The organism is Mesorhizobium sp. M0904 (genome assembly GCF_040319475.1).
Lineage (GTDB): Bacteria > Pseudomonadota > Alphaproteobacteria > Rhizobiales > Rhizobiaceae > Mesorhizobium.
In genome coordinates this window covers 1-55,908 of the sequence record NZ_JAMYOC010000020.1, presented here as the reverse complement: position 1 = coordinate 55,908, position 55,908 = coordinate 1, and the positions used below count along the sequence as shown (strand labels likewise).

The following is a 55,908-nucleotide window of genomic DNA, read 5'->3' as shown; positions in this document are numbered from 1 at the left end:
CTTCCACGGATTGAATGCGGCCCTGGACAGGCTGGACCATAGTTACATGGTGCGGGACCCCGCGGCATATCTCCTGATGGCTTACCAGAGCGGCCGGCCAAGTCTTGGCGGCGGCATCTCGGCCATGCCAAGCATGCATGTCGCCTTTGCCGTATTGAACGCCTATTTGCTGTCATCGATCAATCGCTGGCTTGGCGTTCTGGGTTGGACCTTTGCAGCTCTGATCCTGTACGGATCGGTTTTCACTGGCTGGCACTATGCCGTGGACGGCTACGCATCGATCGTTGTTGTATCGGTGATCTGGTGGGCGACCGGACGCCTGGTGCGCGAATAGTTATGCGCGCTTGTCGATAGATGGCCATGCCCGCCGATGGCCACTTCGCATAAGCCAAACTCGCGACCGCAATCAGGCACAAAGCACGTGCCCCCCACAAGGACGCTCCCCGCCATGCGAGAATTCAACGAGAAGATTCCGCTTTCGAATTTAATGGTGCGCTCGAGATGCAGCGCCGCAACGCCTGCCGCGTTGATTTTAAAGCATTTCTCTACGATTCCGCGGCGATTTGTATTGAGGGCGGTTCGGCAGCGGCAGAGCATGTAGTTCCAGCCAGCCACTGTCGGCGGGCAATTGGCCGCCCTGGCAGCGCATCCTCCTCCTGACGAACACCTAGTGCGGTCAACCCTTAGGCGCCGCGCCGCGCCGCTCGAGCGCGGTTTTGCGAATGATTTCTGCGATCTCTGGGCTGCTGCTGCACAGCATCTGGAAATCCGCCGAGTGTAGCGACAGGAGTGAGACCACCGTTGTGGCGCTGACGGTCGCCGAGCGCGGTTCGCCGGTGATCAGCGCCATCTCGCCGAAGAAGGCACCAGGGCCCAGCTCCACCGGGTTCGGCGTCGCGACGCTGACGCGCCCCTCCACGACGAAGAACATCTGATCACCGGTCTCGCCCTTGCGGCAGATCACAGCGCCTGCCGGCACGATGCGAGGTCGTAATGCGCGCACGATCTCGACTAGTGTGGCCGGGCCGAGCTTCTGAAACAACGGCACGGCGGCGACCAATTGCCAATTGCGGACGAAATCCTCGCGACGGACTTCTTGATAAAAGCCGGTGGCAAGAATGCCAGCCCAGAGCGCGAAGATGCCGATGCCACTCATCATGACCGCCCCGGCAAGGACGCGGCCGGCGAAGCTTTCCGGAATAGCGTCGCCATAGCCGGTGGTGGACAGCGTGACCACCGCCCACCACATTGCCTGGGGGATGCTGCCGAACTTTTGCGGTTGGACGTCGCGCTCGATCACATAGGCTGCGAGCGCAACACCGAACAGAACGATGCCGAAGACCGTGGCGACGCCGATCAGGTTGCGCGCTTCGTTGGTCAGGATTCTGCCCAGCAGCGGGAAGAAAGTTGAATCGCGCAGCGGTTTCAGCAGCCAGACAGCGCAGTAGAGGCTCCGGTCGGGCGTGCCGACGAGCAGAAATGCGGCGAGTGGAACCAAAACCGCGAGCACATCAATGGCGATTGCCGGCGTCCTGTCCCGAACGTCTCCCGCCCGGCGCCTGAGCAGTTTCTCGGCCAATTCCAGGAGATAGATGCCCCAAATGACCGCGAGCACGGCAGCCAAAGCCAGTCTGCTTCGCCCGGACATGTCCGGTGTCGTGAGCGCAGCCACCGCCACAAGCCCAGTCGCAGCCAGCACCGCGTTGAGCGGCGCGCAAATTCTTAAGGACGGCAGTACAGACATTCTATGCCCACGAGCGAATGCTATCCTCCAGAATAGGATGCCTTCAAGGCAAGCGCAAAGGTGCTTGCTTCGCTGCGATGCCCATCACCAACCGTGAACTCAGATGTCCGGGAAAGTGAACAGACGGCATAGAACGCGAATTAACAAATTACGGTGACAGTGCACTTTTTGCCGTATTTGCACGGCTGTGCGACAAGCCTGAAAAATCGCAATAACTTCCACAGCCAAAAGACTGATTGGTGCGGTCGAGAAGACTCGAACTTCCACGGGTTGCCCCACAGCGACCTCAACGCTGCGCGTCTACCAATTCCGCCACGACCGCACGTGGTAGGAGCCGGAACCAACCGGCCCGCGGCGTGTAGCAAATCGTTTCCGGTGAAACAAGTAGCGCGGCCAGCAATAATCGGCCGGACATCGGCATAACTCTTCAAGGGCCGAACGCGCCGGAACTGGACGTTTGTACCGATTGCCGCCATATGAGTGGCGAGACGAGATATCATGACGGACCGCAGCCAGATCGCCACGTCGTTCCTGCCCTTGCCCGGCTCGGCGCCGGTCGAATGGCGCATCGAGCCCGGGCTCACCGCCTATCCCGATGCGCTCGCCGTGATGGAGGCGCGCGCCGAGGCAATCCGCAGCGGCGCCGCCGGCGAGATGGTCTGGCTGGTCGAGCACCCGCCCCTCTACACCGCCGGCACCAGCGCCCGCGTCGAGGACCTGATCGAGCCGGACCGCTTCCCGGTCTTTGCCGCCGGGCGTGGCGGCGAATACACCTATCATGGGCCAGGCCAGCGGGTCGCCTACGTCATGCTCGACCTGAAGCGGCGGCGCGAGGATGTCCGCGCCTTCGTCGCCGCTCTCGAACAATGGATCATCGGCTCGCTGGCCGCCTTCAACGTACGCGGCGAACGCCGCGAGGACCGCGTCGGCGTCTGGGTGGTGCGGCCGGACCGCCCCGCTTTGCCCGACGGCTCGGCGGCCGAGGACAAGATCGCCGCCATCGGCATAAGGCTGAGGCGCTGGGTGAGCTTTCACGGCATCGCCATCAATGTCGAGCCGGACCTTAGCCATTTCAGCGGCATCGTGCCGTGCGGCGTCCAGGATCACGGCGTCACCAGCCTTGTCGACCTCGGCCTTCCCGTGACCATGGCCGACCTCGACCTGGCGCTGAAATCCGCTTTCGAGGACGTGTTCGGGCCCGCCGCCGTGTCGCCTGTCGAAGTGTCCCGCAAGGCCGGCTGAAACACTCGCCCAATGCCTGCGCCAATATGCGAAGGCGGCCTTCGCTCATCAGCATCGAGCCCGCCCTTGAGCTCAAGCCTCACATCGCGCCGATCCAGATTGCCATGGAAATGAGGAACGTGCTCATGCACACCAGCGAAACGACATCCTGAACAAGATCGGTCATAACTCTCTCCTGTTGTTAGTATGTTCGTATTTTGTTCTAATTTTGTTCGAATGTCAACGATCGCAGTCCGGGTGTCACCGGAATTGCGCTCGGTCATTTCGACAGGGTTAAGAAAGGGTTGAGAGGGAGATGCCAAGCGTTTCGGGCCAACAGGCGCGCGAAAGCGGCGGGACGGCGCACGGCAGCCCGCAGGCCGTCATCGCCTCAATTGCAGCGCACCCTAAAGCGGCACAACCTTGCCGTCGGCCAGCGTCACGCGGCGGTCCATGCGCGAGGCGAGCTCATGATTATGAGTGGCGATGAGCGCCGCCAGGCCCGATTGCCGGACCAGTGCTGCCAGCGCCTCGAACACATAGGAAGCGGTCACCGGGTCGAGATTGCCGGTCGGCTCGTCGGCCAAAAGCACCAGCGGCGCATTGGCGACGGCACGCGCAATGGCGACCCGCTGCTGCTCGCCGCCGGAGAGCTCGGAGGGGCGATGCTGTGCCCGCTTGCCGATCTGCATATAGTCGAGCAATTGCGCCGCCCGCTCGGCCGCCTCCTTGCGCGGCAGCCCTTTTATCAGCTGCGGCATCATGATGTTTTCCAGCGCCGAGAATTCAGGCAGCAAATGATGGAACTGATAGACGAAGCCGACGTCGTTGCGGCGGATCGCCGTGCGCTCGTCGTCGGAAAGCCGGCCGCAGGCGCGCCCCGCCAGGATCACGTCGCCGGCGTCCGGTCGCTCCAGCAGCCCGGCGGTGTGTAGCAGCGTCGACTTGCCGGTGCCCGACGGCGCCACAAGCGCCACCATCTCGCCACGCTTCAGCGAAAAATCGGCGCCGTTCAGGATGGTCAGCTTGCGCGGTCCCTGCACATAGTGCCGTTCGACGCTCTTCAGCTCGATAATGGCTTCGGCCATCACTCGTACCTCAGCGCTTCGACTGGATCGAGCCTGGCCGCGCGCCACGCCGGAAACAGCGTCGCCAGGAACGACAGCGCCAGCGCCATGAGAACGACGGAGATCGTCTCGCTGGCATCCATGCGGGCCGGCAATTGGCTCAGGAAATAAAGCTCGGGATTGAACAGCCGCTCGTTGGCCAGCCAGGAGAAGAACTGGCGGATGCGCTCGACGTTGAGGCAGATCACGATGCCGAGCAGCACGCCGGCAATGGTGCCGACAACGCCGATCGCCGCCCCGGTCATCAGGAAGATGCGCAGGATCGCACTGCGCGTCGCGCCCATGGTGCGCAGGATGGCGATGTCGTGGCCCTTGTCCTTCACCAGCATGATCAGGCCCGAAATGATGTTGAGCGCCGCCACCAGCACGATCAGGGTCAGGATCATGAACATGACGTTGCGCTCGACCTGCAGCGCGTCGAAGAACGTCTTGTTGCGTTGCCGCCAATCGACAAGGCTGATCGGCCGCTGCGCCGCCTCTTCGACCTTCGGCTTCAGCGCGTCGATATTGTCGGGATTGTCGGCGTAGATCTCGATCGTCTGCGCCCGGCCGTCCATGTTGAAGTAAAGCTGCGCTTCGGAGAACGGCATGTAGACGATGGAACTGTCATATTCCGACATGCCGACCTCGAAAATCGCGGTGACCGGATAGCCTTTCATGCGCGGCGTCGTGCCAAGCGGTGTGATGTCGCCCTCGGGCGAAATCAGCGTGATCGTATCGCCAAGCACCAGCCCGAGATTCTCGGCCATGCGGCTGCCGATGGCGACGCCTTCGCCGGTGTCGAAGCCGACGATCGAGCCCTCCTTGATATTGTTGGCGACGATGGTGATCTTGCCGAGATCCTCGCCGCGTATGCCGCGCACCAGCGCGCCGGTGCCGCCGCCGACATTGCCTTGCGCCAGCACCTGCCCGTCGATCAGCGGGATGGCGTATTTGACGCCGGGCACGCCGTTGATGCGGCCGGCGACCTGGGCATAGTCCTCCAACGGCATGTCGAGCGGCTGCACGATCAGATGCCCGTTGACGCCTAGGATGCGCGTCAGCAGTTCGGCGCGAAAGCCGTTCATCACCGCCATGACCACGATCAGCGTGGCGACGCCCAGCATGATGCCGAGGAAGGAGATTGAGGCGATGACCGAGATCACCGTCTCCTTGCGACGCGAGCGCAGATAGCGCCACGCCACCATGCGCTCGAAGCCGGAAAAAGGCCCGGCGCCCGATGGTCTTGCTGCCGCCGCTTTGTTCATGCGGCGGCACCGAAACGCTGCTTCACGTCCGCGATCGGCAGCGTCTCGCGCTCGCCGGTCCTGCGGTTCTTGATTTCGACCTCGCCGGCGGCGATGCCGCGCGGCCCGACGATCACCTGCCACGGCAGCCCGATCAGATCGGCGGTGGCGAACTTGCCGCCCGGCCGCTGGTCGGTGTCGTCGTAGAGCACCTCCTTGCCGACGGCGGCAAAGGCGGCATTCAACTCGCCGCAGACGCGGTCGCATTCGGCATCGCCGGCCTTCATGTTGATCAAGCCGACATCGAACGGCGCCACCGCCTCCGGCCAGATGATGCCGTTATCGTCATGGCTGGCTTCGATGATCGCCGCGACCAGCCTGGACGGGCCGATGCCGTAGGAACCGCCAGAAACGAAATGATCCTTGCCGTCCGGGCCGGTCACCTTGGCGCCCATCGGCTTGGAATATTTGTCGCCGAAATGGAAGATATGCCCAACCTCGATGCCGCGCGCCGAGACCCGGTCGCTCGCGGGCACCTTCTCCCATGCCGCCTCGTCATGCATCTCGTCGGTGGCGGCATAGGGCGTCGTCCATGTCTTGACGATGGCGCCGATCTCGGCGTCGTTCGAAAAATCCGTGTCTGCGCCAGGCACTGCCAGCGAGAGATAATCGCGGTGGCAAAACACCTGGCTCTCGCCGGTGTCGGCCAGGATGATGAACTCATGGCTGAGGTCGCCGCCGATCGGCCCGGTGTCGGCGCGCATCGGGATAGCCTGCAGCCCCATGCGCGTAAACGTCCTGAGGTAGGACACGAACATGCGGTTATAGGCAGCCTTGGCGCCTTCATAATCGAGATCGAAGGAATAGGCGTCCTTCATCAGGAACTCGCGCGAACGCATGACGCCGAAGCGCGGGCGCACCTCGTCGCGAAACTTCCACTGGATGTGATAGAGGTTGAGCGGCAGGTCCTTGTAGGACTTGACGTAGGAGCGGAAGATCTCGGTGACCATCTCCTCGTTGGTCGGCCCGTAGAGCATATCGCGGTCTTGCCGGTCCTTGATGCGCAGCATCTCCTTGCCGTAATCTTCATAGCGGCCACTTTCGCGCCACAGCTCGGCCGATTGGATGGTCGGCATCAGGATTTCGAGCGCGCCGGCGCGATTCTGCTCCTCGCGGATAATCCGGCAGACCTTGTCCAGCACCCGCTTGCCGAGCGGCAGCCAGGAAAAGCTGCCCTGCCCCTGCTGGCGGATCATGCCGGCACGCAGCATCAGCCGATGCGAGACGATCTCGGCCTCGCGCGGGTTTTCTTTGAGGATGGGCAGGAAATAGCGCGACAAACGCATGAACTGGTCCGTGAGAGAGGATGGCGGCGCCGGAATCGGCGCGGCACAGGCTTGCTTGCCCCGGCTTCATAGCCATTTCATGGCGGAATGGAAACCCGGCCCAGGCGCTGCACAGGCGCCGCAATTGCCGCACGCGGCTTGCTGGGCGTTTCGCAAGCAACACCTGCCGTACTATTGTGCACTGCAGCACGAGATTGCCTGTTTCCGGGCAAAATTCTTCGTGACATTTTCACCCGCCTTAGGCTAGTGTGCCCACATAACCGAGAGGGTAGAGAAAAATCTGCCCTCCTACGCGGTCAAAGTCTTGGGAGGATGCGATCTAGGCGCGGTAACTCGCTGCCGCCGGACACCGGAAACAGATCGGACGCGTTTAAATTGCAAGGCCTCGCGCCTTGCATTTTTTTTGTGCAATCATTTGGTTAGCACGACAGATTACCAAACTACATGACGTTGCGTCAGCCCAAGCCCGCCCCGGGCTTTACTTGGGTTGACCTTGCTGGTTCGGCTTGATTTCAGGGGTCGGCTAGGCTGGGATAGCCGGACACGGTAGGTAGCCGGCTAATGCGCTGGGCTCTGGTTGAAATCCGGCACGATGTGCGGGATGTCGTCGATGCCGAGGCCAAGCCCTCTCGTGATGCCGTAGAACATACCCATGAGGACCAGCGTGGCGATTGTCGTGCGCAACGCCGCGCGCAGCATATGCGGTCCGCGCGGTGCGCTCGGAACCGTGCCAAGCGTCACGTCCCGGTCCTCGTCCTGTGTCCGCATGCTGAACGGCAGCACGGCGAACAACACCACCCACCATGTGGCGAAGAACAGGGCGACAAACGAAACCCAACTCATGCTTGCTCCAGTTCGACCAGCGTGCCGAAGAAATCCTTGGGGTGCAGAAACAATACCGGTTTGCCATGCGCGCCGGTCTTCGGCTTGCCGTCGCCCAGCACGCGCGCGCCGCTGGCCTTGAGACGGTCGCGTGCCGCAACAATGTCGTCCACCTCGTAGCAGAGATGGTGCATGCCGCCGGACGGATTCTTCTCGAGGAATGCGGCGATCGGCGAGGCTTCGCCTAGCGGCTCGAGCAACTCGATCCTGGTGTTGCCGACGTCGACGAACACCACCGTAACGCCATGCTCCGGCAGCGCCTGCGGCGCGGTTACGTGCGCGCCAAGCGTATCACGATAGACCGCCGCAGCCGCGGCCAGATCCGGCACCGCAAGCGCGACATGGTTGAGGCGTCCGAGCATAGGGTACTCCCTTGTTCGTCACCGCGTGACGAACACTGTCACCAGCGGCTTCTTGCCCCAGGCTTCGTTGGCCGCGCCGCGCACCGCGCGCCGCACCGCCTCCTGGACCAGGTCGAGATCTTTTCGGCGCTGGCGGGGGATGGAGTCCACGGCGCCGATTGCCGCATCGATCATCAGGTCCTCCAGGCTCTCGCCGCTGCCGTCGGCCTCGGCGACGCCGATGGCGACGAGGTCGGGATCGCCGGCAAGTTCGTATTTGTCGTCGAGCACGACATTGACGGCGACATGGCCGGCAAAGGACAGCTTGCGGCGGTCGCGAATGCCCATCGCCTGATCGCTGCCGATCAGCCTTCCGTCCTTGTAGATGCGGCCGAACGGAACCTGGTCGATGATGGCGGCGGCACCCGGATACAGCCTGAGCATGTCGCCGTCGCGCACCTGCGCCACCTGGCCGATGCCGGACGTCGACATCAGCGAGCCCTGCGCCACCAGATGCGCCGCCTCGCCATGCACGGGAACGCCGATCTGCGGCCGCACCCATTCATACATCTTGCGCAATTCGCTGCGGCGTGGATGGCCGGAGACATGCACCAGCGCATCGCCGTCCTCGATGATCTTGATGCCGAGATCGATCAGGCGGTTCTTGATTTCGAGGATCGCCTTCTCGTTGCCGGGAATGGTGCGCGAGGAAAACACCACCGTGTCGCCGGCCGTCAGCGCCACCGACTTCATCTCGTCGCGCGACAGCTTGGCAAGCGCGGCAAGCGGCTCGCCCTGGCTTCCGGTGCAGATGATGACGAGGTTTTCGCGCGGGATGAAGCCGTAATCCTCCTCGGCGATGAATTCCGGCAACCCGTCCATATAACCGAGTTCATCAGCCACATCGATGACGCGCTTCATCGAGCGGCCAAGCACCAGGCATTGGCGGCCGGCATCCCGCGCTGCCTTGGCGATCGAGACGATGCGGCCGACATTGGAGGAGAAGCTGCTGACGGCGACACGGCCCTTGGCATTCTGGATGACACCCTTGAGGCCCTCGCCCACCGCCACTTCCGACGGTGATTCCCCTTCCCGCAGCGCGTTGGTGGAATCGCAGATCAACGCCAGCACGCCCTTGTCGCCATAGGCACGGAAGCGTGCCTCGTCGGTCATCGGCCCCACCGTCGGCGCCGGATCGATCTTCCAGTCGCCGGTATGGATGACGACGCCGGCCGGCGTGGTGATCGCCAGCGACATCGGTTCGGGAATAGAGTGCGCGACGGGGATGGCCTCGATCTCGAACGGACCGACGGTGAATTTCTCGCCAGCCCGGTAGATCGTCACCGGGATCTTCGGCGCCCCTTGCTCGCCCTGCCGCTTGGCTTCCAGCAGGCCGGCGCCGAACGGCGTCATCCAGACCGGCGCCTTGAGCTTCGGCCAGATGTCGTGCAGCGCGCCGTAGTGGTCCTCATGTGCATGGGTAATGACGATGCCGCGCAGATTGGCGACATTCTCCTCGATGAAGCGGGTGTCGGGCAGTACCAGGTCGACGCCGGGCAGGGTTGCATCGGGAAAAGTAACGCCGACGTCGACGACGATCCATTCGCGCGCATTGGCCGGCCCATAGCCGTAGAGGGCGAAGTTCATGCCGATCTCGCCGACACCGCCGAGCGGCACGAAGACAAGTTCGGCATTTTCCGCTGTCGCCATGGTCTTTCCTTCCTTGCCGGTCAAATTGTGGGCCGGTCAAATTGTGGGCCGGTCAAAATTGTCGGCCAATCAAGATTGTCGGCCGGTCAAATTCAAGCTGGTCAAATACCTGGCCAGTCAAACGTATTGGCCAGTCAACCGACGGCCGATGCGACCGCGCCGAAATGCACCTCGCCGGCGGCGATCGTCAGAACCGAGCCTTCATCGTCGCGGATCACGAAACGGCAGTCTTCGTCAATGGTCTCGAAGGTGCCGCGCACCACATTACCGTCAATTCTGACAGCAACCTGCCCGCCAAGCCCCGCCGCGCGCGCCAGCCAGCGCCGCCTGACGGCGGCAAGCCCACGCCCTTCGTTCCACAGCCGGGCATTCTCGCTCCATGCATCCGACAGCGCCAGAAACAGCGTCTCGGCATCGCAAGCAGACCCCAGCGCGTTGAGCGACGTCGCTGGATAGGGCAAATCATTGGGATAAGCCACCACATTGACGCCGATGCCGACAGCCACCGCCGAACGGTCGCCATCCAGCATCGCCGATTCCAGCAGGATGCCGGCGAGCTTGGCGCCCGAGGCAAGCACATCGTTCGGCCATTTTAGCTCGAAGCGGTTCTTGCCTTGGCTCGCACCATCGAGGCCGATCGCAATCCTGCCTTTCGGCACGACGGCGTCGAGCGCGTCGGCCAGCGCCAGTCCGGCAACGAAGCCGAGCGTCGCGGCAAGTCGAAGCTCGGTGTTGGTGATCACCAGCAGCGTCGCCGCCAGGTTGCCTTCGGGCGTCGCCCAGGCGCGGCCGCGGCGGCCACGTCCCGCTTCCTGCTTTTTTGAGACGACCCAGAGTTTGCCCGGATCGCCGGCCCGCGCGTGCTCCAGCGCCAACGCATTGGTGGAGCCGACCGTATCGTGCGCCTCGAGCCGGAACCCTTCCGAAGCCGCGGTTGGAGCCAGCCTGAACGTCATTCCGTTAGAAGAAGGTCTTGGCCGCGGCGGCTGCGTAGGTTCCGATCGGGCCGCCGATCAGCACGTAGAACAGCACGAAAGCGCCGCAGGCGCCGAGCACGACGCGCAGTTCGGTCGCCATCGGCACGAAGCCGCCGACCGGTTCGTCGAACCACATGATCTTGATGATGCGCAGATAATAATAGGCGCCCACCACAGAGGCCAGCACGCCGATGATCGCCAGCGCGTAGAGGTCGGCATTGATGGCGGCGAGGAACACGTACCATTTCCCCCAGAAGCCGGCGAGCGGCGGGATACCGGCCAGCGAGAACATCATGATGGTGAGGATCGTCGCCATGATCGGGTTGGTCGCCGACAGGCCGGCGAGATCGCTGATCTGCTCGACATTGCCCTCCTTGCGCCGCATGGCGAGGATGAAGGCGAAGGTGCCGAGCGTCATCACCAGATAGATCAGCATGTAGATGGCGACGCCGCGCACGCCGTCCTGGCTGTTGGCGGCAAGGCCGACCAGAGCATAACCCATATGGCCGATGGAGGAATAGGCCATCAGCCGCTTGATGTTGGTCTGGCCGATGGCCGCGAATGCGCCGAGCGCCATCGAGGCGATCGAGATGAAGACGATGATCTGCTGCCAGTCGGCGGCGATCGGCTTGAAGGCGCCCATGGTGACGCGCACCATCAGCGCCATCGCCGCCATTTTGGGTGCCGCCGCCAGAAAGGCCGTCACCGGCGTCGGCGCGCCCTCATAGACGTCGGGCGTCCACATATGGAACGGCACCGCCGAGATCTTGAAGGCAAGGCCGGCCAGCACAAAGACCAGGCCGAAGACGAGGCCGAGCTGGCGCTCGCCGCCGCTGAGCGCCGCGGCGATCTCCTGGAAGCCGGTGTTGCCCGTGTAGCCGTAGACCAGCGAGATGCCGTAAAGCAGCATGCCCGACGACAGCGCGCCAAGGACGAAGTACTTCAGCCCGGCCTCGGTCGAGCGCAGATTATCGCGGTTGATCGCCGCCAGCACGTAGATCGCCAGCGACTGCAGCTCGAGGCCGAGATAGAGCCCGATCATACCGTTGGCCGAGATCATCAGCATCATGCCGAGCGTGCAGAGCAGGATCAGCACCGGATATTCGAACTTGTCGAAACGCTCCGCCTGGGCAAAGCGAACCGACATGACCAGCGTCACCGCCGAGCCGACCAGCGCCAACATCTTCATGAAGCGGGCGAATGGGTCCTGGATGAAGGCTTCGCCATAGGCGTTGCCCTGCCCCGGGGAAAAGATCAGCCAGGCGCCGGCGATCACCAGCACGGCAACAGCAAGGCCGCTCACCGTGACGGCGGTGTTGGCGCGCGAATAGGCGCCGAGCATCAACAGCGCCAAGGCGCCGATGGCGAGGATCAGCTCTGGCGTCGAGAGCGACAGGCTGGAGAGAAGGTCCGGCGTCATGGTTCGCAAACCCCCAGTCAGTTCGCCGCCGCGGTCTGCGCGGCGCCGATGGATGCGGTGACATTGGTAACGAGCGCCTTGACCGATTCGGCCGTCGCGTCGAAGATCGGCGCCGGATAGACGCCAAAGAAGATGACCAGCGCGACCAGCGGATAGATGATCACCTTTTCGCGCGTCGACAGGTCGAGCAAACCTTTCAGGCTTTCCTTGGTCAGTGCGCCGAAGATCACCTTGCGGTAGAGCCAGAGCGCATAGGCCGCCGACAGTATGACGCCGGTGGCGGCGAAGAACGCCACCCAGGTGTTGACCCGGAACACGCCGAGCATGGTCAGGAACTCGCCGACGAAGCCGCTGGTGCCGGGCAGGCCGACATTGGCCATGGTGAAGATCATGAACACGGTTGCATATTTCGGCATGTTGTTGACCAACCCGCCATAGGCGTCGATGTCACGCGTGTGCATGCGGTCGTAGACGACGCCGACGCAGAGGAACAGCGCGCCGGAGACCAGGCCGTGCGACAGCATCTGGAAGATCGAGCCCTGGACGCCTTCCTGGTTCATCGCGAAGATGCCCATGGTAACGAAGCCCATGTGAGCGACCGACGAATAGGCGATCAGCTTCTTCATGTCCTCCTGCATCAGCGCCACCAGCGAGGTGTAGATGATGGCGACAACGGAAAGCGTGAAGATCAGCGGCGCGAACATTTCGGATGCGATCGGAAACATCGGCAGCGAAAAACGCAGGAAGCCGTACCCGCCCATCTTGAGCAGGATGGCGGCCAGAATCACCGAGCCGGCCGTCGGTGCTTCGACATGCGCGTCCGGCAGCCAGGTATGCACCGGCCACATCGGCATCTTCACCGCAAAGGACGCGAAGAAGGCAAGCCATAGCCAAGTTTGCATATTGGCCGGGAAATTATGCGTCAGCAGCGTCGGGATATCGGTGGTGCCGGACTGGAAGAACATCGCCATGATGGCGAGCAGCATCAGCACCGAGCCGGCCAGGGTGTAGAGGAAGAACTTGAACGAGGCATAGACGCGCCGCTTGCCGCCCCACACGCCGATGATGATGAACATCGGGATAAGGCCGGCTTCGAAGAAGACGTAGAACAAGACGATGTCGAGCGCACAGAACACGCCGATCATCAACGTCTCGAGCAGCAGGAAGGCGATCATATAGGCTTTGACGCGCTTCTCGATCGATTCCCACGAGGCGAGAATGCAAAGCGGCATCAGGAAGGTGGTCAGGATGACGAACAGCATGGAGATGCCGTCTACGCCCATATGGTAGGAGATGCCGGAATCCAGCCAGGCAAACTTCTCGACGAACTGGAAGCCAGGTTGCGAATTGTCGAAGCCGGTCCAGATAAACAGCGAAATCACAAACGTGAACGCAGTCGTGAAAAGCGCGATGGCGCGGATGTTGCGGCGCGCGTTCTCGCTGTCGTCACGCACGAAAAGGATGAGCAGCACACCAACCAGCGGCAGGAAGGTGACCAGCGATAGGATTGGCCAGGCGGTCATCAGAGCATCATCCAGGTGACGAGTGCAGCAACGCCGATCAGCATGGCGAAGGCATAGTGGTAGAGATAGCCGGTCTGCAGCTTGACGACCCGGTTGGTGACGTCGACGACGCGCGCCGAAATGCCGTCCGGCCCGAGCCCGTCGATGACGGTGCCGTCGCCGGTCTTCCACAGGAAGCTGCCGAGGCGCTTTGCCGGCCGCACGAACAGGAAGTCGTAGAGCTCGTCAAAATACCATTTGTTGAGCAGGAAGGCGTAGAGCAGGCGATGGTTGGCGGCGACGCTCCGAGGCATTTCCGGCGCGCGAATATAGAACTGCCAGGCTATCGCAAAGCCGATCAGCATGGCGATGAACGGCGACAGCTCGACCCATAATGGCACTTCGTGGATTTCGTGCAGGATATGGTTGTCCGGGAGCGTGAACAGCGACGCCTTCCAGAATTCGGCATAGCCCTCGCCGATGAAGGCGCCGTGGAAGATCACCCCCGCGAACAGCGCGCCCGCGGCCAGGATGAACAGCGGCACCAGCATGACCGGCGGTGATTCATGGACATGGTGCATGACCTCGTGGCTGGCTCGCGGCTCGCCGTGGAAGGTCATGAAGATCAGCCGCCAGGAGTAGAAGGAGGTAAAGCAGGCAGCAATGACCAGCAATATGAAGGCAAACGCGGCGACCGCATTGTGGCCGGCGAAGGCCGCTTCGATGATGGCGTCCTTGGAAAAGAAGCCGGCCGTGCCGATGATCGTTACCGGAATGCCGACACCGGTCAGCGCCAGCGTGCCGATCACCATCATCCAGTAAGTCGTCGGGATCAGCGTCCTCAGGCCGCCCATTTTGCGCATGTCCTGCTCGTCGGAGACGGCGTGGATGACCGAGCCCGAGCCGAGGAACAGCAGCGCCTTGAAGAAGGCGTGGGTGAACAGATGGAAAATCGCCGCGCCATAGGCGCCGACGCCGAGCGCCACGAACATGTAGCCGAGCTGCGAACAGGTCGAATAGGCGATGACGCGCTTGATGTCGTTCTGAACAAGACCGACTGTCGCCGCGAAGAAGGCGGTGAAGGCGCCGATGAAGGTGACCACCGTCAGTGCCGAATGCGACAGCTCGAACAGCGGCGACAGCCGCGCCAGCATGAACACGCCTGCCGTCACCATGGTGGCGGCATGGATCAGTGCGGAGACCGGCGTCGGGCCTTCCATGGCATCCGGCAGCCAGGTGTGCAGCGGCACCTGCGCCGACTTGCCCATCGCGCCCATGAACAGGAGCAGGCAGACGACCGTCATCGCGGCCTGCTTATCAAGCGCATAGCCGAGGAAGGTCAGTACGGCCGCGCCTTGCGACGCGCCTTCCGCCGGAATGAACGTCGCCGCATTGGCGAAGATGGTGCCGAGATTGACCGAGCCGAACAGCACGAACACGCCGAATATGCCAAGCGCAAAGCCGAAATCGCCGACGCGGTTGACGACGAAGGCCTTGATCGCAGCCGCATTGGCCGACGGCTTCTTGTACCAGAAGCCGATCAGCAGATAGGAGGCAAGGCCGACGCCTTCCCAGCCGAAGAACATCTGCACGAGGTTGTCGGCCGTCACCAGCATCAGCATGGCGAAGGTAAACAGCGACAGATAGGCGAAGAAGCGCGGCCGGTCCGGATCGTGATGCATGTAGCCGATCGAGTAGATATGGACCAGCGACGACACCGTATTGACGACGACCAGCATCACCACGGTCAGCGTATCGATCCGCAGCGCCCACGACGCTTCGAGGCCGCCTGACTGGATCCAGCGCAGTACCGGCACGGTGAACACCTCGCCGCCGCCGAAGCCGACCGAGAAGAAGGCAACCCACGACAGCACAGCCGCGATCACCAGGAAACCGGAGGTGATGTATTCGGAAGCCTTGGCGCCGAGCGAAGTGCCGAACAGGCCGACGATCAGGAAGCCGAGCAGCGGAAGGAAGACGATGGCCTGATACATGGTGGTTCCGTCAACCCTTCATCATGTTCACGTCTTCGACCGCGATCGAGCCGCGGTTGCGGAAGAAGACGACGAGAATGGCAAGGCCGATCGCCGCTTCGGCCGCCGCGACCGTCAGCACGAACAGTGCGAACACCTGGCCGACCAAATCGCCGAGCGCCGCCGAAAAGGCGACGAAATTGATGTTGACCGCAAGCAGGATCAGCTCGATCGACATCAGGATGACGATGACGTTCCTGCGGTTCAGGAAGATGCCGAACACGCCGAGCGTGAACAGGATCGCCGATACGGTCAGGTAGTGCGCGATGCCGACGACCATCTCAGACTCCTTCGCCCGTCTTGACCTTGCGGATTTCCACTCCGGTTGCCGCCGTGCGGCCGACCTGGGCGGCGATCGACTGCCGCTTGACGCCCGGCTTGTGGCGCAGCGTCAGCACGATGGCGCCGATCATGGCGACCAGCAGCACCAGCCCGGCGATCTGGAAGTAATAGAGATAATCCGTATAGAGGATGTCGCCGAGCGCTGCCGTATTGGAGCGCGCGGCCAGGTCCGGAATGGGCTTGGCGACCGTCGCCGCCAGTTTCGGCGCGAATGTATAGCCGCCGAGCACCACGATCAGCTCCGCCGCCAGGATCAGCCCGACCAGCGCGCCGATCGGTGCATATTGCAGGGCGCCTTCCTTCATTTCGGCGAAGTCGACGTCGAGCATCATGACCACGAACAGGAACAGCACCAGCACCGCGCCGACATAGACGACGAGCAGGATCATCGCCAGGAACTCGGCGCCGGTCAGCATGAACAGGCCGGCGGCGTTGAAGAAGGTCAGGATCAGAAACAGCACCGAATGCACGGGATTGCGCGCCGAAATGACCATGAACGCCGATGCCACCGCGACAAAGGCGAAGAGGTAGAAAAAGGCCGCCTCTAGTCCACTCAGCATGGGTTCCCCCGGGTTTCCTGTCAGAACAGGACGTTCGTCCTGTTTTTTGCCACCGCCTCCGGTCGGCAAGTTGCGTGTTCCTATCGCATGTTCCGATCGGGTTGAAAGACCCGATCGAAAAGAAAACATGCGACACTCTTTCATTCCGGAGGATGATCTTGTCCGAAAAGTCTGCAACTTTTCGGGATCATCCTCTGAACGAGGCCCTCGCCCCGTTCATGCATCAAATATCAGCGGTAAGGCGCATCCAGCGAGATGTTGCGCGCCAGCTCACGCTCCCAGCGGTCGCCATTGGCCAGAAGCCTGTCCTTGTCGTAGTAAAGTTCCTCGCGCGTCTCGGTCGCGAACTCGAAATTCGGCCCCTCGACGATGGCGTCGACCGGGCATGCTTCCTGGCAGAAGCCGCAATAGATGCATTTCACCATGTCGATGTCGTAGCGCACGGTGCGCCGCGTGCCGTCATTGCGGCGTGGGCCGGCTTCGATGGTGATGGCCTGCGCCGGGCAGATCGCCTCGCACAATTTGCAGGCGATGCAGCGTTCCTCGCCGTTCGGATAACGGCGCAGCGCATGTTCGCCGCGGAAGCGCGGGCTGACCGGTCCCTTCTCATGCGGATAGTTGATCGTCTCCTTCGGCGCGAAGAACTGGCGCATCGACAGGAAGAAAGCGCTGACGAAATCCTGCAAAAGCAGTGACTTGGCGGCCTGGGATAGCGTACTCATTCAGCACCCCCGAAGATCTGTGTTGCAGCGATTGCGCCGATAAATCCGAAAAAGACAGGCATCAGGAAACGATATGCAAGTCTCGTCATCGACGCCATTATCTGCTTGTCCCAGCCAAACACCGGCACTCGGTAGTTTGCTGCCAACCTTTGGTCCTGTTGCCGCAAAACGTAGGGCAGCACAACGACGTTGCCAAAGAGCGCAACAAGCACGCCGACAGCTGCGCCTAGAAAACCAACGATCAGACTGCCCATCAGGCAAACCCCGTGATCTTTAGGAAAGCGGCGGTGGCGACCACCATGAACAGCGAGATCGGCAGGAAGACCTTCCAGCCGAGCCGCATCAGCTGGTCGTAGCGATAGCGCGGCACGAACGCCTTCACCATCGAGAACATGAAGAACACCAGGCAGACCTTGAGCACGAACCAGATCAGCCCCGGCACCCAGGTGAACGGCGCGAAATTGAAGGGCGGCAGCCAGCCGCCAAGGAACAGGATGGTGGCCAGCGCGCACATCAGGACGACGGCGACATATTCGCCGAGGAAGAACAGCAGGAACGGCGTCGAGGAATATTCGACCATATGGCCGGCGACGAGTTCCGATTCGGCTTCCACAAGGTCGAAGGGCGGCCGGTTGGTCTCGGCCAACGCCGAGATGAAGAAGACGATGAACATCGGGAACAGCGACAGCCAATGCCAGTCGAGGAAGGTGTTGGGCAGGCCGAGCCGCGTGCCCAGCCCGTCCTGCTGCGACAAGACGATGTCGGACAGGTTGAGCGAGCCGACGCAAAGCAGCACGGTGACGATGACGAAACCGATCGAGACTTCGTAGGACACCATCTGCGCCGCCGAGCGCAGCGCGCCAAGGAACGGGTATTTTGAGTTCGACGCCCAGCCGCCCATGATCACGCCATAGACCTCGAGCGAGGAGATGGCGAAGACATAGAGGATGCCGACATTGACGTTGGCGATCGCCCAGCCTTCATTGACCGGTATCACCGCCCATGCAGAGATCGCCAGCACCGCCGACACCAAGGGCGCCAGCAGGAAAACGCCCTTGTTGGCGCCGGACGGGATCACCGGCTCCTTGAACACGAATTTCAGCAGATCGGCGAAGGCCTGCAGCGTACCCCACGGGCCGACGACGTTCGGGCCGCGACGCAATTGCACCGCCGCCCAGATCTTGCGGTCGGCGTAAAGCACATAGGCGACGAAGATCAACAGAACGACGATCAGCACGACCGACTTCAAAAGGATCAGCAGCGCCGGCAGCACGTAGAAGGAGAAGAAGGTGTCCATGTCTACTCCGCCGCCTGCCTGAAGCCGTTTTTCGCCAAAGCCGAGCACTCGGCCATCACCGCGGAAGCCCGCGCGATCGGATTGGTCAGGTAGAAATCCTTGACCGGCGAGGTGAAGGTGCCCTTGTTCAGCCGACCGCCGAGCTTGGCCACCCTGGCGATGTCGGCCGGGTCGCCGGCCGCGACATGGTCGATGCGGGCAAGATGCGGGTATTGCGCATAGAGCTTTGCGCGCAATTGCTGCAGCGAATCGAACGGCAGCTTCTTGCCGAGCACATCCGACAGGGCCCGAAGAATCGCCCAGTCCTCGCGCGCTTCGCCGGGCGCGAAGCCGGCCCGGTTGGTCTGCTGCACGCGGCCCTCGGTGTTGACGAAGGTGCCCGACTTCTCGGTATAGGCGGCACCCGGCAGGATGACGTTGGCGCGATGCGCGCCCTTGTCGCCATGCGTGCCGATATAGACGACGAAAGCGCCGCCGATCTTTGCCATGTCGATCTCGTCGGCGCCGAGCAGGAACAGCACGTCGGTCTCGCCCAGCATGCCGGCGACATTCCTGCCGCCCTCGCCCGGCACGAAGCCGACATCGAGGCCGCCGACGCGTGCCGCGGCGGTGTGCAGCACGGCAAAGCCGTTCCAGTCGGCCCTAGCGGCGTTGACGGCGACGGCGAGCTTCGCCGCCTGGCCGAGCACGGCCGTCCCGTCCGGACGCGCCAGCGCACCCTGTCCGACGATGATCAGCGGATGCGTCGCCTTCTTCAGCAGCTGGAAGAACTTGCCGTTGCCGTCGGCCAGCTCCTTCAGCGATTCCGGCCCGGCGCCGAGCTGCTCGTAATCATAGCGCGTATCGCCGATATCGCCGATGACGCCGACCGGCAGATTGCCGGCCCGCCAGCGCTTGCGGATGCGGGCGTTGAGCAGGGATGCCTCGAAGCGCGGATTGGCGCCGATGATCAGCACTGCATCGGCCTGTTCGATGCCTTCGATGGTCGGGTTGAAGACATAGCTCGCCCGGCCGAGCGACGGATCGAGTGCGGCGCCGTCCTGGCGGCAGTCGGTGTTCCTCGAGCCGAGCGAAGCCATCAGAAGCTTCAGCGCGTAGATCTCCTCGACGGCTGCGAGATCGCCGGCAATGGCACCGATCTTTTCGGGTGCCGCATTCGACACCGCTTCCTTGATCGCGGCAAAAGCCTCCGCCCAGCTTGCCGGGGCCAGTCTGCCGTCCTTGCGCACATAGGGCCGGTCGAGGCGCTGCGTGCGCAGGCCGTCCCAGATGAAGCGGGTCTTGTCGGAAATCCACTCCTCGTTCACCGCCTCGTTGGTACGCGGCAGGATGCGCATCACTTCGCGGCCCCGGCTATCGACGCGGATGGCCGAGCCGACGGCGTCCATCACGTCGATGGATTCTGTCTTGGTCAGTTCCCACGGCCGTGCCTGGAAGGCGTAGGGTTTGGAGGTCAGCGCACCGACCGGGCAAAGGTCGATGACATTGCCCTGCAGTTCCGAAGTCATCGCGCTTTCGAGATAGGTGGTGATCTCGGCATCCTCGCCGCGGCCGATCAGGCCGAGCTCGGATATGCCCGCAATCTCGGTGGTAAAGCGGACGCAGCGCGTGCAATGGATGCAGCGGTTCATGATCGTCTTGACCAGCGGCCCGATATACTTGTCTTCGACCGCCCGCTTGTTCTCGTGGTAGCGCGAGGAATCGACGCCGAACGCCATCGCCTGGTCCTGCAGGTCGCACTCGCCGCCCTGATCGCAGATCGGGCAGTCCAGCGGATGGTTGATCAGCAGGAATTCCATCACGCCTTCGCGGGCCTTCTTGACCATCGGCGTGTTGGTGAAGATTTCCGGCGGCTCGCCATTTGGACCGGGGCGCAGGTCGCGCACGCCCATGGCGCAGGACGCCTGCGGCTTGGGCGGGCCGCCCTTCACCTCGATCAGGCACATGCGGCAATTGCCGGCGATCGACAGCCGCTCATGGAAGCAGAAGCGCGGCACTTCAGCACCTGCGTCCTCGGCCGCCTGCAGCAACGTGTAGTGGTCGGGTACAGTGATCTCTTTCCCGTCGACCTTGAGCTTTGCCATTTCGCCTCAAACCCCTGCGGACGTTCCGCAATCTTTCCTTCCGTGCGCAGCCGACGCCGCGCACGATATTGAATTCAATTTTTGGCCTCGGCCAATGCGGCCGCCTGACCGATCCAGCCGTCACGGCCGATACGGCCCTTCAACGACAGGTAATCTTCGACCCAGGCGATCTCTTGCGGCGTCCACGCGGCAATCTGGGCGTATGTCCAGATGCCAAGGCCGTTCAGCACCTTTTCCAGTTTCGGCCCGATGCCCGATATTGCCTTGAGGTCGACGGGCACGGCTGGCCGGTCCATCGGCTTGGGCTGCTTGAAATCTTCCGGCATGAGCCCGGCCGATGCGTCCGCTGCAACGGTGCTGGCATTCGCCACGCTCCGCGCCGCAGTGCTTGTCGCAATGTCGGTCACGTCATTGGCGAAGGACTGCGCCTCGGCAATCAGGGTTTTGGTGGCTGCGCGCGCCTTGGTCGAGGAGCTTTTGCCGGTCGCGGAAACGCGTTCGGTCCGGGCCTCGAAATCCTCGGTGACCGGCTGCCAAAGCCGCTGCGAGGTCTCGGCCACGCCTGAAAGCACGCCCATCCAGACGCCAAAGGCGTGGTTGGCAAGCCCGATGCCGAGTGCCGTCATCGCCGCCGCGCCGGCGACAGGATGCGCCAGGAGATTGACGGCGCTGGCCATCTCCTTCGGCATTGTCCTGGTCAGGTCCTGGTTCATCTTCAAGAACGGGTCCCCATCGGGCGTCAAATCGTCGGGTATCGAAAACAGCGACATAGGTGGTCTCCTGGTCGTTTCCGTCTGCCCCGCGCTCGTTTCCTCGTTTCGGGCATTCGCCCGCATTTTTTTGAATTCTTCTATTCCGCCGCCGCCAGCACCGGTTCGGCTCGGTGTGCGTTGCGCGAAAACTCGTCGATGCGCCGCTCCACCTCGCCACGGAAATGCCGCATCAGGCCCTGGATCGGCCATGCCGCCGCATCGCCCAGAGCGCAGATCGTGTGGCCCTCGACCTGCTTGGTCACGTCGAGCAGCATGTCGATCTCGCGCTTCTGCGCCTCGCCGCGCACCAGCCGTTCCATCACCCGCCACATCCAGCCCGTGCCCTCACGGCAGGGCGTGCACTGGCCGCAGCTCTCGTGCTTGTAGAAATAGGACAACCGCGCGATCGCTTTCACGATATCGGTCGATTTGTCCATGACGATGACAGCCGCGGTGCCGAGGCCCGATTTCAGGTCGCGCAGCGCATCGAAATCCATCGGCGCGTCGATGATCTGCTCGGCCGGCACCAACGGCACCGAGGCGCCGCCCGGAATGACCGCCAGCAGATTGTCCCAGCCGCCGCGGATGCCGCCGCAATGCGTCTCGATCAGTTCGCGGAACGGGATCGACATCGCCTCTTCGACGGTGCACGGATTGTTGACGTGGCCGGAGATGCAGAACAGCTTGGTGCCGGCATTGTTGGGCCGGCCGAAGGACGAGAACCAGGCCGCACCGCGGCGCAGAATGGTTGGCGCCACGGCGATGGACTCGACGTTGTTGACCGTCGTCGGGCAGCCATAGAGGCCGACATTGGCCGGAAACGGCGGCTTCAGCCGCGGCTGGCCTTTCTTGCCTTCGAGGCTTTCGAGCAGCGCTGTTTCCTCGCCACAGATATAGGCGCCGGCGCCATGGTGCATGTAGATGTCGAAATCGTAGCCGGAGGTGTTGTTCTTGCCGATCAGCCTGGCCGCATAGGCCTCGTCGATGGCGCGTTGCAGCGCCTCGCGCTCGCGGATGAACTCGCCGCGCACATAGATGTAGGCGGCGACCGCGCCCATGGCGAAGCCGGCGATCAGGCAGCCCTCGACCAGCGTATGCGGATCGTGGCGCAATATATCGCGGTCCTTGCAGGTGCCGGGTTCGGACTCGTCGGCATTGACGACGAGATAACTCGGCCGGCCGTCGCTCTGCTTGGGCATGAACGACCATTTCAGCCCGGTCGGGAAGCCGGCGCCGCCGCGGCCGCGCAGGCCCGATGCCTTCATCTCGTTGACGATCCACTCGCGCCCCTTGGCGATGATGCCGGGCGTGTTGTCCCAGGCGCCGCGCGCCATGGCGCCGGCCAGCGACTTGTCGAAGCGGCCGTAGATATTGTTGAAGATGCGGTCTCTGTCCTGAAGCATTGCTCGTTCCTCAGACCGGCTTCTTGCCGGTCGGCCGGCTCCCGTTTCCGGGCGACGGCTTGGCCGCTTCGGCGGCAGCCTTCGCCGGTTTAACCTTGGCCTCAGGCGCTTTGAAAGCAGACGCCGGCTCGGCCTTGTTCTTGGAGCCTTTGCGCTGTTTCGAGACGTCCTCGACCTGCGGCTCGGCTTTGTTGGCATTGGCGGCCGAATGCAGAGGCGCTGCAACGCTCGCCGCCTTCTCCGCCGCCGGCGCGACTTTTGTCGCCGACGGCGATTTCAGCGCCGAGCTGGTCTCGACCGCATCGGTCTTCGGCTTGCTGGCATTCGAGGGCGCAACTGGCGCCGGTGCAGGCGCGGCAGCAGGCGGAACCGGCGCTGCGACATCAGCTGCCGGCGCTGCTTCCTTGGCGGCCTTGGTCGCGGCCCTGGTTTCCCGGTCGCGGGTCGCCTTGAGGATCGCCTTTTCACTCTTAAGGGTCGTCAGGCCACTGGCCGGCTCAGAGGTGATGCGGCCGTTTTGCGGTCCCGATTTCACCGTGGTGCCCTTGCCTGCGTCATAAAGGTCGATGATCTCGGCAAGCCGCTCCGGCGTCAAATCCTCATAGGTGTCCTTGAATATCATCACCATCGGCGCGTTGACGCAGGCGCCGAGGCACTCGACCTCCTCCCACGACAGCGTGCCCTTGTCGTTGGTGTGGAACTGGTCGTGATGGATCTTCGAGCGGCACACATCCATCAGCGCTTCCGAGCCGCGCAGCATGCAGGGCGTGGTGCCGCAGACCTGGATATGGGCGCGGCTGCCAACCGGATTGAGCTGGTATTGCGTATAGAATGTGGCGACTTCCAGCCCTCTGATATAGGGCATGCCGAGCATGTCGGAGATCGCCTCGATCGCCGCCTTGGTCACCCAGCCTTCCTGCTCCTGCGCCAGCATGAGCAAGGGAATGATCGCGGATTGCTCGCGCCCCTTCGGATATTTCTTGATCCACTGCTTCGCCGCTGCCGCATTCGCCCGGTTGAAGGCGAAGGAGGCTGGCTGGAGGCTGGCTTCTGCGAGACGGCGGACTGACATTTAGCGATCGACCTCACCAAACACGATGTCGAGGGAGCCGAGAACGGCGGTGACGTCGGCCAACATGTGGCCGCGGCACAAAAAGTCCATGGCTTGCAGATGCGCAAAGCCCGGCGCGCGCAGCTTGCAGCGGTAGGGCTTGTTGGTGCCGTCGGAGACGAGATAGACGCCGAACTCGCCCTTCGGAGCCTCGACCGCGGCATAGACCTCGCCGGCCGGAACGCGGTAGCCTTCGGTGTAGAGCTTGAAGTGATGGATCAGCGCTTCCATCGAGCGCTTCATCGCCGCGCGCTTCGGCGGCACCACCTTGCCGTCGAGGTTCGACACCGGCCCGCCGCCCTCCTTGCCGAGCAACAGGTCGACGCACTGGCGCATGATTTTCGCCGACTGCCGCATCTCTTCCATGCGCACCAGATAACGGTCGAAACAGTCGCCGTTCTTGCCGACCGGAATGTCGAAATCCAGCTCGGCATAGCATTCGTAGGGTTGCGATTTGCGCAGGTCCCACGGCGCACCCGAGCCGCGCACCATGACGCCTGAAAAACCCCAGGCCCAGGCGTCCGCCAGGGAGACGGTGGCAATGTCGACATTTCGCTGCTTGAAGATGCGATTGCCGGTCAAAAGCGCGTCAAGGTCGTCGATCGACTTCAGGAACGGGTCGATCCACTTGCCGATGTCCTCGATCAGCTTCTTCGGCAGGTCCTGATGCACACCGCCCGGCCGGAAATAGGCCGCATGCATGCGCGAGCCACTGGCACGCTCATAGAACACCATCAGCTTTTCGCGCTCGACGAAGCCCCACAGCGGCGGCGTCAGCGCGCCGACATCCATCGCCTGCGTCGTCACATTGAGGATGTGCGACATGATGCGGCCGATCTCAGAGTAGAGAACTCGAATAAGCTGCCCGCGCTTCGGCACCTCGATGCCGAGCAGCCGCTCGGCTGCGAGCGCAAAGGCATGCTCCTGGTTCATCGGCGCGCAATAGTCGAGCCGGTCGAGATAAGGCACCGCCTGCAGATAAGTCTTGTGCTCGATCAGCTTTTCCGTGCCGCGATGCAACAGTCCGATATGCGGATCGACCCGGTCGACGACCTCGCCGTCGAGCTCCAGCACGAGGCGCAAAACGCCGTGCGCAGCCGGATGCTGCGGGCCGAAATTGATATTGAAGTTGCGGACGGAGGTTTCAGCCATGGAGGCGTCTCAATTCGTCTTGGCTTTTTCGTCGCCTGGAAGAACGTAATCCGTCCCCTCCCAAGGGCTGAGAAAATCGAAATTGCGGAATTCCTGCTTGAGCTCGACCGGCTCGTAGATGACGCGCTTGGCCTCGTCGTCGTAACGCACCTCGACGAAGCCGGTCAGCGGAAAGTCCTTGCGCAGCGGATGGCCTTCGAAGCCGTAGTCGGTCAGAATCCGCCGCAGATCGGGATGACCCGAAAACAGCACGCCATAGAGATCGTAGGTTTCGCGTTCGAACCAGTCGGCGCCGGGATATATGCCGGTGATTGACGGCACCAGCGTCTCTTCGTCGGCCTGGACCTTGATGCGGATGCGGATATTCTGCCTCGGCGACAGCAAATGATAGACGACGTCGAAGCGCTTTGCCCGCGACGGATAATCCGCGCCGCAGACATCGATGATCGAGATGAACTGGCATTTCGGGTCGTCGCGCAGGAAGGTCACTACCTCGATCAGGTCGCGCGGTTCGACCGAGATGGTGAGTTCGCCATAGGCAAACACCACCTCGCCGATCCGGCCGATCAGCTTCTCGCCGAGATAGGTAGAGAGGTCATTCAACGCCTGGGTCATGACAGCCTCGCCAACCAGCCTAGAACCTTGTGCGAGTCATCCGGATCTTTCTCGCCAAACCAACCGCTCTCCCTGGCGGCATCAATGGTCAAAAAAACCTGACATTCATTGTCGTCACCCGGCTCGCCAAAAGACAGCTTTCCAACAAACTGCCGGGTTTCCAGATTGGCGGGGTCGCCATTTAGAGCAACGCATTCCACAAACAGCTTTTCGGCAGGCGCTCCCTGGCCAGACGCTGCGGAGGGAAACTTAGCCGACATTTCAGCAATCAGATTCTTGGTTCGATCCCCAAGCGATCGCAGTCTCACGTCGCCGTGGTAAAAGACTATTCGTGGGTCGCTTGTCGGCTCAGCTTCCCAGTCATCCAATCGGATGTCGACACCAACACCAGCAGCACCAAATTTCGTGTCTGTTGAAAGCGCCGACGAATAAAACGTCGAACCGGAGTCCGTCTTTACAAATCGCTGCTCGAACGTTTTGAACATCAAATCCAGCCAAGGCTCAGGGTTGCCATAAATGATCCGATCTTCATCCATGGCGATTTACCGTTCGATCGTGCCGGTGCGGCGGATCTTCTTCTGCAGCAGAAGGATGCCGTAGAGCAGCGCTTCGGCGCTCGGCGGGCAGCCGGGCACGTAGATGTCGACCGGCACGATGCGGTCGCAGCCGCGCACCACCGAATAGGAATAATGATAATAGCCGCCGCCGTTGGCGCAGGAGCCCATCGAGATGACGTAGCGCGGCTCCGGCATCTGATCGTAGACCTTGCGCAGCGCCGGCGCCATCTTGTTGGTCAGCGTGCCGGCAACGATCATGATGTCGGACTGACGCGGAGACGCGCGCGGCGCGACACCGAACCTCTCGGAGTCATAGCGCGGCATCGAGGTATGGATCATCTCGACCGCGCAGCAGGCGAGACCGAAGGTCATGAACATCAGCGAGCCGCTGCGCGCCCAGGTGATCAGCGCCTCGGTCGAGGTGACGAGAAAGCCCTTGTCGGCGAGCTCGTTGTTGATCTCCAGGAAGAACGGATCGTCGGACCCCACCGGCCTGCCGGTGTTGGGGTCGATGAGGCCCTTGGGCTTCGGCGCGACGAGCGTGCCGGAACTGTCGTTCAATCCCATTCCAGCGCTCCTTTTTTCCATTCATAGGCAAAGCCGATGGTCAGCACCGCCAAAAACACCATCATCGACCAGAAGCCGAGCATGCCGATCTGGCTGAACGACACCGCCCAAGGAAACAGGAAGGCTACCTCCAGATCGAAGATGATGAACAGGATCGACACCAGGTAGAAGCGGATGTCGAACTTCATGCGCGCATCGTCGAACGAGTTGAAGCCGCATTCATAGGCCGAAAGCTTTTCCGGATCGGGGTTGCGGTAGGCCACTAGGAAGGGTGCGGCAAGCAGCGCCAGCCCGACCACCAGCGCCACGCCGATGAACAGGACGATGGGCAGGTACGAACCTAAAAGTGCGTTCATGCTGCAGTTTCCGTTGGCGGCCAATCCACTCTGATTACAGCACCGGACCCACTTGCGGAAGCGTGACAGTTTAACCACTGAACCGTTTTAAGGGGGCTCTATGCTGCAACGCGGCGAGGGTTAGCGCAGCGCTTTCGGCGAAGCAAGTCAAACCTTGTTCAAATCGCGGTACTGGGCGGCATATCCGGGAAAACTGGTCAGATCCGCTCCTGTTTGATTTCTTTCACTTTTCACTCCACTTTTCTCTCCTAACATGGATGCCGCCAAAACCCTGCTAGCATGGCGCGGAATCGCAGATTCTCTGCTCTGTCCGGCATCATCAGGATACCCGCATTGATGAAGGAAAAAATCTCACTTCGCATGGCCCGCCGCATCGCGCTGGCGGCACAGGGATTCAATGACCCCCGACCCGCCGGTACACCCGACCGCCGACATCTGGCCCGCGTGCTTGCCCGTACCGGCCTGCTGCAGATCGATTCCGTCAGCGCCGTGGTGCGCGCCCACTACATGCCGCTCTATTCGCGGCTTGGCCCCTACAAGCTGGCGCTGCTCGACGACGCCGCCATAACGCGCAAGCGCATGGTCTTTGAATATTGGGCGCACGAAGCCTCCTTCCTGCCGGTCGAGACCTATCCGCTGATGCGCTGGCGCATGCAGCGGGCCGAGCGCGGCGAGGAAATGTACAGCGGACTGGCCAAATGGGGCCGCGAGCACGCCGCCTATATCGAAGACATCTATCGCGAGGTCGCCGAACGAGGCCCGATCGCGGCGTCGGCTTTCGAAGGCCAGAAGGGTTCGGGCGGCTGGTGGGGCTGGAGCCATGCCAAGCACGCCTTCGAATGGCTGTTCTGGGCCGGCCGCATCACCACCGCGCATCGCCGCGGCTTCGAACGGTTCTACGATCTGCCGGAGCGCGTACTGCCGCCCGCGATACTCGCTCTACCGGTTCCCTGCCCCGAGGACGCCCACCGCGAATTGCTGCGCATCTCCGCCCGCGCCCATGGCGTCGCCACGGCAGGCGACCTGCGCGACTATTTCCGCCTCTCGCCCGCCGATATTAAGGGCCGCATCGAGGAGCTGGTCGAGGCTGGCGAGCTGTTGCCGGTGAGCGTCGACGGCTGGAGCAAAACAGCCTATCTCCACAAGAACGTCCGTTTGCCGCGCAGGATCGAGGCGCGCGCCTTGCTTGCGCCGTTCGATCCCGTGGTCTTCGAGCGGTCGCGCACCGAGCGATTGTTCGACTTCCACTACCGCATCGAGATCTACACGCCGGCCGAAAAGCGCCGGTATGGCTATTATGTGCTGCCGTTCCTGCTCGGCGACAGCCTCGTCGGGCGCGTCGACCTCAGGGCCGACCGTCCGGCCGGCGTATTGCGCGTCCATGCCGCCTATGCGGAGCCCGGCGCCCCGCCACAAACCGCTGCCGAACTCTTCGAGGAATTGAAGCAGATGCAGGGCTGGCTCGGGCTTGAGCGCATCGAGGTGACGGCTGCCGGCGACCTTGGCCGGCCGCTCGCAGATATCGCCGCGTCATAGACGTGCGTTGACACGACTGCCTCCACAAGCCTAAATCCGTTCCAGACGGTCCCCTGCCCGCAACGGCAGGGGCCAAGAGGGAATGCGGTGCGAAATCTCGATTTCAAATCCGCGGCTGTCCCCGCAACTGTAAGCGACGAGCCAAGGCCGAAAACCACTGGGATATTCCCGGGAAGGCGGCACCAAGGCGATGACCCGCGAGCCAGGAGACCTGCCGTCTAGGACATAAGAATCCGATCGCCTGGCGGGTTTTCCGGGCAAGGAGCCTGATTTGGAACGCGACAGCAGTTTTTCGGCTGAGACAGCGGATTTATTGTCCGGCCCTGACGATTCCCTGGCCGGCGTTACCGTCATCGTCTGCTCTTCCTGCCGTGACGAGACCGGTTCGGACGCTCATCCCCGCGCCGGCGAACTGCTCGCCGAGGACACGCGCCGCGCCGCTTCCGGCGAAAACATCAAAATCCGCACCGTCGAATGCCTCGGCAATTGCAAGCGCCGGCTCAGCGCCGCCATGCTGCGCGGCGGCTGCTGGAGTTACGTCTTCGGCGACCTGACCGCGACCAGCGGCGCCGATCTCGTGACCGGCGCAAAGCTGTTCGCCACCTCGACGGATGGGCTCATTCCGTGGCGCGGCCGTCCCGATTGTCTGAAGCGCGGTCTGGTTGCCCGCATCCCTCCCCTCGACCTTTTGAAGGACTTGATATGACCGCTGCCTCCCTTTCGCGCGTCCCCTGCACCATCGTTACCGGCTTTCTCGGCGCCGGCAAGACGACATTGATCCGCCATTTGCTCGAAAACGCCAAAGGCAAGCGGCTGGCCATCATCGTCAACGAGTTCGGCGACATCGGCATCGACGGCGAGATCCTGAAGGGCTGCGGCATCGACACCTGCCCCGAGGAAAACATTGTCGAGCTGGCCAATGGCTGCATCTGCTGCACCGTCGCCGACGATTTCGTCCCGGCGCTCGACCAGATCCTGTCGCTGATGCCGAGGGTCGACCATATCCTGATCGAGACGTCCGGGCTGGCCCTGCCCAAGCCGCTGGTCCAGGCCTTCCAGTGGCCGTCGGTCAAGAGCCGGGTGACCGTCGATGGCGTTATCGCCGTCGTCGACGGACCGGCGCTGGCTGATGGCCGCGTCGCCAACGACATGGACGCCCTGCAGGCGCAGCGCACGCAGGACGAGACGCTCGAACACGACGATCCGGTCGAGGAAGTATTCGAGGACCAGCTCGCTTGCGCCGACCTGATCATCCTGTCGAAGAGCGACCTGATGGACGCAGCCGGCTCGGCCCGTGCCAATGCCGTCATCGGCAAGCATGTTGCGCGGGCGGTGAAGATCGTGCCGACTTCGCAAGGCAAGGTCGATCCGTCGGTGCTGCTCGGCCTCGGCCTCGCCGTCGAGGACGACATCGAGAACCGCAAGACCCATCACGACGACGAGCTCGACCACGAACATGACGATTTTGACTCGTTCGTCATCGACATCGCGTCCGTGTCCAACCCGGACGAGCTCGCACAACGCGTCGCCACGGCGGCGGCGGAGGAAAACGTGTTGCGCGTCAAGGGCTTCGTCGAGGTTGGCGGCAAGCCGATGCGGCTCCTGCTGCAGGCCGTCGGCCCGCGCGTCAACCATTATTACGACCGCGCCTGGACGGCTGAAGACGATCGCCGCTCGCGCCTTGTCGTCATCGGCCTGAAAGGGCTGAACCGCCCGGCGATAGAGCGTATCCTCGCCGGCTGACCCCAGGTACGAGCCGCGATGCACATCCTCACCACCACATCCGCCTCGCTCGACGATCTCGCCGAGCCTGTCGATCTCAGGCAAACGCCTGCGGATGTCGTGGCCCTGTCCTTCACCGACAGCGACCTGGCCGGGCTGGCGGCGGCGTGGAAGGCGGATGCGGACCGCCTGCCCTCGATGCGGCTCGCCGCCTTGCGCGACCTGCGCCATCCGATGTCCGTCGACCTCTGGACCGAGAGCGTCGCCCGCCACGCCAAGGTCATTCTGGTCCGCATTCTCGGCGGCTACGAGTGGTGGCGCTATGGCTGCGACCAGCTCGCCGTTATCGCGCGAAATCGCGGTATCAAGCTGGCGCTCCTACCGGGCGAGAGCCACGACGAGGATTTGCGACTGATCGAAGGCTCGACGCTGCCGCGCGAGGAGTTGGACGCCCTGCTGGGCTATTTTCGCGAGGGCGGGCCGGCAAATATGACGGCGCTGGTGCAGAGGCTGGCAAGTCTCGCTGGATCGGGTGCGGCGGTAGCCGAACCTGTTAGCGTGCCAAAGGCGGGATTTTACGAGCCGGGGCTGGGGGTCGTCCCCCTCCCCCTCGAGGGGAGGGTCCGGCCGAAGGCCGAGGGTGGTGTCCTCTCCGAAGCGTGCCAACACTTTGAAGCGCGCCGACAGAAAAAAATGTCGAGCACTGCCGCAACGACCCCACCCGGCCCTTCGGGCCACCCTCCCCTCGAGGGGGATGGGGACGTCGTGCCAATTCTCTTCTACCGTTCGATGCTGCTCGCCGCCGACGTCGCGCCCATCGACGCACTTTTCGAAGCGCTGAGCGCGCGCGGCATGGCTCCCGTGCCTATCTTCGTCTCCAGCCTCAAGGACCCGGCCTCACTCGCCTTTGTTGAAACCGCGCTTGCAACGCTGAAGCCTGCCGCCATCATCACTGCCACAGCTTTCGCCTCCGGGGCCGAGCCGGGCGTTGAAACCCTGTTCGACCGCGCCGGCGTGCCGGTGTTCCAGGTCATCGTCGCAACCACCCGCCGCGACATCTGGCAAACCAATCAGCGCGGCCTGGCGCCGGCCGACCTTGTTATGCATGTCGTCCTGCCCGAGCTCGACGGCCGCATCCTGGCCGGCGCCATTTCCTTCAAGGGCGAAAGCGAAACCGATCCTGCATTGGCCTTCCGCGCCTTCGCCAACCGGCCAGAGCCCGACCGCGTCGCGCAAGTGGCGAACCGTATCGAGGCATTCGTGCGCCTGCAGCGGACGCCGCGCGCGGAACGCAAGCTCGCCATCCTGATCCCCGACTATCCGAGCGCCCCCGGTCGCACCGGCTACGCCGTCGGCCTCGACGTGCCGTCCAGCGTGCTGGCAATGCTGCACGACCTGAGCGAACAGGGCTACGCCGTTGAAAGGATTCCGCAAACGCCAAGGGAGTTGTTGGATTTGCTGGAACGGGGCAATGGTGGGCTGAGACTGGACGATTATCTCGCTCTTTCTGCAGAGTTACCGACTGCGGCACTCGCTGCCGTGGAGGCGGCATGGGGTAAGGCGGAAGATGAGACAGGTTCGCGCGAGGCGCCCCCCTCTGTCCTGCCGGACATCTCCCCCTCAAGGGGGGAGATTGGCCGTTTCGCCGACGGCACCCGTTCTGCAACCTCAGTGATTGGCGAAACCGGCAATGAGAGCGCAACCTCCCCCCTTGCGGGGGAGATGTCCGGCAGGACAGAGGGGGGTGTTCAAGCGCCTGCCGTCGCCAAATTCCGCTTCCGCACGGCCACGTTCGGCAACATCACCGTGGCGCTCGCCCCCGATCGCGGGCGCTCAGTCGACCGCCGCGCCGACTATCACGACCCGACATTGCCGCCGCGCCATGCGCTGGTCGCCTTTGGCCTCTGGCTGCGCCAGTCGCTCGGCATCCATGCAATTGTCCATGTCGGCGCCCACGGCACGTTGGAATGGCTGCCCGGCAAGACCGTTGCGCTCAGCGAAAACTGCTTTCCCGAAATCGTCACCGGCGCCCTGCCCGTCGTCTACCCCTTCATCGTCTCCAACCCCGGCGAGGCAGCGCAAGCCAAGCGGCGCGTTGCCGCCGTCACGCTTGGCCATCTGCCGCCGCCGCTGACCGGCGCCGGGCTGGACGAAAACCAGCACAGGCTCGAACGACTGGTCGACGAATATGCCCAGGCCGACGGGCTCGACCGCCGCCGCCGCGACCGCCTGGCGAAGCTGATAGTCGAAACGGCGGAAAAGACCGGCCTCGCCTCAGAGGCTGGTGTCGCCAGGACCGACGCAGCCGACGAGGCTTTGCGCCGCATCGACGCCTGGCTCTGCGATCTCAAGGATTTCGCCATCAAGGACGGCCTGCACATTTACGGCCGCTCGCCGGAAGGCGAAGCTGATCCGGTACGGCGGCAAAGTGCGGCAGCTGAAAAAACCGCGCTGCTTGCCGCCCTCGACGGCCGCCACGTCGCTGCCGGTCCGGCCGGCGCGCCGGCGCGTGGCCGGAGCGATGTGCTGCCCACCGGCCGCAATTTGTTTACCGCCGACCCGCGCACCATGCCGACGCCGACCGCCTATGATCTGGGTAAGGCGGCAGCGGAAGAAGTCGTCCGCAACTACATGCAATCGCATGGCGACTGGCCGCGCTCGCTGGTCATCGACCTCTGGGGGTCGGCCTCGCTGCGCACCGGCGGCGAGGAGATCGCGCAAGGCCTGGCGCTGATGGGCTGCCGGCCGCAATGGGATTCAGCCACCGGCCGCATCACCGGCATCGAGGTGCTGCCGCCGGCAACGCTCGGCCGCCCGCGCGTCGACGTCACCTGGCGCATATCGGGCCTGTTCCGCGATATGTTCCCGACCCAGATCGCGCTGATCGACGCCGCGGCCAACGCCGTGGCGACCCGCGACGAGCACGATTCGGAAAACCCGCTGGCGGCCAGGACCCGCATCGACGGCAAGATCAGCCCGCGCATTTTCGGCACTTCGCCCGGCACTTACGGCGCCGGCGTCGAGGACATGTTGTCGAGCGGCGACTGGTCGGCGCGCGAAGAGATCGGCCGCGCCTATCTCGACGCCACTTCGCATGCCTATGGCGGCGCCGAGGGCGAAGGCATTTCGGCGCCTGGCGCGTTTGAGGGTCGCATCGCTGAGGCCGACCTTCTGGTTCATACCGGCGACGACCCCGGCCGCGACATCCTCGAAGGCTCGGCCGACGTCGCCTTTATCGGCGGCTTTTCGGCAGCGCTTGCCGCGCTCGGCAAGAACGCCGACGTGATCGTGCTCGACACCACGGACCCGCAAAAGCCCAAGCCGCGCTCGGTTGGTGAGGCCGTATCCCGGGTAGTTCGCGCCCGCGCGGTCAACCCGCGCTTCATCGCCGGCCAGATGCGGCACGGGCCGCGCGGCGCCTCGGAATTCGCCGAGACGGTCGACCGGCTGGTCGGCTTTGCCGAGACTACCCATGCCATATCAGGCACGCTGATCGAGGCCGTGCACGACGCCTATCTCGGCGACCCCGTGGTGCGCGCCTTCATCCTGCGCGAGAACCCGGCGGCGGCGAAGGTGATTGCCGAGCGTTTGCTGTCAGCACGGCGGCGCGGGCTCTGGCATCCGCTGCGCAACTCGATCGATAACGATCTCGCCGCACTGATTGCCGAAGCGCAAGCTCTGGGAGTGGCGGCATGAACGCTTTCTCGCGCCGTGGCGCCTGCCCTGCCTTGTCCGCGCCGATGCAAACCGGCGACGGGCTGCTGGTGCGGCTCAATCCGGTCGCTGGAGGACTGTTGCCGAAGTCGTTGATCGGACTCTGCGAATCCGCCTTGCGCCATGGCAACGGCATCATGGAAGTGACCGCCCGCGGCGGCCTGCAGATACGCGGCCTGACGCACGAAAGCGCCCGGCTACTGGCGATGGAGGTCGATGCGCTCGGCATCGCCGTGCGCACCGGCGTGCCGGTCGAGACCGGCCCACTGGCCGGGCTCGCCCCGGAGGAGATAGCCGACCCGCGCCCGATGGCGGAGCGGATTCGGGTGGCGATTGAAGAGGCTGGTCTGACGGCAAGGCTCGGTCCGAAGGTTTCAGTCGTCATCGACGGCGGCGGGCAACTGACGATGGATGCGGTAGTGGCCGATGTACGACTGGCTGCGATCAGAACCGACGCGGGCGTCGGCTGGCGGATAGCTGTTGCTGGTGACGGGCAGAATGTCAGGCCTCTCGCCATGATCGAGAAAGATGCTGCCCGTGATATCGCCGTCGCGATTCTCAGGATGGTCGCCGAAAAAGGCCGCGAAGCTCATGCAAGGGATTTGACGGAACGGCAGCGTAGATCACTCGCAAGCTGGCATTCCTTCGCGCCCCCCTCTGTCCTGCCGGACATCTCCCCCTCTAGGGGGGAGATCGGCAGTTCCGCCGACGGCCGTACTTCTGCTGCCTCGGTATTCGGCGCGACTTCGGCGATTAGCGAAGGCGGAGACCAAGGCGCAATCTCCCCCCTAGAGGGGGAGATGTCCGGCAGGACAGAGGGGGGCGCCGCCGAACGCTTTCGCCCGCCCATTGGTATCTTCAACCTGAGCAACGGCCGTGCCCTCGGCATCGGCCTGCCCTTCGGCAGCATGCCCGCGCAAAAACTCATCGGCCTCACGCAAGAAGCCATCGCCCTGGGCGTCACCGAAATCGGTCTCGCTCCAAGCCGCGCGCTGCTTTTCATCGGCCTGCCACCGGCCGCCTGGCCCCAGCTGCACCAAGCCGCCGCAACCCTCGGCTTTGTCACCGACGCAGCCGATCCGCGCACGAAAATCGCCGCCTGCCCTGGCGCACCCGCCTGTGCCTCCGGCCGCATCGCTACCCGCGACATCGCCGAGATCATCGCTACAGAAAACCGCGACATCCTCGATTCCTCGCTGACGCTGCACATCTCCGGCTGCGCCAAGGGCTGCGCCCATCCCGGTCCGGCGAAGCTGACCCTGGTCGGTGGCGAAAACGGAGCCGGGCTTGTCGTGGACGGGACGGCAAAGGCATTGCCCGCCGGATACAGGCCGGGCTACGACGCCGCGCACGGCATCGGCCGCGTTGCAGCGGCGATCCGCAGCGCAAGACATCCCGGCGAAACCGCTGCCGCCTGCCTAGCGAGGCTCGGCACGGCGGGCGTCGTCAAAGCTTACCGACAGGAATGAACATGACCGCCTACGACTACATCCATGACGGCACGGCGATCTATGAGCGCTCCTTCGCCATCATCCGCGCCGAGGCCGACCTGTCGCGCTTTTCCGAAGCCGAGGCCGACGTCGCTATCCGCATGATCCATGCATGCGGCCAGGTCGAGGCCGCGCGGCACTTCGTTTTCTCGACCGATTTCGTCGCCGCCGCGCGCACAGCGTTGGGCGCCGGCGCGCCGATCTTCTGCGACGCGCAGATGGTCTCGCACGGCGTCACGCGCGCCCGGCTGCCTGCCGGCAACGAGGTAATCTGCACGCTGCGCGATCCGCGGACCGCCGACATCGCGAAAAAGATCGGCAACACCCGCTCGGCCGCGGCGATCGACCTGTGGGGCGAGCGCATGGCCGGTTCGGTCGTCGCCATCGGCAATGCGCCGACCGCCCTGTTTTATCTGCTGGAAAAGCTGCGCGACGGCGCGCCGAGGCCGGCGGCGATTATCGGCATGCCGGTCGGGTTTGTCGGTGCCGCCGAATCGAAAGATGCGCTGGCCGAAAATTGCTATGGCGTGCCTTACGCCATCGTGCGCGGCCGGCTGGGCGGCAGCGCCATGACCGCCGCCGCCCTCAATGCATTGGCGAGGCCGGGCCTATGAACGTGATCGCAAAAGGTCGACTGGTCGGCGTCGGCACCGGTCCCGGCGACCCCGACCTGCTGACGCTGAAGGCGGTGCGTGCGCTGGCCGAGGCCGATGTCGTTGCGCATTTCGCCAAGCGCGGCAACAACAGCAATGCGCGCGCCATCGTCGGTGCCCATTTTCGCCCCGATTTGATTGAACTGCCGCTGCTCTATCCGGTGACAACCGAAATCGACAAGGATCACAGCGATTACCGCTCGCAGATCACCGATTTCTATGAGCAATCGGCCGAAAAGGTCGCCGAGCACCTCAGCGCCGGCAGGATGGTCGCGGTGCTCTCGGAGGGCGACCCGCTTTTCTACGGCTCCTACATGCATCTTCATGTCCGGCTGGCGCACCGCTTTCCGACCGAAGTCATCCCGGGCGTCACCGCCATGTCCGGCTGCTGGTCGGCGACCGGCCTGCCGATCGTCCAGGGCGACGACGTGCTGACGGTGCTGCCGGGCACGATGAGCGAATTCGAGCTGACGCGTCGCCTCGCCGACACCGACGCTGCGGTGATCATGAAGGTCGGCCGCAACCTGCCCAAGATCAGGCGCGCGCTGGAGGCAACCGACAAACTGGCGCGGGCCGTCTACGTCGAGCGCGGCACCATGCCGGGCGGCGTCTCGATGCGGCTGGCCGATAAAAAGGACGACCAGGCGCCCTATTTCGCCATCGTTCTGGTGGCCGGCTGGTCGGGCCGGCCAAGCGCATTGAGAGCCGAAGCATGAGCGGCCGCCTCACCGTCATCGGCCTCGGGCCCGGCAACGCCGACCAGGTGACGCCGGAAGCCAGCCGCGCCGTTGGCGAGGCAAAATTCTTCTATGGCTACAAGCCTTATCTCGACCGGCTAGATCTGCGCCCCGAGCAGACCCGCGTCGCTTCCGATAATCGCGAGGAACTCGCGCGCGCCAGGGACGCGCTGCTGAAGGCTGCGGAAGGCCACGATGTCGCCGTCGTGTCGGGCGGCGATCCCGGCGTCTTCGCCATGGCGGCGGCCGTCTGCGAGGCGATCGAGGCGGGCCCACCCGAATGGCGCACGGTCGACATCGCTATCGTGCCCGGCATTACCGCCATGCTCGCCGTCGCCGCCCGCATCGGCGCGCCGCTCGGCCATGATTTCTGCGCCATCTCGTTGTCCGACAATCTGAAGCCGTGGGATTTGATCGAGCTGCGCCTACTTGCGGCGGCGGGCGCCGGCTTCGTCATCGCGCTCTACAATCCGATCAGCAAGGCACGCCCCTGGCAGCTTGGCCGCGCGTTCGAATGCCTGACGGCGATCCTGCCCGGCACCACGCCGGTGATCTTTGGCCGTGCCGCCGGCCGTCCCGACGAGCGCATCGAGGTTTTTCTGCTGGCCGACGCCGATGCCGCGAAGGCTGACATGGCCACCTGCATCATCATCGGCTCGCCGGAAACCAGGATCATCAAGCGGCGTGACAAGGCCGCGCTGGTCTACACGCCGCGTTCGGCAGCGGGCCCAAGAACATGACCGACCAGAAAATGATCGACCATAGCGGCAAGCGATTCGATGGTTTCGGCCGACGTAACGTCCGGCAACGCCGGCCTACGGATCATGATCACCTCGACACCGAGCGCCCGCGCCGCCGCGATCTTGCCGTAGGTCGCCTCGCCGCCGCTGTTTTTGGAAACAACGACTTCGATGCCACGGCTTTCGAGCAGCGCGCGCTCATCGACCTCATGAAACGGCCCGCGCGCCAAGAGATAGGCCGCGTCGGGCACAGCGAGCCTGGGCTCGACCGGGTCGACACTGCGAATGAGATAATGATGCCGGGGAGCTGCCTCGAAGGCAGCGACCTCCTGCCGCCCGAGCGCCAGGAACACACGGCGCGGCACCGATCCCAAAGCCGTCACCGCGCTGGCAACGGTGTCGACCAACGTCCAGCGATCACCTTCGACCGCCTCCCATCCGGGACGCCTGAGCGCAACGATAGGCACGCCGGTCATGCGCGCTGCTTCCGCCGCATTGGCGGAGATTTGCGCCGCATAGGGATGCGTGGCGTCAATCAGCAGGTCGATCTTGTTCTGGCGGAGATACGCCGCCAGCCCGCCGGCACCGCCGAAGCCGCCGACCCGCACCGGCACCCCCTGCGCGGCCGGGTTTTCGGTACGACCGGCCAGCGACAGCATGACCGAAATATCCGCGCGCGCGGCAAGCTTGCCGGCCAGTTGCCGTGCTTCGGTGGTTCCGCCGAGGATCAGAATGCGGTGGGTCATTATGCCTGCTGAAGCTCCGCGCGGCGCCAAGCTCACCTCAAAGTGGCTTACGATCGTCGGCATCGGCGAGGACGGTGTAGCGGGTCTCGGCGACGAGGCCAAGCGGTTGATCGCTGAGGCCGAGTTCGTCTTCGGCGGCAAGCGCCACCTCGCCCTTGTCGCATCACTGATCAAAGGTGAAGCGCGCGCCTGGCCGACGCCCTTCGATGCCGAGATGCGCGACGTGCTGGCGCTCTCCGGCAGACGCGTCTGCGTGCTGGCCTCCGGCGATCCCTTCTACCACGGTGCCGGCGTCACCCTCGCCCGCAAGGTCGCGGCAGAGGATATGCGGGTGATCCCCGCGCCCTCGGCCTTTTCGCTGGCCGCCTCACGCCTGGGCTGGGCGCTGCAGGACGTCGAGACCATTTCGCTGCATGGCCGCTCGCTCGACCTGATCCGGCCGTTGCTGCATCCTTGCACCCGCATTCTCGCGCTGACCTCGGACAGCGATGCACCGGGAGCGATTGCCCGTCTCATTATCGAACTTGGCTTCGGCGCTTCGCGGTTGACGGTGCTGGAGGCGCTGGGTGGGCCGAACGAAAGGCTGCGCTCGGCGAGCGCCGGCACCTTCGACCTCGCAAAGATCAATCCGCTCAACGTGCTCGCGATCGAAGTTGAATCGACTCCGCAAGCACCCATCCTGCCGCTGACAGCGGGACTTGCCGATCGTTTGTTCGAGCATGACGGCCAGATCACCAAGCGCGAAGTGCGCGCCGTCACCCTGTCCGCTCTCGCGCCAAGGCGCGGCGAACTGCTGTGGGACATCGGCGCCGGATCGGGCTCCATCGGCATCGAATGGATGCTGGCCCATCCTTCCATGCGTGCCATCGCCGTTGAGGCCGATCCGGCCCGCGCCGTCCGCATCCGACGTAACGCCGCGGCCTGCGGCGTTCCCGGTCTCGCCGTCGTTGAAGGTTCCGCACCGCAAGCTCTTGCTGGGCTGGAAACGCCGGCAGCGATCTTCATCGGCGGCGGCGGCAGCGATGCCGGCGTGCTGGAAAGAGCCATCGATGCCTTACCTGCCGGCGGCCGCCTAGTCGCCAACGCAGTGACCCTGGAGATGGAGGCACTGCTGCTTTCCCGTCACGCTGCGCTCGGAGGCGAGCTTACCCGGATCGCTATATCCCGTGCTTCGCCGGTTGGTTCGATGCAGGCCTGGCGGCCGGCTGTGCCGGTCACCCAATGGAGTTGGGCCAAGCCATGATGGTCGCGGGCATCGGCAGCCGCAAAGGTGTCAGCGCACGCGACGTGCTTGCTGCGGTAGAAACCGCACTGGAGGCGCACGGGCTTGCCCTGCCCGCGCTTTCAGCCCTCGCGACCGCGTCTCTCAAGCAGGATGAAGCGGCAATCTTCGCCGCCGGACGTGAACTGCGCCTCCCGGTGATCGTTGTCGAGCAGGACGAACTCAAAGCTGCATCTACGACCAGCCACTCCGACCTATCACAGGAGCATGCCGGCACGCCGTCTGTTTCCGAAGCCTCGGCGCTTGCCGCCGCCGGCAAAGGCGCAAAGCTGCTCGGGCCGCGCACGGTGCTCGGTGCTGTCACCTGCGCCATCGCCATCAGCGGAGATGCGGCATGACCGTCCATTTCATCGGTGCCGGCCCGGGTGCTGCCGACCTGATCACCTTGCGCGGCAGCCGCCTGCTCGGCAGTTGTCCCGTCTGCCTCTATGCCGGATCGATCGTCGCGCCGGAGCTGTTGCAGCACTGCGCGCCCGGAACGAGGTTGATCGACACCGCGCCGATGTCACTCGACGAGATCGAGGCCGAATATGTGGCCGCCCACGCGGCCGGCCATGATGTCGCCCGCCTGCATTCCGGTGATCTGTCGGTCTGGAGCGCAGTTGCCGAGCAGATCCGCCGGCTGGAAAAGCACGGCATCCCTTATACACTGACGCCGGGCGTGCCGTCCTTCGCCGCTGCGGCGGCAGCGCTGCGCCGCGAGCTGACCATTCCAGAAGTCGCGCAAAGCCTGGTGCTGACCCGCATCTCCGGCCGCGCCTCGAAAATGCCGCCCGGCGAAACGCTGGCCGGCTTCGGCCGCACCGGCGCCACGCTGGCCATCCACCTTGCCATCCACGCCATCGACCGCGTCGTCGCCGAGCTGACGCCGCATTACGGCGCCGACTGCCCGGTCGCGGTCGTCTTCCGTGCCTCCTGGCCGGACGAGCGCGTGCTGACCGGCACGCTGGCCACCATCGAGGCGCAATTGGCCGCCGATCCGATGGAGCGCACGGCAATCATCTTCGTCGGCCGCTCGCTGGCGGCGGAAGGCTTTGGCGAAAGTTCACTGTATGACGCGCACTACCAGCGGCGCTTTCGCGGACGGGACGGATTGTGAGCGGCAGCAATAGAAACACTACGGTCGAGCAGGCGCTCACCCGGCTGAACTTCAAACCGCGCCAGCTGGAGCCCGGTCATGTCTGGCTGGCCGGTGCCGGCCCTGGCGATCCCGGCTGCCTGACGCTGGAAGTGCTGGCCGCCCTCGGACAGTGCGACGCGCTGGTTTATGACGCGCTGGTCTCGCCCGCGGTCGTCGCCGTCGCTGAGGGCGCGGAACTGTTCTATGCCGGCAAGCGCGGTGGCAAGCCATCGATGAAGCAGGACGACATTACCGCTCTGCTGGTTCGGCTGGCGCGCGCGGGCCGGCGCGTCGTCAGGCTGAAGGGGGGCGACCCCTATATTTTCGGGCGTGGCGGCGAAGAGGCGCTGGCGCTGGCCGGGAAAACCATCCCGTTCCGCATCCTGCCTGGCCTGACGTCCGGCCTCAGCGCGCTGGCCGCCACCGGCATTCCCGGCACCATGCGCGGCATCAACAAGGCGCTGATCCTGGCGACCGGTCACGCCGCCGGCACCGATGACGACCTCGACTGGGCGGCCATCGCCCGTACCGGCCAGCCGGTGGTCATCTATATGGGCATGGCCAATCTGCCACTGATCGCCGCCTCGCTGCTCGAGGGCGGGCTGGCGCCTTCGACGCCCACCGCGGTGATTGTCGCTGCGACGACACCGCAGGAACGGATCGTCGTCGCCACGCTCGCCACCATTGCGGAAGAGGCAGCAGCCGCCGGTCTGACCTCGCCGGCGCTGATCGTCGTCGGCGGTATTGTCGCTATGCGTGCGGCACTGGCGGGCGAGCCATGACCCGCGCCATCATCATCGGCGCGCCGCGCTCGGGCTCGGGCAAGACCAGCGTCACCATCGGCATTCTGCGCGCGCTCGCCCGGCGCGGCCTGAAGGTGCGCGGCGCCAAGTCCGGCCCGGACTATATCGATCCCGGCTTCCACACCGCCGCCACAGGCTTGTCCGGCATCAACCTCGACAGCTGGGCAATGCCGCCCGCCCTGCTTAACGCACTGGCCGGCGAAGCGACCGAAGATGCCGATTTTATCTTCCTCGAAAGCGCCATGGGCCTGTTCGATGGAATTCCGGCTGCTCCGGGCCGCACCGGCTCGGCCGCCGACCTTGCCCGACTTTATGGCCTGCCGGTGCTGCTGGTGCTCGACGTTTCCGGCCAGTCGACCACGGCGGCGGCCGTTGCCAAGGGCTTTGCTACTTATGACCCCGATGTGCGCATGGCCGGTGTCGTGCTCAACCGATTGGGCAGTGAACGCCACCGCCGACTGTGCGGCGATGCCATCGAAGCGCTCGGCTTGCCTGTCGTCGGCGCTATCCTGCGCGATCCCTCGCTCAACCTGCCCGAACGTCATCTCGGCCTCGTTCAGGCCGGCGAATATGAGAATCTGATGGCGCATCTCGACCGGCTGGCCGATATGGTCGAGCACTCGCTCGACCTCGACGCCATCATGGCTCTGGCGGCGCCATTCACGCCCGCGCCGGGCAATTTCGGCGACGCGCTGCCGCCCCCCGGCCAGCGCATTGCACTCGCCGAGGACGCCGCCTTTACCTTCCTCTATCCGCACGTTGCCGCGCATTGGCGCAAGGCCGGCGCCGAGATCGTCCCATTCTCGCCGCTCGCCGATGAAGCGCCCGGCGACAATTGCGATGTCTGCTGGCTGCCCGGCGGCTATCCCGAGCTCCACGCCGGCCGCCTCGCCGCCGCTGCGAATTTCAGGGCGGGCATGGCGAGGTTCGCCGCCACGCGGCCGGTGCATGGCGAGTGCGGCGGCTTCATGGTGCTCGGCGAGGCGCTCGAGGACGCATCGGGCGAGACGCATCGGATGCTTGGCCTGCTCGGCCATTCGACCAGCTTCGCCAAGCGCAAGATGAATCTCGGCTACCGCGAGGCGCGGCTGCGGTCCGGCTGTCCGCTCGGCAGCCAAGGCACGCTGATCCGCGGCCATGAGTTCCACTACGCGCAGATGGTTGCGACCGGCAATGACGAGCCGCTGGCCGATCTCGCCGACGGGCAAGGCAACCCGCTCGGCGCCTCCGGCTACCGGCGCGGCAATGTCAGCGGCACGTTCTTCCATGCCATTGCGAGGGGCGGATGAAGGCCTCGCAACAGCAAATTCTCGATGATATCGCGCTTTGCCTCGTCTTCTTTACCCGGCTGCCGCTGCCGCGAGCCGACTTCCGTGGCCGAAGCCTTGCCGCTGCGATCTGGGCTGCACCGGTCGCCGGTCTCGCCGCCGCTATGGCCGGTGCGCTGGCCTACGCGGTCGGCACGAGGCTGGGCCTAGCCGGAGGTCCTGCTGCAGCGTTCGCCCTTGCCGCGATCTTGCTTGTCACCGGCTGCCTGCATGAGGACGCGCTGTCGGATGTTGCTGATGGTTTTGGCGGCGGCAAGACCCGCGACAGGAAACTGGAGATCATGCGTGACAGCCGCATCGGTGCCTACGGCGCCTGCGCGCTCGGCATCTCGCTGCTGATCCGCTGGAGCGTGCTCTCTGGATTCGCCGGCCCAGCCCACGTGTTCTTGGCTTTGATTGCCGCGCATGCCGCCTCGCGCGGCCTGCTCGGCGCCTTCATGCACCTGCTGCAGCCGGCCCGCAGCGACGGCCTTTCGGCCGAAGCGGGCACCGTCTCGGCTAAAACAGCTGGCATCGGTGCCGTACTCGGTGCGGTCGCGCTGTTGGCGCTTGGGTTCGGCGCTGCCGTTTTCGCGATCATCCTGCTCGGTCTGTTATTCGCCGCCTTCCGCGCGCTTTGCCTCAATCAGATCGGCGGCCAGACCGGCGACACCGTCGGCGCCCTTCAGCAGCTGGGCGAGATCGCAATCCTGCTCGTCGCTTCCATTTCCCTTTCCTGACTCTGTTTCGGAGATTTTGCCCCCATGCCTTTCAAATCGCTCGATGAACTGCGCGCCGCCTGCCTCGGCCTGCCCATTGGCAGCGACGCCGCGGCCAATGCCGTCGCCCGCCGCCAGGACACGCTGACCAAGCCGCAAGGCAGCCTTGGCCGGCTGGAGACAATAGTCGCCTGGCTGGCGCGCTGGCAGGGCCGCGACATGCCAAAGCTCGACCGTGTCAAGGTCTTCGTCTTCGCCGGCAATCACGGCGTCACCGCGCAAGGCGTGTCGGCCTTCCCGTCGGAGGTCACCGTGCAGATGGTGGCGAATTTCGCCGGCGGCGGCGCCGCCATCAACCAGCTTGCCCGCATCGCCGGCGCGGAGCTGGACGTCATCCCGCTTGATCTGGATCATCCGACCGGCGATTTCACGCAAGACGTGTCGATGGACGACGAGGCCTTCCTCGCCGCTGTCTCGGCCGGCTACGACGCGGTCAGCAAGGACCTCGACCTCGTCTGCTTCGGCGAAATGGGCATCGGCAACACCACGCCGGCGGCGGCCATCTCAACCGCGCTGTTCGGCGGCGGCGCCGAACGATGGACCGGGCGCGGCACTGGCGTCGACGATGCCGGCCTCGTGCGCAAGATCGTCGCCATCGAGGCCGGCCTGAAGCGCCACGCCCCGGCGCTGGCCGATCCGCTGAAGCTCGCGGCGGCCCTCGGCGGCCGCGAGCTTGCGGCGATCTTGGGCGCAACGCTGGCTGCGCGTCATCTCGGCGTGCCGGTATTGCTCGACGGCTTCGTCTGCACCGCCGCAGCGGCACCCTTGGCAGCGCTGCACCCTGCTGGCCTCGCCCACACCCTGGCAGCCCATGTCTCGGCCGAATCCGGCCACCGTCGTCTATTGGAGGCGCTCGGCCTGCCGCCCTTGCTCGACCTCGGCATGAGGCTCGGCGAAGGCTCCGGCGCCTGCCTCGCCGTCAACATCGTCCGCTCGGCATTGGAATGCCACGCCAGGATGGCAAGTTTTGCGGAGGCTGGTGTTTCGGAGAAGTGATCGGATACGGCCTATGAACTCGATCCCCTAAGGCAGCAGCTTCCGTCCGCAATGTTTCTCAGATAAATCTGGTGGGATGAAAAAGTTTCACCCCGCCTACTCTGCTGCGTTTCTCATTGTCGGTAGCGGTGCGCTGATTTCGCGCGGCAGATATTCCAGCTACGGTCCGATCGATTCTCGTCCTTTTCTTGATCTTCTTCTGATGGCTTATCAGCGACTTTTCAGGGGGAAAAGCCGACGTTGATGCTGACAGACGTCAGAGTGCTGACAATGGCATCGCTTTTCGGTTCGGCAAGTTTCTGAGCCGCGTTTTCGGGCGCGGCAATCGCAGCGTTTGATCCAGTCGGCTGCGAGCGCTGCGAGCTAAGAGCACGCCTCGCCAAAGACTATCGGACTCCAAAGGCCAGCCCAAAGTTGATGAAACGAGCGCGGTGAATGAAACCGGCTCGTTCTAAGGTCTTTCCACCAAATCCTGGAGATTTTTGGTGGGTGTGCACAGGATCGAACTGTGGACCCGCTGATTAAGAGTCAGCTGCTCTACCAACTGAGCTACACACCCACACGGCCGGTAAACCCAGCGTTGGCGGGCATATAGCCGCCGCCATCCGCCATGTCCAGCCCCGTGGGATTCATTTCCCGACAAATCGCCGAAGTGCCGAGGTCGTCAAACAAAAAGCCTGCCTTCAGCCACCTTCACCGCATGGCCGCCGATGCGAGCGGCGGCCAGTTTGCCGCCGTCGACATTCAGTTCGAGGCGAATGCGCGAAGGCCGGCCCATCTCCAGCCCCTGCTCGATCCACAGTTGTGAAACGCCGTCTGTCGGGCCGTCGAAATGCATGATCGCGCCGGCGAACGCGGCCGCCGCTGATCCGGTCGCCGGGTCTTCGTAGGACGGATTGCCGGGCACCATCATGCGGACATGGAAGGCACTGTCATGGTGCACCGTCTCGCGGCAATAGACATAGGGGCTGGCGAAGGCCCATTCGCTCTTGCGTGGTGCCAACTCCGACCACGCCTGGTTGTCCAGCCTGATCCGGGCGGCCGCCTCCAGATTGGCGACGGGGATGGTCACGTAGGGCACTCCAGCCGACCAGAACGAAACGCGGTGGTTCTCGAAGCCGATCTCGTGCGGCCCAAGGCCAAGGGCCGCGCCGATCGCCTCGGGAGCGGCCGACAATTCCAGCTGCGCCGGCAGTTTCGCCAGGTCGAACTCGGCAAAGGTCGAACCATCGTGCTTGCTGACAGCGCAGCGCACCGGGCCGATATTCTCCTCGAGCACGAAGATGCCGGCGGCCTCTCCCGCCATTTCGGCGAGCGCTATCGCCGAGCCGACGCTCGGGTGGCCGGCGAACGGCATTTCATAGTCGGGTGTGAAGATACGGATGCGGGCCCGATGCTTGGGATTATCAGGCGGCAGCACGAAGACGGTTTCGGACAGGTTGAACTCGCGCGCCACCGCCTGCATCGCCGCAACGTCCAGCCCATCACAGTCGAGCACCACGGCCAGCGGATTGCCGGCCAGCCGGTTGGTGGTGAATACGTCGTAAAGCAAGTAATTCCGCGGCTGCATCTCAGTAAGTCCTCTGCCTCATTCCCAACATGAGCGAAATTTAATTTGAATTTTGAACCATAAGGCCTGATTTGTGCACTGATGGGATATCACTGAACATAGGGGGCCGGCGTGGACCAGATTGTCAATCTGCCAAAGACGGAATCCGCTTCCGCCATCGAGACGGCGCTCGGGCTCGACCACCAGGGCCTGAAGACAAAACGCCGTCGCGGTTGGTTTTACGCGCTGCTTGCGCTACTCGCAGTGGCCGCGGGTGTCGTCGGCTACCCCTGGTATGCGGGCTCGCCCGCCAAGATCGAGTATACCACGACACTGGCCGCCATGGCCGACCTTACCGTCGCGGTTTCGGCTACCGGCACGCTGCAGCCCCTCACCCAGGTCGATATTTCCAGCGAACTCTCCGGCGTCGTCCGCTCGGTTTCGGTCAACGAGAACCAGCTGGTGAAGAAGGGCGATGTGCTGGCTGCGCTCGACACCGCAAAGTTGGAGGTGCAGATCGAGCGCGCCCAGGCCTCCGCCAAGGCAGCGACGGCGAGCGTCGAGGACGCCACTGTGACCCTGGCCGAAAACGAAAAGGCGCTGGTGCGCGCGGCACAACTCACCAAGCGCGGCATGGCGACGGACCAGTCGCTCGAAGCGGCAACCGCCACGCGCGACCGCTCGAAGGCGGCGCTCGATATTGCCAAAGCCAACCTCGCCATGGCCAGTGCCGATCTCAAGGCGCAGCAGACGGATCTTGCCAAGAGCACCATCTACGCTCCGATCGACGGCATCATACTGACGCGCTCGGTCGATCCCGGCCAGACGGTCGCCTCTTCGCTGCAGGCGCCGGTCCTGTTCGTCATCGCCGCCGATCTGAAGAACATGGAGTTGAAGGCGGCGGTCGACGAGGCCGATATCGGCGCCGTCAAACCCGGCCAGCATGCGCGCTTCACCGTCGATGCCTTCCCGGAACGGCCGTTCGACGCCGAAATCCGCGACATCTACTATGCCTCAGTCACCACCGACGGCGTCGTCACTTACGATGCAAGGCTGGATGTCGACAACAGCGAACTTCTGTTGCGGCCCGGCATGACAGCCACCGTCTCGGTCGTCACCAAGCAGGCCAGGAACGTGCTCACCGTGCCGTCGATCGCCTTCCGCTACCGGCCGGCCCAGACGGCGGAGCGCGGCTGGAGCCTCACCGACCTGTTCACAGGCCGCATGGGACGCCCCGGCGGCAACCGCCAGCACCAGGCGGCGACGAAGCCCACCGACGGCTCGCGCACGCTCTACCTGCTGGAGAATGGGCGGCCGCATCCTGTCAACGTCAGGGTCGGCTCGACAGACGGCGAACTGACCGAGATCGTCTCCGGCCTGGAGGAAGGCGCACAAGTCATTACCGCCTCGCAGCAGCGGAGCTGATCATGGCATCGGTCGCGACCACGCTCATAGGCTTCGACAAGGTATGGAAAAGCTATGGCCAGGGCGAAGCCCGGGTGCATGCGCTGGCCGGCGTCGACCTCGCCATCAGACGCGGCGAATTCGTCGCCATCATGGGCCCGTCCGGTTCCGGCAAATCGACGGCCATGAACATCATTGGCTGCCTCGACACGCCGACCGCTGGGACTTACAGCTTCGAAGGCATCGATGCCGGCCGTCTCGACCGCAACCGCCGCGCTCAGCTGCGCAATCTCTATGTGGGCTTCGTCTTCCAGGGCTATAATCTCTTGCCGCGCACTACGGCGGCGGAGAATGTCGAACTGCCGCTGATCTACCGCGGCGTTGGCGCCCGCGAGCGTCGCGGCCTTGCCATGCAGGCACTTGCCGAGGTTGGCCTTGTTGGCCGCGAGCATCATACGCCAGCCGAGCTGTCCGGCGGCCAGCAGCAGCGCGTGGCGATCGCCCGCGCCATCGTCACCAAGCCGACGCTGCTCGTTGCCGACGAGCCGACCGGCAATCTCGATACCGCCCGCACGCACGAGATCATGGAGCTCCTGACGCAGCTGAACAGCGAGCTCGGCCTGACCATCGCCATGGTCACGCACGAAGCAGATGTTGCCGGCTATGCCCAGCGCACGATCCGTTTCCTCGATGGCCATGTCGCCTCGGATACAGCCAGTCTCGAGATGGCCTAGCCATGATCTGGGAAACCGTCCGCCTCTCGCTCCGCTCCATCCGCCGCAACGTGCTGCGCTCGTTCCTGACGCTGCTCGGCATCGTCATCGGCGTTGCCGCCGTCATCGCCATGCTGACCATCGGCTCGGGCACCACCGAAAAGGTCAAGTCCGATATTTCCAAGCTTGGTAGCAACCTGCTCGTCATTCGTTCCGGCCGTCCGGCCGGGCCTGGCGGACCTGGAGGGCTCGATCAGGTCGTCCGACCGCTGAGCGACAGAGATCTTGCAGCGCTTGTCGCGCACCTGGACGGCGCGCGCGCCATCTCACCGGCGTCGCAAAAGCAGGTGCGCGTCATTTTCGGCACCGAAAGCCTGACCTCGGGCGTTACCGGCACCGACAGCGCCTATCTCGATGCTCGCGACTGGAAGCTGGTTTCGGGCCGCCCGTTCAGCGATTCGGAAACCCGCTCGGGCACCGGCGTCTGCCTCATCGGCGAGACGGTGCGCCAGCAGTTCTTCGGCGCCGGTGACCCCGAAGGCGAGATCATCCGCGTCAACCGCACCTCCTGCAAGATCATCGGCTTGCTCGAACCGAAGGGCTATACCGGCTTCGGCCAGGACCAGGACAATGTCGTGCTGATGCCGCTCGCCGCCTATCAGCGTCGGATTGCCGGCAATCGCGACATCGAATCGGTCTATGTCGCCGCCGACGACCGTACGCCAACCACGGTGCTGCAGCAGCGCGTCGAGGACATCTTGCGCGACACACGCCGCATCACGCCCGACCGAGACGATGATTTCTCGATCCGCGACATGACCCAGATCGCCGATGCCATGGCCAGCGCCACCACCACCATGACTGGCATGCTCGGCGCCATCGCCGGCGTCAGCCTGCTCGTCGGCGGCATCGGCATTATGAATATCATGCTGGTGTCGGTAACCGAGCGCACGCGCGAGATCGGCATCAGGCTCGCCATCGGCGCCCACGAAAAGCACATCCTCATCCAGTTCCTGGTCGAGGCGACGGTGCTGTCGCTGCTTGGCGGCATCATCGGCATCCTGATCGGCCTGGCATTGGCCGGCCTCGCCTCGCTGACGCTGACGATCCCGTTTGCGCCAAGCCCGGCGGTCATCCTGCTTGCGGTCGGCTTTTCCGCGCTGATCGGCATGGTGTTCGGCTTCTTCCCGGCGCTGCGCGGCGCACGGCTCAACCCCATCGACGCGCTGAGGCATGAATAGAGCGTTGCAGCAAATGTCGCCTCGCGACGCTGCCAATTTTATAAGCAACCTGCCCTTGTCGCAGCACAATCTGCAATGATAACAATGCTGTTGGGGACTAAGGGGGAACAATGGATGAGCAAGAGAGGGCGACTGGCTCTGGCGATGGTGATCGTCGAAGCCGCATTGGCAGGGCTTTGGTGGAATTTGATCCGTTATGGAATGGATAATCCCGATCGCGTCACAGCTGACTTCCAGCAGGTAATTGGGCAGACGATGGGAACGGCGATGGGGGCACTCCTGGGTCTCGGCGTGCTGCTGTATTTTGTCGCTGCCCGCAGCGACCGCAAGGCTATTGAAGGCAGGTCGCGACGTTAGAGTCGGAATCCTTGCGCGAAGTGCCATTCGATCAGCGGTCTCATATGCGGCATCAATCCGTCCGGCAGGTCGGCTGCATTGCGGATGATCACAGGACCTTCGATTTCAGGCTCTGACTCGGCCGCGACGAAAGCGCGGATCCGCTGTGCCAGGTCGTCGGCGGAGGCCGTCTCGCGGTAGCGGCGAAAGATCACCGTGCCGCTTGCCGTCGACAGGGCGTAGTGGCGCCTGCCGCGTGTCGCGCCTGATAGGTCGAGGCCGGTTTCCTCCCGTACCTCGCGGATCATGTTGAAGTCGACGTCGACAAGGCCGTCGCGGAAATCGGTGGGCTCGAACGAACCGGCGGCGAAGTAGATGCGGCCGGCATTGACCGTATGCGGCGCCATGCGGATCGCCACCAGCGCATTGTCGCCAGCGACCAGCATGGCGTGCGCGTAGGCATGTTCGGCGCCAGGCACCTGTCTATTGCTGCGCCAAAGCATGAAGGTCGAATACCGCACCGCATGGCAGCGGCCGACGAGGCGATTGTCGCGGTAGCTGAGTGCGGAAAGCAGCACCACAGTGCCGTCGAAAAGCGCCGGCTTGGATGCGGTCTCACGCCGCCAGTTCGCCGCGATCGCCTCGGCATTATCGCGCTCGAATGGATGCGGGCCAGGATCGAGCTTGACGTCGATGGCATCGACCGGCAGGATGACGTTGCGCGGCAGGTCGAAACTCACGCCTGTCTCACGCCAAGTCGAGGGCAATTGCTACCGGGCAATGGTCGGATGCCTTCGGCCGGTCCCACCCGGCACGTGGGAAGCGCTCGACCTCTTGGCCCGTCGGAAATATGGTGCGCCAAGGCTGCCCGTTGCGGATGATATCGGGAACGGCGGTGGCGTTCTGCCTGGCTAGCGCCCTCGACAAAAGGATGTAGTCGAGCTGGCAGAGATGCCGCTCTTCCGGTCCGCGCGTGTGGTAGAAAGTCCAGCGGTCCATTTCCGGCCGCCGCTCGACGGCGTTTTCGCAAAAACCGCCGGCAGTGAGCACGTCGATGCAGGACCGGGTCTCGTCGATCACCTCGAAGCGATAGCCGTCGAAAACATCGCCAGTGATCTTCACGCGCTGCCGGTAGTCGTTCATGTCGCCGCAGATTGCCCAGCGCTTGTCGGCGGCATGGTCCTTGCCGAAGCGCTCCTCGATGATCCGGCGCACCGCCTGCGCCTCGGCGATGCGCAGCGGCATTGTCGCCTCGCGGCCGTCGAGGCCGTTACGGGGCGAGCCCATCGACTTGAAATGCACGAGATAGAGCGTCAACGGCGCGCCAGCCACGGTCAGATCGACTTCCAGACAGTCGCGCCGGAAGATGCGTTCATTGGCCTGGTGACCAAGCGCCGCCAATTCCGCGGTGTGCAGCCCGAATTGCTCGAACGTGACATAGGCGTAGCTGGTCATGCGCACGAATTCGATCGGCTGGCCCTGCGCGGTCTCGTTGCGCATCATCACGGCGACGTCGATGCCGCGCGAATCATTGCCGGCGGTGGTGTATTTCTGCCGGTAGCCTTGCCCCACCATCTTGAACAGATAACCATATTCGAAGGCCTTCAGCGCCTCGATATTGTCGACCTCCTGCATGCAGATGATGTCGGCGCGGGTGGCCGCGATCGCCAGCGCCGTCAACTGCCGCGTGTCGTCGGACTGCGCGATGGCCCGCGCCTGCTCGAGCATTTTGTATTCGGCCTCGCTCTGGATGTCGAAAAGCGCCAGAGTGCGATCTTCGTTGAGCTGATTGCGGTATCCGGAATAATCAAACCTGTTCATCAGGTTTTCGACGTTGAAAGTGGCAAGGCGCAGCGACATGGCTTTGACCTTTGCCCGCAAGCGCGCCCGAAAACAAGGGCGCAGAAATCAGGCGGCTCTGCTTGATCGCGCGCTCGCTATGGCTGACGGAACCTTTTTGTTCATCTTCCGTTCAGATGGAAAGTTCCATCAATAGGCCCTTCCCCGGGGTATTCTGGGCGTGGGGCCTGAATCTTCGGAGAGTGCGATGAAACCGCTCTTTTTATCTTCTGTCAGATCCGGGCTGATGGCCCTCGGTCTGATCACCGGCCTCTCGGCCCCCTCGCTTGCCGGGCCAATGCCCAAACCTCTGCTGCCGGTGGCTGGCAATGCCGCCGACATCGTGCAAATTCGTGAAGATTGGGCAGGCGGCAACGACAGGGAGATCTGGCGTTGGCGCAATCGCGACTTTGGGCAATGGCACGGCGACGATGGTTGGAGATGGCGGTCCAACAATTTCCGCGGCCGTCATTTCTCAAGACACTGGGACAATGGCGGCTGGGACGACAGCTGGCGTTGGCGCCATCACCGCCGCCATTACCGCGGCGGTTACTACGATGATAGTGCCGGCGCCGCGATTCTTGGGCTGGGCCTGGGGCTCGGCCTTGGCAGCCTGTACAACAGCTACAACTACTACGACGCGCCGCCACCGCGCCGCTATTATCGCGCAGGGCGGCTTTCCAGTGCACATGTCCAATGGTGTTACAATCGCTACCGGTCGTACCGCGCCTGGGACAACACCTTCCAGCCCTATTACGGGCCGCGCCAGCAATGCTACTCGCCCTATAGGTAAGCAGGCCGACAACAAGCATCGTTCGGCGCCGTGCTTCGCGGCGCCTTTTTCTTCCAGCCAGGAACCGCGAACATCTCCCAGTCCCGACTGCTGATAACGCTATTTTTATCAGGCAGGTCTAATAATCCTCCCGATCAGAACGCCCGAGACGCGAAAAATGGCTGGATTGCGTGCGATGGCCGAGGACGAACAGAGGGACAAACGCCGGCAGCGCGTCTTCAAGGGCGCGACGATCCTGACCGGCATGACCAATTCCGAGGTCACATGCACGCTGCGCAACATGCATGCCGGCGGCGCCGAATTGAAGGTCTCGATCGACGCGCGCGTGCCCGACGAGTTCCTGCTCTATGTTCCGACCGACGGCATCGCCTACAAGGCCGTGGTCCGCTGGCGCCGCGAGGATCGCATCGGCGTGATGTTCATCGGCACCGAACCAAAGCCCAGTTGGCACTACGGCTGATATCTACCGGCGCTATCCGGGTGGCAGGACTTGCAGCGTCTGCTCGTCAAACAGCGGCTCATCCTGGCCGACGCGAACGAATAGAAGCTTTCGCAGTTCGGGTGATTGCACCTCGAAATACTGAATGCCGTCCGGGGCTTCGCCCCATTCGCCGCAAGGCGGTTCGCCGACCTCGTCAGGGTTGGCGACGGTCTTCAATTCCTCACGATAGGCGGCATCGGGACTGAAAACATACCGGAGGATGCGCGCGGGCGTCGCCCCTTCGGTGTAAGGCATGAGCACGCAACGTGTGCTGATGGCTTTCTCGGTCTTCTGCGTAAAAATGCGCTGCAACGCAGCATCGGCGGCCTCGCCCGGCAGCATATCGAAGACTTCGACGACGGGATCGGCCGAACCGCCATCGCTGTATTTGATGGCAAGAGCATTGCCGCCAAGCTCGAAATGAATCCGGCGAAAGCCGAAATCGCAACGCTGTACCCAGGCAGCCAGCCCGACATCCCTGTCCGCCAAGCGTTCCCAGCTGCATTTGTCGACGGGCGGACGCGACGGCGTGCTTTGGTCGGCACGAGCCCCCGGCGCCATGGCCACAAGGACCGACAGGGTGCAGATGCAGGCCGGCAGTCTCTTGTTATTCATCGCTGCAACCCGTCAAGCTAAAGGCGTCCCAGGCCGAACCGTCGGGATTGGCTTTGGCGAAATCGGGCCATTCGGTAAAAATCGCGCCGAAGTCAGGCAACAGCAACCCTGCCGGTGCCGGCGAAGTTTCGCGGGAACTCAGCTGCTCGGCACCGCCTGCACTGAACGCATAGACCTGCCCGTCCCACACTCTGCACAGTCCGGTGCCGTCCTCAAGACCCGCCTCGCGATCGTCGTCGGTGCAGGTGTGCCGGATCGTACCCACAGGAAACGAGTACTTGCCATTGGTCCAGGTGATGTCCGACGGCAGACGAAGGTCGGTGTTGGGCACGATCAGCGAAAAGACCTCGGTCGTCAGCGCAGCCGGCTCGTTGTCTGTGGGCCGGAACTGTATCGTCGCTCCCGAACGCGGCTCGCGATAGGTCGCATGGCTGAGCGAACATTCTGTTGCGTTCGCTGTTTGCGACAGGCTCAGCATGCTCAGAAAAACAGCTACTGCCTTGCGGATGATCATTTAAGTCCCTGGAGCAGCAGCATTGTGAAGTCTAAGCATCAATGCTTTAGCATGGCCCGATGTCATGGTCGAAAGAAAGAATCGATGATCCGAAATCTCTTGATGCTCATTTCGATCTCAACATTTTCGTGCGGCAGCGCCTTTGCCACGGAACCCTATGTCGGCACATGGTCCCGGGACAGATCGAACTGCACCGCCGTTGCGGATGTTCAACGCCAGACTGTCTACACATTGTACCGCGATGCGCTGTCGGTCCCTGCTCTCGGCTGTGAACACGCAATGTTTCTCAAGACACCCACGGGTTGGGTGGCGCCGGCCAGCCAATGCTACGGATCCGACCCGTCGGCGGAAGAGCCGTTCTCCCGTGTCATCCATATTGTGGTCGACGGGGCGACGTTGAGACTGACATGGCCGGGCTACGACAGCGGAGTTCTTGTCAGATGCTGAAGACAAGTGCCCTTCCTCTGGATCTACAGCGTCGAGGACGGCAGTTTCAGCCTTAGATCACCCCGACAAGCAGCGCGGCTCCACCTATGAAGCCAACTGCGCAGACCCACAGGAGCCAAAGCCCACTCACCCTGCATTCGAGAACCGCGGCAGCCGGATTGGCGGGATCGTAGTGGACCTCGACCTTGTCGCCCTCGAGGTAGCGCCGTGATTGACCGCTGACGAGGCTCGGCAGCGAAGCCGTCACGTTTGCCCCGAAAGCGATGCGATCGGCGGCGTAGCGCTGGCCGGCGACGCTATAGCTGTAGACGATGCGGGATTTGAAGACTGTTCGCCAGGGCCGATAGCCGCCTCCGGACCTGTCGCGGGTCTCAAATTTCTGCAAGCCCGAAGCATCGATGTGTCCTGCCGTGATGGGCCATTTCGCCGCCTGTTCCGCTAGTGACTTCTGGGCGAAGCCCATGCGCAGGACAAACAATCCCATGAACAGCAGCAGGGCCGCGGCGCCGAGGTTCTGCGGCTTGGGCAAAAACGGCCGGATCGCTTCCAGGACGCCGCCGACGGAGAAGACCAATACCAGCGCGCCAACCACCAGCCCGGCCGAAAGCTGGACCATGAATTTGAAGGAACCTTCGGGCATGGTGCGCTCGATCACGGCCTTGGCTGGATCGGCCGGGTTGTAGAAGACGGTTACGCCAGCCCCGTTTGGAAATTTCGCAAGGGTTTCCGCCACGGCAAAGTTTCCAAGGTTCTCCTGCACGCTGTAGTGCGAACTGCGAAACTTCTTGCCGTTCACCTTGTATTCGAAGGTGATCGCCGGGAAGTTGCGCATCTCGGTCGACCCTCTGCTGTCCGAACCGGATCCCGAACTGGTCACCTCGCGAGCCTCGACACGCGACGAGACGATCTTTCCCGGCGTCGGAGACCAGCGGCTGACCGCCCTCACCTCCCACCACTTCAGGAACGTGACGAGGGAGAGCATGCCGGCAACCGCGCAGGCAAACCCGACCAACAGAAATTTGAGTTCCAAGTCTCAGCCCCCTTTGGCACTTCTGTGCCATGCCCCGCACAGGCATACCACGGTGATGAGGATAATGCGCCTGTCCACAAGCGTGGGAACCACACAATCTTTATGCGAAAAGGCCGGCGGATCGCTCCGCCGGCCTTTCTTGATCGGCAATGAAATTGCGATAGTTCTTGGCCCTGTCGACCAGCTTGTTTTTGGAAATCCCCCGCGCGCCCGCAGCGCGAAGCCTGAGGACGCGCAACGAAACGAATGTGGATTTCCTTCAGTTCTTGGCCTT

56 protein-coding genes, 2 tRNA genes and 1 riboswitch (1 of these 59 only partly in view) are annotated in these 55,908 nt (G+C 63.7%); of the genes, 24 read left to right on the top strand and 34 right to left on the bottom strand.

Annotated features, from left to right (window positions below; all coding sequences use genetic code 11):
* A protein-coding gene (locus NKH80_RS21095) for a phosphatase PAP2 family protein (RefSeq protein WP_352993265.1) crosses the window boundary here: on the top strand, window positions 1–334 show its final stretch. The gene continues 482 nt to the left of window position 1, outside the view; 334 of the gene's 816 nt are visible here — the last part of the coding sequence; its start codon lies off the left edge, out of view; it ends in the stop codon at window positions 332–334.
* Between the two features lie 342 nt (window positions 335–676).
* On the opposite strand, the gene NKH80_RS21090 is transcribed toward NKH80_RS21095, so the two are convergent.
* Window positions 677–1,744, bottom strand: a complete 1,068-nt coding sequence (locus tag NKH80_RS21090) for a cyclic nucleotide-gated potassium channel (RefSeq protein ID WP_352993264.1) — start codon at window positions 1,742–1,744, stop codon at window positions 677–679.
* A gap of 237 nt (window positions 1,745–1,981) precedes the next feature.
* Window positions 1,982–2,066, bottom strand: a tRNA-Leu gene (locus NKH80_RS21085).
* Between the two features lie 176 nt (window positions 2,067–2,242).
* On the opposite strand from NKH80_RS21085, the gene lipB reads away from it, so the two are divergent.
* On the top strand, window positions 2,243–2,986 hold the full coding sequence (gene lipB, locus NKH80_RS21080; RefSeq protein ID WP_352876126.1) for a lipoyl(octanoyl) transferase LipB: 744 nt from the start codon (window positions 2,243–2,245) through the stop codon (window positions 2,984–2,986).
* Window positions 2,987–3,372: 386 nt separating this feature from the next.
* Here the strand turns inward: lipB and NKH80_RS21075 are convergent, their stop codons facing one another.
* The 24 genes from NKH80_RS21075 to NKH80_RS20960 form a co-directional block, all read right to left on the bottom strand.
* Window positions 3,373–4,056 (bottom strand): ABC transporter ATP-binding protein, encoded by a 684-nt coding sequence (locus tag NKH80_RS21075; RefSeq protein WP_254818120.1) that lies wholly within the window; start codon window positions 4,054–4,056, stop codon window positions 3,373–3,375.
* Complete coding sequence (locus NKH80_RS21070; protein ID WP_352477560.1) at window positions 4,053–5,339, bottom strand: lipoprotein-releasing ABC transporter permease subunit; 1,287 nt, start codon at window positions 5,337–5,339, stop codon at window positions 4,053–4,055. Before NKH80_RS21070 ends, NKH80_RS21075 begins: the two co-directional genes overlap by 4 nt.
* Window positions 5,336–6,664, bottom strand: coding sequence for a proline--tRNA ligase (gene proS / locus NKH80_RS21065; RefSeq protein ID WP_352993261.1), 1,329 nt, complete (start codon window positions 6,662–6,664; stop codon window positions 5,336–5,338). Before proS ends, NKH80_RS21070 begins: the two co-directional genes overlap by 4 nt.
* Window positions 6,665–7,222: 558 nt before the next feature.
* Entirely contained in the window at window positions 7,223–7,507 is a 285-nt protein-coding gene (locus NKH80_RS21060) for a DUF1467 family protein (protein WP_352993259.1), read from the bottom strand.
* Complete coding sequence (gene mce / locus NKH80_RS21055; protein WP_254818116.1) at window positions 7,504–7,908, bottom strand: methylmalonyl-CoA epimerase; 405 nt, start codon at window positions 7,906–7,908, stop codon at window positions 7,504–7,506. The genes NKH80_RS21060 and mce overlap by 4 nt, the downstream gene beginning before the upstream one ends.
* A gap of 18 nt (window positions 7,909–7,926) precedes the next feature.
* Window positions 7,927–9,597 (bottom strand): ribonuclease J, encoded by a 1,671-nt coding sequence (locus NKH80_RS21050; RefSeq protein ID WP_352703652.1) that lies wholly within the window; start codon window positions 9,595–9,597, stop codon window positions 7,927–7,929.
* 134 nt (window positions 9,598–9,731) lie between these two features.
* The gene (locus NKH80_RS21045; protein ID WP_352993257.1) at window positions 9,732–10,553 is read right to left on the bottom strand and encodes a biotin--[acetyl-CoA-carboxylase] ligase; all 822 of its coding nucleotides are present in this window, start codon (window positions 10,551–10,553) and stop codon (window positions 9,732–9,734) included.
* 4 nt (window positions 10,554–10,557) lie between these two features.
* Window positions 10,558–11,994: an NADH-quinone oxidoreductase subunit NuoN gene (nuoN, locus tag NKH80_RS21040; protein ID WP_352993256.1), complete on the bottom strand. Its 1,437-nt coding sequence runs from the start codon at window positions 11,992–11,994 to the stop codon at window positions 10,558–10,560.
* A 17-nt stretch (window positions 11,995–12,011) separates the two neighbouring features.
* The gene (locus NKH80_RS21035) at window positions 12,012–13,517 is read right to left on the bottom strand and encodes an NADH-quinone oxidoreductase subunit M (RefSeq protein WP_352450009.1); all 1,506 of its coding nucleotides are present in this window, start codon (window positions 13,515–13,517) and stop codon (window positions 12,012–12,014) included.
* Complete coding sequence (nuoL, locus tag NKH80_RS21030; protein ID WP_352993254.1) at window positions 13,517–15,490, bottom strand: NADH-quinone oxidoreductase subunit L; 1,974 nt, start codon at window positions 15,488–15,490, stop codon at window positions 13,517–13,519. The genes NKH80_RS21035 and nuoL overlap by 1 nt, the downstream gene beginning before the upstream one ends.
* A gap of 10 nt (window positions 15,491–15,500) precedes the next feature.
* Complete coding sequence (gene nuoK, locus NKH80_RS21025; RefSeq protein ID WP_023676620.1) at window positions 15,501–15,809, bottom strand: NADH-quinone oxidoreductase subunit NuoK; 309 nt, start codon at window positions 15,807–15,809, stop codon at window positions 15,501–15,503.
* A gap of 1 nt (window position 15,810) precedes the next feature.
* Window positions 15,811–16,431, bottom strand: a complete 621-nt coding sequence (locus NKH80_RS21020; RefSeq protein ID WP_254818110.1) for an NADH-quinone oxidoreductase subunit J — start codon at window positions 16,429–16,431, stop codon at window positions 15,811–15,813.
* A 230-nt stretch (window positions 16,432–16,661) separates the two neighbouring features.
* On the bottom strand, window positions 16,662–17,153 hold the full coding sequence (gene nuoI, locus NKH80_RS21015; RefSeq protein ID WP_352745068.1) for an NADH-quinone oxidoreductase subunit NuoI: 492 nt from the start codon (window positions 17,151–17,153) through the stop codon (window positions 16,662–16,664).
* Window positions 17,150–17,407, bottom strand: coding sequence for a hypothetical protein (locus tag NKH80_RS21010; protein WP_352876110.1), 258 nt, complete (start codon window positions 17,405–17,407; stop codon window positions 17,150–17,152). The genes nuoI and NKH80_RS21010 overlap by 4 nt, the downstream gene beginning before the upstream one ends.
* Entirely contained in the window at window positions 17,407–18,450 is a 1,044-nt protein-coding gene (nuoH, locus tag NKH80_RS21005; protein WP_292663045.1) for an NADH-quinone oxidoreductase subunit NuoH, read from the bottom strand. Before nuoH ends, NKH80_RS21010 begins: the two co-directional genes overlap by 1 nt.
* A gap of 2 nt (window positions 18,451–18,452) precedes the next feature.
* Complete coding sequence (gene nuoG, locus NKH80_RS21000) at window positions 18,453–20,534, bottom strand: NADH-quinone oxidoreductase subunit NuoG (protein ID WP_352993251.1); 2,082 nt, start codon at window positions 20,532–20,534, stop codon at window positions 18,453–18,455.
* A 74-nt stretch (window positions 20,535–20,608) separates the two neighbouring features.
* Entirely contained in the window at window positions 20,609–21,304 is a 696-nt protein-coding gene (locus NKH80_RS20995; protein ID WP_352647016.1) for a helix-hairpin-helix domain-containing protein, read from the bottom strand.
* A gap of 80 nt (window positions 21,305–21,384) precedes the next feature.
* Window positions 21,385–22,689 (bottom strand): NADH-quinone oxidoreductase subunit NuoF, encoded by a 1,305-nt coding sequence (gene nuoF, locus NKH80_RS20990; protein WP_352993249.1) that lies wholly within the window; start codon window positions 22,687–22,689, stop codon window positions 21,385–21,387.
* 10 nt (window positions 22,690–22,699) lie between these two features.
* On the bottom strand, window positions 22,700–23,761 hold the full coding sequence (gene nuoE, locus NKH80_RS20985; protein WP_352993247.1) for an NADH-quinone oxidoreductase subunit NuoE: 1,062 nt from the start codon (window positions 23,759–23,761) through the stop codon (window positions 22,700–22,702).
* Window positions 23,762–24,952, bottom strand: coding sequence for an NADH-quinone oxidoreductase subunit D (locus NKH80_RS20980; protein WP_352738727.1), 1,191 nt, complete (start codon window positions 24,950–24,952; stop codon window positions 23,762–23,764).
* 9 nt (window positions 24,953–24,961) lie between these two features.
* Entirely contained in the window at window positions 24,962–25,567 is a 606-nt protein-coding gene (locus tag NKH80_RS20975) for an NADH-quinone oxidoreductase subunit C (protein WP_352993245.1), read from the bottom strand.
* On the bottom strand, window positions 25,564–26,103 hold the full coding sequence (locus NKH80_RS20970; protein WP_352993243.1) for a hypothetical protein: 540 nt from the start codon (window positions 26,101–26,103) through the stop codon (window positions 25,564–25,566). Before NKH80_RS20970 ends, NKH80_RS20975 begins: the two co-directional genes overlap by 4 nt.
* A 6-nt stretch (window positions 26,104–26,109) precedes the next feature.
* Window positions 26,110–26,691 (bottom strand): NuoB/complex I 20 kDa subunit family protein, encoded by a 582-nt coding sequence (locus NKH80_RS20965; RefSeq protein WP_023670824.1) that lies wholly within the window; start codon window positions 26,689–26,691, stop codon window positions 26,110–26,112.
* Window positions 26,682–27,047: an NADH-quinone oxidoreductase subunit A gene (locus NKH80_RS20960; RefSeq protein ID WP_023720750.1), complete on the bottom strand. Its 366-nt coding sequence runs from the start codon at window positions 27,045–27,047 to the stop codon at window positions 26,682–26,684. Before NKH80_RS20960 ends, NKH80_RS20965 begins: the two co-directional genes overlap by 10 nt.
* Window positions 27,048–27,383: 336 nt before the next feature.
* Between NKH80_RS20960 and NKH80_RS20955 the strand changes: the two genes are divergently transcribed.
* From NKH80_RS20955 to NKH80_RS20920, 8 genes are all read left to right on the top strand, one after another.
* Window positions 27,384–28,583: a winged helix-turn-helix domain-containing protein gene (locus NKH80_RS20955; RefSeq protein WP_352738731.1), complete on the top strand. Its 1,200-nt coding sequence runs from the start codon at window positions 27,384–27,386 to the stop codon at window positions 28,581–28,583.
* Window positions 28,584–28,612: 29 nt separating this feature from the next.
* Window positions 28,613–28,816: riboswitch (cobalamin riboswitch) on the top strand.
* A 38-nt stretch (window positions 28,817–28,854) separates the two neighbouring features.
* Window positions 28,855–29,289, top strand: coding sequence for a DUF1636 family protein (locus tag NKH80_RS20950; protein ID WP_352821509.1), 435 nt, complete (start codon window positions 28,855–28,857; stop codon window positions 29,287–29,289).
* Window positions 29,286–30,326: a cobalamin biosynthesis protein CobW gene (cobW, locus tag NKH80_RS20945; RefSeq protein ID WP_352993240.1), complete on the top strand. Its 1,041-nt coding sequence runs from the start codon at window positions 29,286–29,288 to the stop codon at window positions 30,324–30,326. The genes NKH80_RS20950 and cobW overlap by 4 nt, the downstream gene beginning before the upstream one ends.
* 18 nt (window positions 30,327–30,344) lie before the next feature.
* Window positions 30,345–34,001 (top strand): cobaltochelatase subunit CobN, encoded by a 3,657-nt coding sequence (locus NKH80_RS20940; RefSeq protein ID WP_352738736.1) that lies wholly within the window; start codon window positions 30,345–30,347, stop codon window positions 33,999–34,001.
* On the top strand, window positions 33,998–35,488 hold the full coding sequence (gene cobG, locus NKH80_RS20935; protein WP_352993238.1) for a precorrin-3B synthase: 1,491 nt from the start codon (window positions 33,998–34,000) through the stop codon (window positions 35,486–35,488). The genes NKH80_RS20940 and cobG overlap by 4 nt, the downstream gene beginning before the upstream one ends.
* A gap of 2 nt (window positions 35,489–35,490) precedes the next feature.
* Window positions 35,491–36,123, top strand: a complete 633-nt coding sequence (locus NKH80_RS20930; protein ID WP_352691660.1) for a precorrin-8X methylmutase — start codon at window positions 35,491–35,493, stop codon at window positions 36,121–36,123.
* Window positions 36,120–36,878 (top strand): precorrin-2 C(20)-methyltransferase, encoded by a 759-nt coding sequence (locus tag NKH80_RS20925; RefSeq protein WP_352691658.1) that lies wholly within the window; start codon window positions 36,120–36,122, stop codon window positions 36,876–36,878. Before NKH80_RS20930 ends, NKH80_RS20925 begins: the two co-directional genes overlap by 4 nt.
* Window positions 36,875–37,639 carry a precorrin-3B C(17)-methyltransferase gene (locus NKH80_RS20920; protein ID WP_352691656.1) on the top strand — a complete coding sequence of 255 codons (765 nt, stop codon included), beginning with the start codon at window positions 36,875–36,877 and terminating at the stop codon, window positions 37,637–37,639. The genes NKH80_RS20925 and NKH80_RS20920 overlap by 4 nt, the downstream gene beginning before the upstream one ends.
* Here NKH80_RS20920 and NKH80_RS20915 read toward each other — a convergent pair.
* Complete coding sequence (locus NKH80_RS20915; RefSeq protein ID WP_352703623.1) at window positions 37,603–38,385, bottom strand: cobalt-precorrin-6A reductase; 783 nt, start codon at window positions 38,383–38,385, stop codon at window positions 37,603–37,605. The genes NKH80_RS20920 and NKH80_RS20915 overlap by 37 nt on opposite strands.
* A 1-nt stretch (window position 38,386) precedes the next feature.
* Between NKH80_RS20915 and cbiE the strand changes: the two genes are divergently transcribed.
* From cbiE to cobT, 7 genes are read left to right on the top strand one after another with little or no spacing between them, the layout of a single operon-like run.
* The gene (gene cbiE, locus NKH80_RS20910) at window positions 38,387–39,628 is read left to right on the top strand and encodes a precorrin-6y C5,15-methyltransferase (decarboxylating) subunit CbiE (RefSeq protein WP_352738738.1); all 1,242 of its coding nucleotides are present in this window, start codon (window positions 38,387–38,389) and stop codon (window positions 39,626–39,628) included.
* Complete coding sequence (locus NKH80_RS20905; RefSeq protein ID WP_254818091.1) at window positions 39,625–40,005, top strand: cobalamin biosynthesis protein; 381 nt, start codon at window positions 39,625–39,627, stop codon at window positions 40,003–40,005. Before cbiE ends, NKH80_RS20905 begins: the two co-directional genes overlap by 4 nt.
* Entirely contained in the window at window positions 40,002–40,766 is a 765-nt protein-coding gene (cobM, locus tag NKH80_RS20900; protein WP_352691652.1) for a precorrin-4 C(11)-methyltransferase, read from the top strand. The genes NKH80_RS20905 and cobM overlap by 4 nt, the downstream gene beginning before the upstream one ends.
* A complete protein-coding gene (gene cobA, locus NKH80_RS20895; protein ID WP_352691651.1) occupies window positions 40,763–41,569 on the top strand; it encodes a uroporphyrinogen-III C-methyltransferase in 807 nt (268 codons plus the stop codon). The genes cobM and cobA overlap by 4 nt, the downstream gene beginning before the upstream one ends.
* On the top strand, window positions 41,566–42,879 hold the full coding sequence (locus NKH80_RS20890; RefSeq protein ID WP_352647041.1) for a cobyrinic acid a,c-diamide synthase CobB: 1,314 nt from the start codon (window positions 41,566–41,568) through the stop codon (window positions 42,877–42,879). Before cobA ends, NKH80_RS20890 begins: the two co-directional genes overlap by 4 nt.
* Window positions 42,876–43,637, top strand: a complete 762-nt coding sequence (locus tag NKH80_RS20885) for an adenosylcobinamide-GDP ribazoletransferase (protein ID WP_352477536.1) — start codon at window positions 42,876–42,878, stop codon at window positions 43,635–43,637. Before NKH80_RS20890 ends, NKH80_RS20885 begins: the two co-directional genes overlap by 4 nt.
* 24 nt (window positions 43,638–43,661) lie before the next feature.
* Window positions 43,662–44,672, top strand: coding sequence for a nicotinate-nucleotide--dimethylbenzimidazole phosphoribosyltransferase (gene cobT, locus NKH80_RS20880; protein ID WP_352477534.1), 1,011 nt, complete (start codon window positions 43,662–43,664; stop codon window positions 44,670–44,672).
* A gap of 483 nt (window positions 44,673–45,155) precedes the next feature.
* On the opposite strand, the gene NKH80_RS20875 is transcribed toward cobT, so the two are convergent.
* A tRNA-Lys gene (locus NKH80_RS20875) sits at window positions 45,156–45,231 on the bottom strand.
* A 105-nt stretch (window positions 45,232–45,336) separates the two neighbouring features.
* Window positions 45,337–46,242 carry a PhzF family phenazine biosynthesis protein gene (locus tag NKH80_RS20870; protein ID WP_352993235.1) on the bottom strand — a complete coding sequence of 302 codons (906 nt, stop codon included), beginning with the start codon at window positions 46,240–46,242 and terminating at the stop codon, window positions 45,337–45,339.
* A 111-nt stretch (window positions 46,243–46,353) separates the two neighbouring features.
* On the opposite strand from NKH80_RS20870, the gene NKH80_RS20865 reads away from it, so the two are divergent.
* The 4 genes from NKH80_RS20865 (at window position 46,354) to NKH80_RS20850 (ending at window position 49,936) form a co-directional block, all read left to right on the top strand.
* Complete coding sequence (locus NKH80_RS20865) at window positions 46,354–47,646, top strand: efflux RND transporter periplasmic adaptor subunit (RefSeq protein WP_352993233.1); 1,293 nt, start codon at window positions 46,354–46,356, stop codon at window positions 47,644–47,646.
* A gap of 2 nt (window positions 47,647–47,648) precedes the next feature.
* Window positions 47,649–48,359, top strand: a complete 711-nt coding sequence (locus NKH80_RS20860; protein WP_352993231.1) for an ABC transporter ATP-binding protein — start codon at window positions 47,649–47,651, stop codon at window positions 48,357–48,359.
* Between the two features lie 2 nt (window positions 48,360–48,361).
* Entirely contained in the window at window positions 48,362–49,579 is a 1,218-nt protein-coding gene (locus NKH80_RS20855; RefSeq protein WP_352993229.1) for an ABC transporter permease, read from the top strand.
* Window positions 49,580–49,693: 114 nt separating this feature from the next.
* Window positions 49,694–49,936: a hypothetical protein gene (locus NKH80_RS20850; RefSeq protein WP_352477528.1), complete on the top strand. Its 243-nt coding sequence runs from the start codon at window positions 49,694–49,696 to the stop codon at window positions 49,934–49,936.
* Here NKH80_RS20850 and NKH80_RS20845 read toward each other — a convergent pair.
* Together NKH80_RS20845 and NKH80_RS20840 are read right to left on the bottom strand one after the other, a co-directional pair.
* Complete coding sequence (locus NKH80_RS20845; RefSeq protein WP_352993227.1) at window positions 49,933–50,655, bottom strand: hypothetical protein; 723 nt, start codon at window positions 50,653–50,655, stop codon at window positions 49,933–49,935. The genes NKH80_RS20850 and NKH80_RS20845 overlap by 4 nt on opposite strands.
* A gap of 7 nt (window positions 50,656–50,662) precedes the next feature.
* Complete coding sequence (locus NKH80_RS20840; protein ID WP_352993225.1) at window positions 50,663–51,775, bottom strand: endonuclease/exonuclease/phosphatase family protein; 1,113 nt, start codon at window positions 51,773–51,775, stop codon at window positions 50,663–50,665.
* On the opposite strand from NKH80_RS20840, the gene NKH80_RS20835 reads away from it, so the two are divergent.
* The 3 genes from NKH80_RS20835 (at window position 51,774) to NKH80_RS20825 (ending at window position 53,007) form a co-directional block, all read left to right on the top strand.
* Window positions 51,774–51,911 carry a hypothetical protein gene (locus tag NKH80_RS20835; RefSeq protein WP_254820699.1) on the top strand — a complete coding sequence of 46 codons (138 nt, stop codon included), beginning with the start codon at window positions 51,774–51,776 and terminating at the stop codon, window positions 51,909–51,911. The two genes, NKH80_RS20840 and NKH80_RS20835, sit on opposite strands and share 2 nt — an antisense overlap.
* 51 nt (window positions 51,912–51,962) lie before the next feature.
* Window positions 51,963–52,547: a BA14K family protein gene (locus NKH80_RS20830; protein ID WP_352993223.1), complete on the top strand. Its 585-nt coding sequence runs from the start codon at window positions 51,963–51,965 to the stop codon at window positions 52,545–52,547.
* Between the two features lie 175 nt (window positions 52,548–52,722).
* Entirely contained in the window at window positions 52,723–53,007 is a 285-nt protein-coding gene (locus NKH80_RS20825) for a PilZ domain-containing protein (protein ID WP_254820713.1), read from the top strand.
* A gap of 12 nt (window positions 53,008–53,019) precedes the next feature.
* On the opposite strand, the gene NKH80_RS20820 is transcribed toward NKH80_RS20825, so the two are convergent.
* The 3 genes from NKH80_RS20820 to NKH80_RS20810 form a co-directional block, all read right to left on the bottom strand.
* Window positions 53,020–53,643, bottom strand: a complete 624-nt coding sequence (locus NKH80_RS20820) for a hypothetical protein (RefSeq protein ID WP_352993221.1) — start codon at window positions 53,641–53,643, stop codon at window positions 53,020–53,022.
* Complete coding sequence (locus NKH80_RS20815; RefSeq protein ID WP_352993219.1) at window positions 53,636–54,157, bottom strand: hypothetical protein; 522 nt, start codon at window positions 54,155–54,157, stop codon at window positions 53,636–53,638. The genes NKH80_RS20820 and NKH80_RS20815 overlap by 8 nt, the downstream gene beginning before the upstream one ends.
* Before the next feature lie 499 nt (window positions 54,158–54,656).
* Window positions 54,657–55,634, bottom strand: a complete 978-nt coding sequence (locus tag NKH80_RS20810; RefSeq protein WP_352993217.1) for a DUF3592 domain-containing protein — start codon at window positions 55,632–55,634, stop codon at window positions 54,657–54,659.
* Between the last annotated feature and the right edge of the window lie 274 nt (window positions 55,635–55,908).

Bases quoted from the DNA above. Each gene is read 5' to 3' on its own strand.
- NKH80_RS21090 (WP_352993264.1), bottom strand. From the start codon at position 1,744: ATGTCTGTACTGCCGTCCTTAAGAATTTGCGCGCCGCTCAACGCGGTG.
- lipB (WP_352876126.1), top strand. From the start codon at position 2,243: ATGACGGACCGCAGCCAGATCGCCACGTCGTTCCTGCCCTTGCCCGGC.
- NKH80_RS21070 (WP_352477560.1), bottom strand. From the start codon at position 5,339: ATGAACAAAGCGGCGGCAGCAAGACCATCGGGCGCCGGGCCTTTTTCC.
- proS (WP_352993261.1), bottom strand. From the start codon at position 6,664: ATGCGTTTGTCGCGCTATTTCCTGCCCATCCTCAAAGAAAACCCGCGC.
- NKH80_RS21060 (WP_352993259.1), bottom strand. From the start codon at position 7,507: ATGAGTTGGGTTTCGTTTGTCGCCCTGTTCTTCGCCACATGGTGGGTG.
- mce (WP_254818116.1), bottom strand. From the start codon at position 7,908: ATGCTCGGACGCCTCAACCATGTCGCGCTTGCGGTGCCGGATCTGGCC.
- NKH80_RS21050 (WP_352703652.1), bottom strand. From the start codon at position 9,597: ATGGCGACAGCGGAAAATGCCGAACTTGTCTTCGTGCCGCTCGGCGGT.
- NKH80_RS21045 (WP_352993257.1), bottom strand. From the start codon at position 10,553: ATGACGTTCAGGCTGGCTCCAACCGCGGCTTCGGAAGGGTTCCGGCTC.
- nuoN (WP_352993256.1), bottom strand. From the start codon at position 11,994: ATGACGCCGGACCTTCTCTCCAGCCTGTCGCTCTCGACGCCAGAGCTG.
- NKH80_RS21035 (WP_352450009.1), bottom strand. From the start codon at position 13,517: ATGACCGCCTGGCCAATCCTATCGCTGGTCACCTTCCTGCCGCTGGTT.
- nuoL (WP_352993254.1), bottom strand. From the start codon at position 15,490: ATGTATCAGGCCATCGTCTTCCTTCCGCTGCTCGGCTTCCTGATCGTC.
- nuoK (WP_023676620.1), bottom strand. From the start codon at position 15,809: ATGGTCGTCGGCATCGCGCACTACCTGACCGTATCGGCGATCCTGTTC.
- NKH80_RS21020 (WP_254818110.1), bottom strand. From the start codon at position 16,431: ATGCTGAGTGGACTAGAGGCGGCCTTTTTCTACCTCTTCGCCTTTGTC.
- nuoI (WP_352745068.1), bottom strand. From the start codon at position 17,153: ATGAGTACGCTATCCCAGGCCGCCAAGTCACTGCTTTTGCAGGATTTC.
- NKH80_RS21010 (WP_352876110.1), bottom strand. From the start codon at position 17,407: ATGGGCAGTCTGATCGTTGGTTTTCTAGGCGCAGCTGTCGGCGTGCTT.
- nuoH (WP_292663045.1), bottom strand. From the start codon at position 18,450: ATGGACACCTTCTTCTCCTTCTACGTGCTGCCGGCGCTGCTGATCCTT.
- nuoG (WP_352993251.1), bottom strand. From the start codon at position 20,534: ATGGCAAAGCTCAAGGTCGACGGGAAAGAGATCACTGTACCCGACCAC.
- NKH80_RS20995 (WP_352647016.1), bottom strand. From the start codon at position 21,304: ATGTCGCTGTTTTCGATACCCGACGATTTGACGCCCGATGGGGACCCG.
- nuoF (WP_352993249.1), bottom strand. From the start codon at position 22,689: ATGCTTCAGGACAGAGACCGCATCTTCAACAATATCTACGGCCGCTTC.
- nuoE (WP_352993247.1), bottom strand. From the start codon at position 23,761: ATGTCAGTCCGCCGTCTCGCAGAAGCCAGCCTCCAGCCAGCCTCCTTC.
- NKH80_RS20980 (WP_352738727.1), bottom strand. From the start codon at position 24,952: ATGGCTGAAACCTCCGTCCGCAACTTCAATATCAATTTCGGCCCGCAG.
- NKH80_RS20975 (WP_352993245.1), bottom strand. From the start codon at position 25,567: ATGACCCAGGCGTTGAATGACCTCTCTACCTATCTCGGCGAGAAGCTG.
- NKH80_RS20970 (WP_352993243.1), bottom strand. From the start codon at position 26,103: ATGGATGAAGATCGGATCATTTATGGCAACCCTGAGCCTTGGCTGGAT.
- NKH80_RS20965 (WP_023670824.1), bottom strand. From the start codon at position 26,691: ATGGGATTGAACGACAGTTCCGGCACGCTCGTCGCGCCGAAGCCCAAG.
- NKH80_RS20960 (WP_023720750.1), bottom strand. From the start codon at position 27,047: ATGAACGCACTTTTAGGTTCGTACCTGCCCATCGTCCTGTTCATCGGC.
- NKH80_RS20955 (WP_352738731.1), top strand. From the start codon at position 27,384: ATGAAGGAAAAAATCTCACTTCGCATGGCCCGCCGCATCGCGCTGGCG.
- cobW (WP_352993240.1), top strand. From the start codon at position 29,286: ATGACCGCTGCCTCCCTTTCGCGCGTCCCCTGCACCATCGTTACCGGC.
- NKH80_RS20940 (WP_352738736.1), top strand. From the start codon at position 30,345: ATGCACATCCTCACCACCACATCCGCCTCGCTCGACGATCTCGCCGAG.
- cobG (WP_352993238.1), top strand. From the start codon at position 33,998: ATGAACGCTTTCTCGCGCCGTGGCGCCTGCCCTGCCTTGTCCGCGCCG.
- NKH80_RS20930 (WP_352691660.1), top strand. From the start codon at position 35,491: ATGACCGCCTACGACTACATCCATGACGGCACGGCGATCTATGAGCGC.
- NKH80_RS20925 (WP_352691658.1), top strand. From the start codon at position 36,120: ATGAACGTGATCGCAAAAGGTCGACTGGTCGGCGTCGGCACCGGTCCC.
- NKH80_RS20920 (WP_352691656.1), top strand. From the start codon at position 36,875: ATGAGCGGCCGCCTCACCGTCATCGGCCTCGGGCCCGGCAACGCCGAC.
- NKH80_RS20915 (WP_352703623.1), bottom strand. From the start codon at position 38,385: ATGACCCACCGCATTCTGATCCTCGGCGGAACCACCGAAGCACGGCAA.
- cbiE (WP_352738738.1), top strand. From the start codon at position 38,387: ATGCCTGCTGAAGCTCCGCGCGGCGCCAAGCTCACCTCAAAGTGGCTT.
- NKH80_RS20905 (WP_254818091.1), top strand. From the start codon at position 39,625: ATGATGGTCGCGGGCATCGGCAGCCGCAAAGGTGTCAGCGCACGCGAC.
- cobM (WP_352691652.1), top strand. From the start codon at position 40,002: ATGACCGTCCATTTCATCGGTGCCGGCCCGGGTGCTGCCGACCTGATC.
- NKH80_RS20890 (WP_352647041.1), top strand. From the start codon at position 41,566: ATGACCCGCGCCATCATCATCGGCGCGCCGCGCTCGGGCTCGGGCAAG.
- NKH80_RS20885 (WP_352477536.1), top strand. From the start codon at position 42,876: ATGAAGGCCTCGCAACAGCAAATTCTCGATGATATCGCGCTTTGCCTC.
- cobT (WP_352477534.1), top strand. From the start codon at position 43,662: ATGCCTTTCAAATCGCTCGATGAACTGCGCGCCGCCTGCCTCGGCCTG.
- NKH80_RS20870 (WP_352993235.1), bottom strand. From the start codon at position 46,242: ATGCAGCCGCGGAATTACTTGCTTTACGACGTATTCACCACCAACCGG.
- NKH80_RS20860 (WP_352993231.1), top strand. From the start codon at position 47,649: ATGGCATCGGTCGCGACCACGCTCATAGGCTTCGACAAGGTATGGAAA.
- NKH80_RS20855 (WP_352993229.1), top strand. From the start codon at position 48,362: ATGATCTGGGAAACCGTCCGCCTCTCGCTCCGCTCCATCCGCCGCAAC.
- NKH80_RS20850 (WP_352477528.1), top strand. From the start codon at position 49,694: ATGAGCAAGAGAGGGCGACTGGCTCTGGCGATGGTGATCGTCGAAGCC.
- NKH80_RS20835 (WP_254820699.1), top strand. From the start codon at position 51,774: ATGGCTTTGACCTTTGCCCGCAAGCGCGCCCGAAAACAAGGGCGCAGA.
- NKH80_RS20840 (WP_352993225.1), bottom strand. From the start codon at position 51,775: ATGTCGCTGCGCCTTGCCACTTTCAACGTCGAAAACCTGATGAACAGG.
- NKH80_RS20830 (WP_352993223.1), top strand. From the start codon at position 51,963: ATGAAACCGCTCTTTTTATCTTCTGTCAGATCCGGGCTGATGGCCCTC.
- NKH80_RS20825 (WP_254820713.1), top strand. From the start codon at position 52,723: ATGGCCGAGGACGAACAGAGGGACAAACGCCGGCAGCGCGTCTTCAAG.
- NKH80_RS20820 (WP_352993221.1), bottom strand. From the start codon at position 53,643: ATGAATAACAAGAGACTGCCGGCCTGCATCTGCACCCTGTCGGTCCTT.
- NKH80_RS20815 (WP_352993219.1), bottom strand. From the start codon at position 54,157: ATGATCATCCGCAAGGCAGTAGCTGTTTTTCTGAGCATGCTGAGCCTG.